This is a genomic window from Halobacterium sp. NMX12-1 (genome assembly GCF_040435975.1).
In the GTDB taxonomy this organism is placed as follows: domain Archaea; phylum Halobacteriota; class Halobacteria; order Halobacteriales; family Halobacteriaceae; genus Halobacterium; species Halobacterium hubeiense.
Map to the genome: position 1 here is coordinate 166,748 of NZ_CP159203.1, position 57,671 is coordinate 224,418.

The 57,671-nt window shown below is 61.7% G+C and carries 53 protein-coding genes and 1 pseudogene (2 of these 54 running past the window's edge); 34 read left to right on the plus strand and 20 right to left on the minus strand.

Going from position 1 to position 57,671, the window contains the following annotated elements:
* Positions 1–264, plus strand: the 3' portion of a protein-coding gene (locus ABSL23_RS00900; protein ID WP_353633312.1) for a helix-turn-helix domain-containing protein. The gene continues 63 nt to the left of window position 1, outside the view; 264 of the gene's 327 nt are visible here — the last part of the coding sequence; its start codon lies off the left edge, out of view; it ends in the stop codon at positions 262–264.
* 290 nt (positions 265–554) lie between these two features.
* Here the strand turns inward: ABSL23_RS00900 and ABSL23_RS00905 are convergent, their stop codons facing one another.
* The 5 genes from ABSL23_RS00905 to ABSL23_RS00925 all read right to left on the minus strand — a co-directional run bounded on the left by ABSL23_RS00905 (position 555) and on the right by ABSL23_RS00925 (position 5,175).
* Positions 555–686, minus strand: a complete 132-nt coding sequence (locus tag ABSL23_RS00905; RefSeq protein WP_353633313.1) for a hypothetical protein — start codon at positions 684–686, stop codon at positions 555–557.
* 478 nt (positions 687–1,164) lie between these two features.
* Entirely contained in the window at positions 1,165–1,734 is a 570-nt protein-coding gene (locus tag ABSL23_RS00910; RefSeq protein ID WP_353633314.1) for a hypothetical protein, read from the minus strand.
* The gene (locus ABSL23_RS00915; protein ID WP_353633377.1) at positions 1,727–3,001 is read right to left on the minus strand and encodes a divalent metal cation transporter; all 1,275 of its coding nucleotides are present in this window, start codon (positions 2,999–3,001) and stop codon (positions 1,727–1,729) included. Before ABSL23_RS00915 ends, ABSL23_RS00910 begins: the two co-directional genes overlap by 8 nt.
* 112 nt (positions 3,002–3,113) lie before the next feature.
* Positions 3,114–3,779: a thiaminase II gene (tenA, locus tag ABSL23_RS00920; RefSeq protein ID WP_353633315.1), complete on the minus strand. Its 666-nt coding sequence runs from the start codon at positions 3,777–3,779 to the stop codon at positions 3,114–3,116.
* A 523-nt stretch (positions 3,780–4,302) separates the two neighbouring features.
* Entirely contained in the window at positions 4,303–5,175 is an 873-nt protein-coding gene (locus ABSL23_RS00925) for a M48 family metalloprotease (RefSeq protein WP_353633378.1), read from the minus strand.
* Positions 5,176–5,375: 200 nt separating this feature from the next.
* Here ABSL23_RS00925 and ABSL23_RS00930 point away from each other — a divergent pair, with 200 nt between their 5' ends.
* Positions 5,376–5,798, plus strand: coding sequence for a zinc ribbon domain-containing protein (locus tag ABSL23_RS00930; RefSeq protein WP_353633316.1), 423 nt, complete (start codon positions 5,376–5,378; stop codon positions 5,796–5,798).
* A 59-nt stretch (positions 5,799–5,857) separates the two neighbouring features.
* Here ABSL23_RS00930 and ABSL23_RS00935 read toward each other — a convergent pair whose 3' ends face one another.
* Positions 5,858–6,472: a TetR family transcriptional regulator C-terminal domain-containing protein gene (locus ABSL23_RS00935; protein ID WP_353633317.1), complete on the minus strand. Its 615-nt coding sequence runs from the start codon at positions 6,470–6,472 to the stop codon at positions 5,858–5,860.
* Positions 6,473–6,749: 277 nt separating this feature from the next.
* On the opposite strand from ABSL23_RS00935, the gene ABSL23_RS00940 reads away from it, so the two are divergent.
* Positions 6,750–7,550, plus strand: a complete 801-nt coding sequence (locus ABSL23_RS00940; RefSeq protein ID WP_353633318.1) for a polyprenyl synthetase — start codon at positions 6,750–6,752, stop codon at positions 7,548–7,550.
* A gap of 73 nt (positions 7,551–7,623) precedes the next feature.
* Here the strand turns inward: ABSL23_RS00940 and ABSL23_RS00945 are convergent, their stop codons facing one another.
* Positions 7,624–8,394 carry a glucose 1-dehydrogenase gene (locus tag ABSL23_RS00945; protein WP_353633319.1) on the minus strand — a complete coding sequence of 257 codons (771 nt, stop codon included), beginning with the start codon at positions 8,392–8,394 and terminating at the stop codon, positions 7,624–7,626.
* A gap of 222 nt (positions 8,395–8,616) precedes the next feature.
* Here ABSL23_RS00945 and ABSL23_RS00950 point away from each other — a divergent pair, with 222 nt between their 5' ends.
* Positions 8,617–8,940: a hypothetical protein gene (locus ABSL23_RS00950; protein ID WP_353633320.1), complete on the plus strand. Its 324-nt coding sequence runs from the start codon at positions 8,617–8,619 to the stop codon at positions 8,938–8,940.
* Between the two features lie 334 nt (positions 8,941–9,274).
* Positions 9,275–11,434 (plus strand): ABC transporter ATP-binding protein, encoded by a 2,160-nt coding sequence (locus tag ABSL23_RS00955; protein ID WP_353633321.1) that lies wholly within the window; start codon positions 9,275–9,277, stop codon positions 11,432–11,434.
* Between the two features lie 30 nt (positions 11,435–11,464).
* On the opposite strand, the gene ABSL23_RS00960 is transcribed toward ABSL23_RS00955, so the two are convergent.
* Complete coding sequence (locus ABSL23_RS00960) at positions 11,465–12,226, minus strand: class I SAM-dependent methyltransferase (RefSeq protein WP_353633322.1); 762 nt, start codon at positions 12,224–12,226, stop codon at positions 11,465–11,467.
* Between the two features lie 80 nt (positions 12,227–12,306).
* On the opposite strand from ABSL23_RS00960, the gene ABSL23_RS00965 reads away from it, so the two are divergent.
* From ABSL23_RS00965 to ABSL23_RS01015, 11 genes are all read left to right on the plus strand, one after another.
* A complete protein-coding gene (locus tag ABSL23_RS00965; RefSeq protein WP_353633323.1) occupies positions 12,307–13,161 on the plus strand; it encodes a CoA ester lyase in 855 nt (284 codons plus the stop codon).
* 190 nt (positions 13,162–13,351) lie between these two features.
* A complete protein-coding gene (locus ABSL23_RS00970) occupies positions 13,352–15,517 on the plus strand; it encodes an acetate--CoA ligase family protein (protein WP_353633324.1) in 2,166 nt (721 codons plus the stop codon).
* A 102-nt stretch (positions 15,518–15,619) separates the two neighbouring features.
* On the plus strand, positions 15,620–16,852 hold the full coding sequence (locus ABSL23_RS00975) for an MFS transporter (RefSeq protein WP_353633325.1): 1,233 nt from the start codon (positions 15,620–15,622) through the stop codon (positions 16,850–16,852).
* A gap of 279 nt (positions 16,853–17,131) precedes the next feature.
* Positions 17,132–18,208 (plus strand): isocitrate/isopropylmalate family dehydrogenase, encoded by a 1,077-nt coding sequence (locus ABSL23_RS00980; RefSeq protein ID WP_353633326.1) that lies wholly within the window; start codon positions 17,132–17,134, stop codon positions 18,206–18,208.
* A gap of 224 nt (positions 18,209–18,432) precedes the next feature.
* Positions 18,433–19,095 carry a helix-turn-helix domain-containing protein gene (locus ABSL23_RS00985; RefSeq protein ID WP_353633379.1) on the plus strand — a complete coding sequence of 221 codons (663 nt, stop codon included), beginning with the start codon at positions 18,433–18,435 and terminating at the stop codon, positions 19,093–19,095.
* Between the two features lie 359 nt (positions 19,096–19,454).
* The gene (locus ABSL23_RS00990; RefSeq protein ID WP_353633327.1) at positions 19,455–21,383 is read left to right on the plus strand and encodes an ABC transporter substrate-binding protein; all 1,929 of its coding nucleotides are present in this window, start codon (positions 19,455–19,457) and stop codon (positions 21,381–21,383) included.
* Positions 21,384–21,398: 15 nt separating this feature from the next.
* A complete protein-coding gene (locus ABSL23_RS00995) occupies positions 21,399–22,382 on the plus strand; it encodes an ABC transporter permease (protein WP_353633328.1) in 984 nt (327 codons plus the stop codon).
* The gene (locus tag ABSL23_RS01000; protein ID WP_353633329.1) at positions 22,382–23,302 is read left to right on the plus strand and encodes an ABC transporter permease; all 921 of its coding nucleotides are present in this window, start codon (positions 22,382–22,384) and stop codon (positions 23,300–23,302) included. Before ABSL23_RS00995 ends, ABSL23_RS01000 begins: the two co-directional genes overlap by 1 nt.
* The gene (locus tag ABSL23_RS01005) at positions 23,299–25,422 is read left to right on the plus strand and encodes an ABC transporter ATP-binding protein (protein WP_353633330.1); all 2,124 of its coding nucleotides are present in this window, start codon (positions 23,299–23,301) and stop codon (positions 25,420–25,422) included. The genes ABSL23_RS01000 and ABSL23_RS01005 overlap by 4 nt, the downstream gene beginning before the upstream one ends.
* Positions 25,423–25,425: 3 nt before the next feature.
* Complete coding sequence (locus ABSL23_RS01010; protein WP_353633331.1) at positions 25,426–26,802, plus strand: hemolysin family protein; 1,377 nt, start codon at positions 25,426–25,428, stop codon at positions 26,800–26,802.
* 43 nt (positions 26,803–26,845) lie between these two features.
* A complete protein-coding gene (locus ABSL23_RS01015; RefSeq protein WP_353633332.1) occupies positions 26,846–27,289 on the plus strand; it encodes a universal stress protein in 444 nt (147 codons plus the stop codon).
* A gap of 11 nt (positions 27,290–27,300) precedes the next feature.
* Here ABSL23_RS01015 and ddh read toward each other — a convergent pair whose 3' ends face one another.
* From ddh to ABSL23_RS01045, 6 genes are all read right to left on the minus strand, one after another.
* Positions 27,301–28,239, minus strand: a complete 939-nt coding sequence (ddh, locus tag ABSL23_RS01020; RefSeq protein ID WP_353633333.1) for a D-2-hydroxyacid dehydrogenase — start codon at positions 28,237–28,239, stop codon at positions 27,301–27,303.
* Positions 28,240–29,010: 771 nt separating this feature from the next.
* Positions 29,011–30,306: a glutamate dehydrogenase GdhB gene (gene gdhB, locus ABSL23_RS01025; protein ID WP_353633334.1), complete on the minus strand. Its 1,296-nt coding sequence runs from the start codon at positions 30,304–30,306 to the stop codon at positions 29,011–29,013.
* A 1-nt stretch (position 30,307) separates the two neighbouring features.
* Positions 30,308–30,451, minus strand: a complete 144-nt coding sequence (locus ABSL23_RS01030) for a rubrerythrin-like domain-containing protein (protein WP_353633335.1) — start codon at positions 30,449–30,451, stop codon at positions 30,308–30,310.
* A gap of 188 nt (positions 30,452–30,639) precedes the next feature.
* A complete protein-coding gene (locus ABSL23_RS01035) occupies positions 30,640–33,513 on the minus strand; it encodes a bacterio-opsin activator domain-containing protein (RefSeq protein WP_353633336.1) in 2,874 nt (957 codons plus the stop codon).
* A 601-nt stretch (positions 33,514–34,114) separates the two neighbouring features.
* Positions 34,115–35,560 (minus strand): orc1/cdc6 family replication initiation protein, encoded by a 1,446-nt coding sequence (locus ABSL23_RS01040; RefSeq protein ID WP_353633337.1) that lies wholly within the window; start codon positions 35,558–35,560, stop codon positions 34,115–34,117.
* Between the two features lie 1,402 nt (positions 35,561–36,962).
* Positions 36,963–37,535, minus strand: coding sequence for a hypothetical protein (locus ABSL23_RS01045; RefSeq protein ID WP_353633338.1), 573 nt, complete (start codon positions 37,533–37,535; stop codon positions 36,963–36,965).
* 118 nt (positions 37,536–37,653) lie between these two features.
* Between ABSL23_RS01045 and ABSL23_RS01050 the strand changes: the two genes are divergently transcribed.
* Positions 37,654–38,064, plus strand: a complete 411-nt coding sequence (locus ABSL23_RS01050; protein WP_353633339.1) for a transcriptional regulator — start codon at positions 37,654–37,656, stop codon at positions 38,062–38,064.
* Positions 38,065–38,834: 770 nt separating this feature from the next.
* The gene (locus tag ABSL23_RS01055; RefSeq protein ID WP_353633340.1) at positions 38,835–39,284 is read left to right on the plus strand and encodes a hypothetical protein; all 450 of its coding nucleotides are present in this window, start codon (positions 38,835–38,837) and stop codon (positions 39,282–39,284) included.
* A 66-nt stretch (positions 39,285–39,350) separates the two neighbouring features.
* Here ABSL23_RS01055 and ABSL23_RS01060 read toward each other — a convergent pair whose 3' ends face one another.
* Entirely contained in the window at positions 39,351–40,013 is a 663-nt protein-coding gene (locus ABSL23_RS01060; protein ID WP_353633341.1) for a helix-turn-helix domain-containing protein, read from the minus strand.
* 319 nt (positions 40,014–40,332) lie between these two features.
* Between ABSL23_RS01060 and ABSL23_RS01065 the strand changes: the two genes are divergently transcribed.
* The 12 genes and pseudogenes from ABSL23_RS01065 (at position 40,333) to ABSL23_RS01120 (ending at position 50,030) form a co-directional block, all read left to right on the plus strand.
* Complete coding sequence (locus ABSL23_RS01065; RefSeq protein WP_353633342.1) at positions 40,333–41,364, plus strand: FAD-binding oxidoreductase; 1,032 nt, start codon at positions 40,333–40,335, stop codon at positions 41,362–41,364.
* Between the two features lie 349 nt (positions 41,365–41,713).
* Complete coding sequence (locus ABSL23_RS01070) at positions 41,714–42,568, plus strand: hypothetical protein (protein WP_353633343.1); 855 nt, start codon at positions 41,714–41,716, stop codon at positions 42,566–42,568.
* 4 nt (positions 42,569–42,572) lie between these two features.
* Positions 42,573–44,306 (plus strand): ATP-binding cassette domain-containing protein, encoded by a 1,734-nt coding sequence (locus ABSL23_RS01075; protein WP_353633344.1) that lies wholly within the window; start codon positions 42,573–42,575, stop codon positions 44,304–44,306.
* A complete protein-coding gene (locus ABSL23_RS01080) occupies positions 44,306–45,112 on the plus strand; it encodes an energy-coupling factor transporter transmembrane component T (protein ID WP_353633345.1) in 807 nt (268 codons plus the stop codon). Before ABSL23_RS01075 ends, ABSL23_RS01080 begins: the two co-directional genes overlap by 1 nt.
* Positions 45,113–45,290: 178 nt before the next feature.
* On the plus strand, positions 45,291–46,037 hold the full coding sequence (locus ABSL23_RS01085) for a 2-phosphosulfolactate phosphatase (RefSeq protein ID WP_353633346.1): 747 nt from the start codon (positions 45,291–45,293) through the stop codon (positions 46,035–46,037).
* Positions 46,037–46,837 carry a PHP domain-containing protein gene (locus ABSL23_RS01090; protein WP_353633347.1) on the plus strand — a complete coding sequence of 267 codons (801 nt, stop codon included), beginning with the start codon at positions 46,037–46,039 and terminating at the stop codon, positions 46,835–46,837. The genes ABSL23_RS01085 and ABSL23_RS01090 overlap by 1 nt, the downstream gene beginning before the upstream one ends.
* A gap of 258 nt (positions 46,838–47,095) precedes the next feature.
* Positions 47,096–47,431: pseudogene (locus ABSL23_RS01095) on the plus strand (hypothetical protein).
* Between the two features lie 93 nt (positions 47,432–47,524).
* Positions 47,525–47,884 carry a helix-turn-helix domain-containing protein gene (locus ABSL23_RS01100; protein ID WP_353633348.1) on the plus strand — a complete coding sequence of 120 codons (360 nt, stop codon included), beginning with the start codon at positions 47,525–47,527 and terminating at the stop codon, positions 47,882–47,884.
* Positions 47,881–48,222 (plus strand): type II toxin-antitoxin system PemK/MazF family toxin, encoded by a 342-nt coding sequence (locus ABSL23_RS01105; RefSeq protein WP_353633349.1) that lies wholly within the window; start codon positions 47,881–47,883, stop codon positions 48,220–48,222. Before ABSL23_RS01100 ends, ABSL23_RS01105 begins: the two co-directional genes overlap by 4 nt.
* A gap of 136 nt (positions 48,223–48,358) precedes the next feature.
* Positions 48,359–48,955: a helix-turn-helix domain-containing protein gene (locus ABSL23_RS01110; protein ID WP_353633350.1), complete on the plus strand. Its 597-nt coding sequence runs from the start codon at positions 48,359–48,361 to the stop codon at positions 48,953–48,955.
* Between the two features lie 143 nt (positions 48,956–49,098).
* Complete coding sequence (locus ABSL23_RS01115; RefSeq protein WP_353633351.1) at positions 49,099–49,464, plus strand: hypothetical protein; 366 nt, start codon at positions 49,099–49,101, stop codon at positions 49,462–49,464.
* Positions 49,461–50,030, plus strand: coding sequence for a hypothetical protein (locus ABSL23_RS01120; RefSeq protein ID WP_353633352.1), 570 nt, complete (start codon positions 49,461–49,463; stop codon positions 50,028–50,030). Before ABSL23_RS01115 ends, ABSL23_RS01120 begins: the two co-directional genes overlap by 4 nt.
* Positions 50,031–50,184: 154 nt before the next feature.
* On the opposite strand, the gene ABSL23_RS01125 is transcribed toward ABSL23_RS01120, so the two are convergent.
* A complete protein-coding gene (locus tag ABSL23_RS01125; RefSeq protein WP_353633353.1) occupies positions 50,185–51,999 on the minus strand; it encodes a hypothetical protein in 1,815 nt (604 codons plus the stop codon).
* Positions 52,000–52,561: 562 nt separating this feature from the next.
* Between ABSL23_RS01125 and ABSL23_RS01130 the strand changes: the two genes are divergently transcribed.
* A complete protein-coding gene (locus ABSL23_RS01130) occupies positions 52,562–53,461 on the plus strand; it encodes a DNA-binding protein (RefSeq protein ID WP_353633354.1) in 900 nt (299 codons plus the stop codon).
* Positions 53,462–53,675: 214 nt separating this feature from the next.
* Complete coding sequence (locus ABSL23_RS01135; protein ID WP_353633355.1) at positions 53,676–53,825, plus strand: C2H2-type zinc finger protein; 150 nt, start codon at positions 53,676–53,678, stop codon at positions 53,823–53,825.
* Here ABSL23_RS01135 and ABSL23_RS01140 read toward each other — a convergent pair.
* The 3 genes from ABSL23_RS01140 to ABSL23_RS01150 form a co-directional block, all read right to left on the minus strand.
* Positions 53,815–54,645, minus strand: coding sequence for an IS5 family transposase (locus tag ABSL23_RS01140; RefSeq protein ID WP_353633356.1), 831 nt, complete (start codon positions 54,643–54,645; stop codon positions 53,815–53,817). The genes ABSL23_RS01135 and ABSL23_RS01140 overlap by 11 nt on opposite strands.
* A 39-nt stretch (positions 54,646–54,684) precedes the next feature.
* Positions 54,685–55,011 (minus strand): ATP-binding protein, encoded by a 327-nt coding sequence (locus ABSL23_RS01145; RefSeq protein WP_353633357.1) that lies wholly within the window; start codon positions 55,009–55,011, stop codon positions 54,685–54,687.
* A 194-nt stretch (positions 55,012–55,205) separates the two neighbouring features.
* Positions 55,206–55,757 (minus strand): type IV pilin, encoded by a 552-nt coding sequence (locus tag ABSL23_RS01150; protein ID WP_353633358.1) that lies wholly within the window; start codon positions 55,755–55,757, stop codon positions 55,206–55,208.
* A gap of 317 nt (positions 55,758–56,074) precedes the next feature.
* Here ABSL23_RS01150 and ABSL23_RS01155 point away from each other — a divergent pair, with 317 nt between their 5' ends.
* Positions 56,075–56,356: a PadR family transcriptional regulator gene (locus ABSL23_RS01155; protein WP_353633359.1), complete on the plus strand. Its 282-nt coding sequence runs from the start codon at positions 56,075–56,077 to the stop codon at positions 56,354–56,356.
* An 84-nt stretch (positions 56,357–56,440) separates the two neighbouring features.
* Here the strand turns inward: ABSL23_RS01155 and ABSL23_RS01160 are convergent, their stop codons facing one another.
* Entirely contained in the window at positions 56,441–57,001 is a 561-nt protein-coding gene (locus tag ABSL23_RS01160) for a TATA-box-binding protein (protein WP_353633360.1), read from the minus strand.
* Between the two features lie 300 nt (positions 57,002–57,301).
* Here ABSL23_RS01160 and tnpA point away from each other — a divergent pair, with 300 nt between their 5' ends.
* Positions 57,302–57,671, plus strand: partial view of an IS200/IS605 family transposase gene (gene tnpA / locus ABSL23_RS01165; protein ID WP_353633361.1) — the 5' portion only. It continues 20 nt past the right edge of the window; the window shows 370 of its 390 coding nt (coding positions 1–370); its start codon is at positions 57,302–57,304; its stop codon lies beyond the right edge, outside the window.

The following is a 57,671-nucleotide window of genomic DNA, read 5'->3' on the forward strand; positions in this document are numbered from 1 at the left end:
CTGGAGCCACTGGAACCGTACACCACAACGGAAGTTGCCTCGAAGACAGGTGTACCAGTTTCTCGAATCAGGCGTCTTCTCCGGTCGCTCAACAAGGCTGGTCAAGTCGAACGGAAGACTGCTGAGAAGCCGATAATTTGGGTTCGGAAGACGCCGGTCCACACCTGCCCGTCATGTGAACGCGAGTTCTTCGTCCGGTTCACCCATCCTGTACTGGGAGCAGTCCAGTTCTGCCCTCGTTGTGGTACGCAGCTCAAATCCTAACACCGAAATCGAAGTCCTAGAGCTTCGTCGATCGGCAGACCATCCTGTCGGTGATTTTCGAACCATATGGGGCGAATACGTTCTCGGCGTTGGGATGTGCGCGTCGGTGGAGTTTGTGTCCTCTTAGTGGTGCACGACGAGTGATTGTTTTCACCGGTCTCGATCCTATCCTGTGTTCTGACTCCCGGGTCTGCCCGCTTCGTAGATTACCATCCTTAGTGACACGCCATCAGGTCTAACGTTAACACGGAGCGCAGTTCTACGGAGCCAAAGCAATCGATTCAGTTAGGCTACGCTGAGGTAGTCCACTCGTGGCCGCATTCTGGGCACTCGAAGACGTAGATCAGGTCTTCATCGACGAAATCTGTCGTCGTCGAAAAGACCATGTCCTCCCCACATTCGGGGCAAATCTGTACTGCCATACGAGAAACGTTGGGACGTTGTGGAATAAGGCTATGGGCGTCTTTGAGCGCTCCAGCGGTGTTTCAATCTAGGCCGGGTGAACTACGGTACGAATTGACTATTCGAACGATTGGTGCATGGCAAATTTTACGTGCGTTTTTGTGGTACGTTTTCATTAGGCATGGGGATCATCAACTCGAGTACGAGCTGGTTCGGCAGCCAGGATCGAACCTTTGAGTACGTCTGCCAGAACTGTGACGCGGAGTTTACATCCCAGAAAGCGAAGATGACCGACGTCGATTGCCCAGAGTGTCACGCTACACAGGCGGTCAACGAAAATGAATCAGCAATAAAGTGGCCTAAAGAACTTCGCACCCCTACTTACCGATTCAGTCAGTCCAGTCGCAGGTATCTCCGTGAATAAGAAACCGCACTAGTGACTACTGCTAGCCGAGACGCGACCGTTTCGCGGTCCGGGATGCGGAGGACGCGACGCCTTCAGCAATCGGCGACCGGCGATAGTGAGCGGGTTCGGTCGGCCCACGTTCGGAGTGTCGTGAGCGCCTCGCGCTCGCGCCGTGAGACCGGGTCGTCGGTGCCGAGCGACTCCCCCTCATAAGCGTTCAGAACGGCACAAGAGGCCTGCTCGCAGTAGGTCGCGAGCCGACGCGGGGCGATGACATCGGCTTGGAGGGGGATTGTCGCGTCGTTGACGAAGACTGCGACGGGGTCGTCGGGCGCGGCGTCGAGCAGGCGGGCCGCGTGGTCGGCGTTATCCGCGGCGAGCGCGGCGGCCTCCGCGTCGCTCTCACTCGCGGTTCGCGGTGCGTGCGCGTCCAGAATGCCGTGCCAGGCGTCGTCGGGGACCGTCGTGAAGCGGTCGAGGCGGCCGCCGAGCAGCGTCCCGTCGCGTTCGACTTCGGGCGCGAACTCGAGGACGACGACGCCGGCGGCGCCGTGCCGCTCGACCCACGCGTCGAGGGCGCGGGCGGTGCGTCGGGTTTTCCCGGCCTGCGAGGGACCGACGAGGAGTGTCGACCCAGCGAGGGGGACGCGACGGTCACTCATTGGACGCGGCGGGGCCGACCATCGACAGGCGAGCGTACTTCGCGACGAGTGCGACCGTCGCCGCGGTGAGGACGACGGCGAACGCGAGGATAGCCCCGGAGAGGGCGTCGACGCCGCCCGCGACCTGTTCGGCGACGAAGTTCGCAGCGAGCGCGCCGGTGACCGCCAGCAGCGCGAGGCCGCCGAGGTTCGCGAGCGTCGAGGGGGGCTCGGGGACCGCCGCGGAGTTCAACAGATAGAGCACGACCACGATGGCGAACGGCGTGCCGACGGTGCCGATGGCGAGCACGAGCGCCAGCTGGCTGAGGACCGGCCCGCCGATGAACGCGCCCGGGGCGGACAGGAGTGCGGCGGCGACCAGCAGCCCCCGGTAGCGGTCGTCGTCGACGGTGGTTCCCCACCCCAGCTTGTCAGCGACGAGGAACGGCGGCGCGATCGTGTTCCCGCCGAGCGTCGAGACCGCGGCGCCGAGCAGGCCGAGGAGGAACAGCCACTCCGCGTACCGGCCGGCGAGCGGGCCGAGCGCTTGAGCGGCCTCGACGGCCGAGAGGTCCCCCGTGGTAAGGACGCTCGCCGTCACGAGGAACACGGCGACGCTGTAGACGCCGAACGCGACGAGCATCGACGCGCCGACGTCGAACGTCGCGAGGCCGTACTCCTCGACGGTCCACGCTCTGGCGCGCATCGTGTACGAGTGCATCGTAATCAGGGTGATGTGGACGGCGCCACCGAGGACGCCCGCGGCGACCAGCGCGCTCCCGGACGGGAGCGCGGGGACGAGGCCGCGCGCGGCGGCACCGGCATCGACTGGCACGACGAGCAGCGACGCGAGAAACGCGAGGACGACGCCGGCGACCAGCGCTTTCGCCACCGTTTCGAGGAACCGATAGCCCCGGGTGGCGAGGCCGACGGCCAGGACGACGGCCCAGACGACGCCCCAGATGCGAGCGTCGACGCCGGTGATGGTCTCGGAGACGGTCGCCACCGTCTTCATGATGAGCAGTTGGGCGGAGCCAGCGGCGAGCACGACGTCCAGGACGAGCAGCCACGCCCAGGTGTCGCCGAGGTGGGCTTCGACGACTGCGACGATGCCGCGTTCGGTGAGGAGGCCCAGCCGCATCGCGAGGTACTGGGCGAACGCGCCCGCGACGGCCGACAGCACCACGACCCAGAACAGCGCGTAGCCGTACGCGCCGCCGGCCGTGATGAGTGACGCCAGCGACGCCGGGCCCGCGGCGACGGCGCCCGCGACCCACGACGGCCCCATCCGTCCCAGCGACTCCCGCAGCGTCTGCACGGCGGCCACGCCACCTGTCCGGTCGCTCACCGGCGACCACCCCTGTAGTCGCGCGCGGGACCGGACACCTCGTAGACGAGGGTCACAGCGACCACTCCTCTTGGCGCCAGGCGGCGTCCCAGAAGCGGTACTCGTAGCGCGCCGACGTCTCGAAGCGCTCGCGGTAGCGCTCGCGGGCCGCGTCCGTCGCGTCCGCGGCGACGTCGTCCATCAGGGTCTTGCACCACTCGGTCAGCTCGGTGAACTCCTCGCCCGCGTACATATCCACCCACTCGGCGTACCGAACGTCGTCAGGGGTGCCGCGCTCGGCGAGCCGTTTGCCGGTCTCGTTGAACCCCCACATACAGGGGAGCAGGGCGGCGACCAGGTCGCCGAACGTGCCGGTCGCCGCGACCCGCACGAGGAAGTCGGTGTACGCCCGGGTCGTCGGGGACGGCTCGGTCGCCGCCAACTCCGCTTCCGAGACGCCGAACGCCGCGGCGTACTCGCGGTGGAGGTCCATCTCGGTGTTCAGCGTCGAGTCCAAGAGCTCCGCGAACGTGCCCATTCGGTCGAGCGTGGGCGCTTTCGCCGCGCCGTGGGCGAACACGCGCGAGTATTCAATCAAGTAGACGTAGTCCTGCCGGACCCAGTACCGGAACGGCGCTTCGTCGAGCGTGCCGTCCCCGAGCGCTTCGACCATCGGGTGTGACGCGATAGCGTCCCAGATTGGGTCTGCGACCGCTTCCAGTTCGTCCGTGAATCCCATGTAGAGGCCTAATGAGATACCCAGTGAAATACGTAGGTGGTACCACTAGAGAATACACGGGATGGGGGGACGACGACTGCCACAATCCGGGGTTGCAGAAGCCGCCGACAGCCCGCGAGCGGCGATTCGGCGCCATCGAGATACGCTATGCCAAGTTGAAAATACATTTTTTATCCAGTGTGAGATGTGAAAAAGACGGTCAGCACAACTTCGAAATGAGATCAAGGAGGTCACCAGATATAACTAAACGTCGCTAGTCTATCAGGTATGTCTAGTGTAACAAAATTCGAGATGTTCTACTTGGGAGGAACGGTGTTCTTGGTCATAGTTGGGTATTTTGACTGGACATCATTTATGTCATTCCAAGAGGGTATAATACTCTTCTTGCTCTGCATAGTACTGCTACTAGCAAGGCGGGTTACTGATGAATGAGAGAGCCTACCCGCCGATTTAGTCGCTCCAGTTTCAGCATACGGCCTGAACAAAGAAGCCGCGCTAGCAACTACTGTTAAGACTCACGTATCTACGAGCGGAGGCGCTGGATGCGCTTCTCCATCGGCGGGTGCGTGGAGACGAGCTTCGCGAGCGCGCTGGTGTCGGGGCTGGAGATGCAGAGCGCGCTTACCTGTTGGTCGACGCCGCCGTCGCGCTGCCGGGAGCGGCGGCCGCCGCGGCCGCGACCGCCGCGGGCGACCTGCTGTCGCTGTTGGGCGGCCTGCTTGTTGCCCTCGGAGATCTTTTCGAGGGCACGCGCCAGCGGGTCGCCCCCGCCGATGATCCGCTTGGCGTCCGCGTCGGCGACGTACTCCCGATACCGGGAGATGGCGAGCACGAACAGCATCACGAAAAACTGCACGAGGTTCCCCACCACAATCGCGAGGAAGAAGTCCGCGAGGTCGTTGTCACCCGTGAACAACACGATATACTGCGCGACAATCCCGACAATCGATGCAATGCCCTGCCCGAGTTGCATCGTAATCACGTCGCGGTTGTCGATGTGCGCGAGTTCGTGCGCGATGACGCCTTCGAGTTCGTCGCGGTCCAGCAACTGAATGAGTTCCCGGGAGACGACGACCGTGCCGTTGCCGCGGCGCCCGACCGCGAACGCGTTCGGCACGCCCATGCTCGCAATCTTGAGGTTCGGCTTCTTCAGATTGCGCTCGCGGCAGACTTTCTCAACGAACTGGTGAATCTGCTGGTACTCCCGCTCGTCCATGTCTTCCGCACCGACGCTGCGGAGCGCCGCCCACTTCCCAATCTTGTACTGGACGCCGACCAGCAGGATGCTGCCGACGATTGCGAGCGCGAGGATGCTCTGGCTCTGCCCGAAGAAAAACCACGCCGCGGCCACTGCCACCGAGTAGAACGCGAAGAGGATGGCGCCTACAATCGCCATCCGTATCTTGAGGCCGATGTGTCGCATAGTGGTCCTACGAATCCAGAGGTACAAAAATAGTTCCCCATAGTCTGATTACTCCATCAGGACAGGTTATCAGTGAAGTGTGCCGACAGTGGTTTTAAGGCGCCTTTTCGGGATGGGTATGAATCACTGGGTAATCGAGAAGGTTTATGACTAACCAGACAGTAAGTTGCAGTATGAGCCAGTCGACCTCTCGAAAGCGGCCGTGGCTCGCCGCGGTGCTCGGAGCACTCGGAACGGGGTTCGGCCACCTCTACCTCCGGCGATGGCGGCGCGGGCTCGCCTGGATCGGCGTGCTGCTCGGCGTCACCGTTCTGTTCGTCGACCCCGCAGCCGCCGAGGCGTTCGCCGCCGGGAACGCCGTCGACCTCCTCGCGATTGCGCCGATTCTCGTCGTGGGGAGCCTCAGCGTCTTCGACGCGTCCCTCCTGGCGCACGCGCAGAACGCGGTCGCTCGGCTATCAGAAACCGCGGACGGACAGCTCACGACCTGTCCGAACTGCGGCAAGGAACTCGATGCAGAGCTGGAGTTCTGCCACTGGTGTACGACCGAAATCGACGGCTCCGAGGCCGTCTCCCCGAACGAACGAGAGAACTAAAACGGTCGATTACTGCCGGCAGAGTCGACGACAGCCTCGTTCCGCCGGCCGTCCCAGACTTACGACTCGTGTTCGTCGGTGTCGGCTTTGAGGACGGCGTTCACGTACTCGTCGGCGGTTCGTCTGGCCGTCGCGAGCGCGTCCGTCTCGTCCAGAACGACCGTCCGGTCGCGAGCACCGTCGACGATCGTCATTAGCGCTCGCGCCGCGTGTTCCGCGTCGACGTCGTTGAACACGCCCCGCTGGACGCCGTGGTCGATCACCGTCTTGAGCATGTACCTGACGTACTCGTCGTTCTGTTGAAACCGCTTCCCGAACGCTTCCTTGTACGGTGCCTGGCTCCGCATCTCCAGGAGAGCGACCATCAGGTCGTGGTGGTCCTGGGGAGCGACGAGTAGTTTGTCGAGCAGGAGAGTGAGTCGCTGCTCGGGGTCGGTCGTCTCCACCTCGTGTATCAGGTCGACGAACTGTTCGAGAATGTAGTCCAGGAACGCAACCAGGAGGTCGTCTTTCGTGTCGTAGTGGTAGTGGACGGCAGCGGTCGACTTCCCGTACTCGTCTGCGATCCGTTTGATGGTGAGGTCTGCGTAGCCGTACTCCTGGAGTGCGCGATACGTCGCCCGCATAATCTCCTCGTCGGGGTCCGAAGAAGTCTGTTCCGGAAGCTCGCCCATTGGTGTATTGTTAGCCGTGTCTCGGATAACTGTTTTGACCGTCCTATCAGCCGCCGTAGTTCAATATACCGCCTGTACCGTCGGTCTAGGCGTGGAATTCCGATTTCTCTGACTATCTCCAACACACCCAAACACCTTTGACTAATCAGTCAGTAGGTTCGATATTGACCGAATGGCAGGCGACCAAATCACCGGGAGTCTGGACGCATCGCGCCCTCTGTCAGCACCGCCTCGACGAGACTCGTGCCGAGACAGCTGCAGGAACTGATTCGTACCGATGACTGACGCACACCCGGTCGACCCCTCACAGATCGAGCGCCACTTCGAACAGGTACTCAGTAGCGCGGACGAGGCCAACCTCACGCTCGTCCGGGACGTGCTGGAAGAAACCCCCGACAGGTGGTACGGTCAGCTCGTCGTGAGCGTGTACGGTTCGCTGTCGGGCCAACAGGACCGTGAAGCCGCTCTGCCCGCCGCCGCAGCGATCGAGCTACTCCGCGGCTACGTTCGGCTCCGAAGTCGGTTGTTCGTCACGCTCACCGACGACCACGCGCACTCGCTCACGCTGGACCCGACAGCGGCGCTGCTGGCGGGCGACTACCTCTACACGGCGGGCTTCTCGTCGCTGCGTTCGGCGCCGGACTCAACGCCGGGAGACTGTTTTGGGGTTCTGACATCGTGTCTCGAAACCATCACGGAGGCGTTCGCGTGCACCTACACGCCGCCCGAGCCGACGGAGTACGCGACGGTGCTCGGCGAAACGGCGGGGAGTCTCGGTGCGGGTGCTGCCGGCCTCGGGGCGGCGCTCGCTGGCGGCGACGGACCGACTCGCCAGCACTGCGAGCGACTCGGCCGCGGGCTAAGCACCGCGAAACAGGTCAACCACGTGCTCGATACGGACCCGGGCGACGCGATCGTCGTCCCGGCGACGTTCGACGAAGCGCAGTTCCGAAGGCACGCGAAACAGGGGCGAGACGAGGCCGCCCGCGCCCTCGATACCATGCCAGAGGCCGTCGACGTGACGCGGCTGCGAGCGTTCGCCGAGGCCACCGCGACGAAACAGGACCAGCGGAGGTAGCGACCGATGACGGCACACTTCCGGGGTCTGGCTCCGGTGGCAGAAGACGACCGACGGCTACCCGACGCGGGGGTCAGTCGGCCGCCTGACCGCCGTCGACGGGTAGCGTGTGGCCGGTGATGTAGGAGGCGGCCTCGGAGCAGAGGAAGGCGACCGCTCCCGCCATCTCCTCGGGGTCCGCGTGCCGGTCCATCGGGACGTCGGCCATGGCGGACGTGTCGAACGGGAGCGTGGACGGGTCGCTCCCACCGGCCATCCCGCTCTGGATGTTCGTCTTCGTCGGCCCGGGAGCAATCGCGTTCACGCGGACGCCACGCGTGGCGTACTCGAGGGCGACGGTCTTCGTCAGACCGACGACGCCGTGCTTGCTGGCGGAGTAGTTCGCGAGGCCGCCCATCCCGACGAGTCCGGCCTCCGACGCCGTGTTGACGATGGCGCCGCTCCCCTGTTCCTCCATGACGGGTAGCTCGGCCTTCAGGCACGCCCAGACGCCCTTCAGGTTGATGTCGAGCAGCCGGTCCCACTGGTCCTCCTCGATGTCGGTCACCTCGTCAAAGCCGGTGAGGATGCCCGCGTTGTTGTGCGCGAAGTCCAGGCTCCCGTACGTGTCGACGGCAACGTCGACCATCCGTTCGACCGACTCCAGGTTCGAGACGTCGACCTCGACGAACGTCGCGTCGCCGCCGGCGTCCGCGATGAGGTCGACTGTCTCCTCGCCGCCGTCGGCGTCGACGTCGGCGACGACGACGTTCGCCCCTTCCGCCGCGAGGCGTTGCGCCGACGCTCGGCCAATTCCCGATGCCGCTCCAGTCACGACCGCGGTCTTCCCGTCGAATCCGTTCATATCAACCACGCTTACTTACTAACCGTTCAGTAAGTATAACGTTTCCGCGTGTTCAGGACGACGCGACCTCGGAGTTCCGACGTCCCCGCAGACGGCACGCCGATAGCGGTGGTCTCGTATGGTCGAGAAGTGTCATGGTCAGCAGAGACTGGACTCAGCAACATCGTGTTAACCAACAAAACTTTCGATAATGAGTTATGTTGGTTAACACGAGAGTAGCCGATGTCCGACGAACCCCCCACCCCACCGGCGAACCTCCCGACGGAGCTCGTCACCACGCTCAACGAGTCGAACCCGGAGCAGCTCCGAGACGTTGCGACGTACGCTGAAGCGCTCGCCGAGCACAAGCAACGAGAGGCCCGGCTCGAGGAGTCGGCAGACCAAGACGCGGTCGAAGAGCGGCCAGACGATCTCCCGGACGACGTCCCTGCAAAAGCGACGATCACGATCAAGGAAATCAACGACAATCGCTACTACTACTGGCAGTGGCGGGAGGGAGAGAAAATTCGTTCCGAGTACAAAGGCCCGGTCAACCCCGACGAGTAGTGGGCTCTGCTATCATAGTTGAGGTTAATGCAATCAGATCGGGTAGATATCCTTCGGTGATTCTGAGGCTATTCCTCGAAGTAGTCGAATGCGGCCATACGCTTGGAACACCAAGCGGTACCTCACCACCTTCACCGATCCGAAATTGTAGCACCCCGACTACCATATAACAAAGTTGGATGCGGCGGACCGTGGATATATACCTACGAAGTTAATTGGTCACACACAGCATGTACTCTTGCGATGGTGTCTCCATGGAGGTGTTGGAAAACAGTCTCTGGCGACCAAATCTGACAGTCATTCCGACGCTACAAGCCGGTACCGGGGGGAAAAGATGACGCTCCTCGACGTGACCGACTTGGTAGTTCGATACGACACCGAAGACGGACCGCGCCACAGTGTGAACGGCGTCTCGTTCACTATCGAGGACGGCGTCAACTACGCACTGTCGGGCGAATCAGCCTCCGGAAAATCAACAACGGCGAAGGCAATCCTGGGACTGTTACCTGACTGCGCAGTGATCGAATCCGGGGAGATCGAATTCGAGGGCCGAGACCTGCGGTCGATGACCGGGGCGGAGCGCCGCGACTTCCTCTGGGAGGAGATCGCGTTCATCCCCCAGACGGCCATCGACGCACTTGACCCCGTGATGACGGTCGGCGCCCAGATCCGGCAAGCCATCCAGACCCACCGCGACGTCTCCGAACAGCACGCGCACCGCCGCTCCCGTGAGCTATTCGAAACCGTCGGACTGGATCCCGAACGAATCGACGAGTACCCACACCGCTTCTCCGGCGGGATGCGCCAGCGCGTCGTTATCGCGATGGCGCTCGCACTCGACCCGAAATTAATCATCGCCGACGAGCCGACGACCGGCCTCGACGTCGTTGTTCAGGATCAGATCATCGACAACATCCTCCAGATTCAGGAGGAAACGGACAGCTCGCTTCTCCTGATTACCCATGACCTGAGCGTCATCGCTGAGGCCTGCGACGAGATGTCCGTGCTCTACGGTGGGCAAGTCATGGAACAAGGCCACGTAGATAACGTCTTGCTCAACCCGTCGAATCCGTACACGATGGGGCTCAAGCAGGCCTATCCCGCACAGGACGCCGATAGCAACGAGCTCATCTCGATGTCCGGCGAACCGCCGATGCTGGACGAAGCCCCCACTGGGTGTGCGTTCAACTCACGATGTCCCTTCGCAGACGAAGAGTGTGAAACTACGCAGCCACAACTGGAGAAACTTCCCTACCGGAACCAGCGAGTAGCCTGCCACCACGCTGAGCGCGCGACCCGGATGAGAAAACAGGCGGACGACCCATCGACGTGGGGCAGTCCCGAGCACGAAACAGGGGCTAGCAACCGCGAGGTCCTCCTCGAAGTCGAGGGATTGAGCAAATGGTACGAGAGCAACAGTTCCCTCCTCGGCAGACTCCCCCTGGAAGGGGGATCGCCCTCAATCACGAGGGTTGCGAGTACACTTCGTGACGCGTACGAACGTCAGGGGAACGTCCTGCGTGACGTCTTCGACAGCACGGAGACACGCGTTCGTGCCGTCGATGACGTGTCATTTTCGGTCGCGCGCGGCGAAATCCTCGGTATCGTCGGTGAATCCGGCTGCGGGAAGTCGACGCTCGCAGAGACTCTGGCACTTCTTGAAGAACCCAGCGCGGGCACATTCACGTTCGACGGACACTCTCACGACCACTATCAGGACGGGAACCTCCAGTCGTTCCGCGAGCGAGTGCAGGTCATCTTCCAGAATCCGTACGACTCCCTGAACCCCCGCATGACGGTCAAACAGCTCGTCAAGGAACCACTGACAATCCACGGGTACCGCCTCGACGAGCGGGAACAGGCCGTCAAGGAAACGCTTGAACGCGTCGGCCTAGCGCCAGCCGACCACTATCTTGACGCATACCCGGACGAACTCTCCGGCGGACAGCGCCAGCGAGTGGCGCTTGCACGAGCGCTGGTTATTGACCCCGACCTGTTGATCTGTGACGAACCCGCCTCGATGCTGGACGTCTCGCTGAAAGCAGATGTGCTGAACCTCCTCCGTGAGCTGGTCAACACGGAAGAGATCGGCGTCCTGTACATCTCCCACGACCTGCCCAGCCTCTCCTATATCGCCGATCGCTTGGCAATCATGTACCTCGGTCAGTTCGTGGAGCGAGGGGACACGGAACGAATCTTCACAAGCCCAAAACACCCGTACACGGAGGCGTTGCTGGAAGCAATTCCAGAGATGGACCCGCGCGGGACCCGCGATCGCGTCACGCTCGAGGGGAAGCCAGCGAGCCCCGCGACGAGAACGACTGGCTGTCGGTTTGCCTCACGCTGTCCGAAGTCCACTGACCGATGTTACAGCGAGGAGCCTACACTCGACACGTGGGTCGGAGAGAACCACGAAGCGGCGTGTTTCCACCCGAATGAGGAACCACTCGACGAAAACCACGCACAGATCGACAATCCAATCGAAAACGACTGACGGGAGAGTTCACCGTTACAGCGTCGGTCGTTAGCGGGTGGCGCGAACCAGCAGTTTGAGGTTCGCGAACGACTCGATCCCATCGTCTGTGTCCGTGATTTCAAACGCCTCAGTAGCTTCGGGGGGGCGATCAGCGAAGGCTGCCTCGAGGCGTTCGCGGCGCTCGGCAGACAGGTCGACATTCGCGACCCATTCGTCGTAATCGAGCGTTTTCGTGACAACGCGTGAGGCCTCGACAGTCAGGCCCGCAGCCTCGAACCAACGGAGCCAGTCGCCAACGCGATGCGAACGGACGTGCGTCGGATCACGGATTCGCTCGACGCGGTTGAGAAAGTCGTCGAGTTCCTCGTCGTCGGGTGCGACGTTGTCCTCGAAGGCAAGCGTTCCACCAGGTTTGAGGACTCGAGCGACCTCTGCCACGAAGTCCGTCGGTTCGGGGAAATGGTGGGCAGCAATACGGCACGTCACCGCGTCGAACGAATTTGTGGTGAACGGCAACCGTTCGGCATCACAAATAACGCCGGTGACGCTGGGGAACGCTTGCGTCGCCGTGGCGACCATCGTCGGTGCAGCATCAGCCGCAACAACCTGACTAATCCCGCCTGCAGCAAGTGCGCCGGCGGTGTGGCCCGCGCCTGTGGCGATGTCTAGTGCGCGATCAGCGGCGCCGACCCACTCAACCAGCTGGTCGAGGTCGTCTCCGGCTCGGTGGACACGACTATCCAGATAGGCCGTGGCCTGTTCGTCGAACAGCGCGGCTGTCGACCGCTTCTGTTCGGTTCCGTCGTCCATACGTTCGCATTCAACCAAGCTGTCAAAGCCATTCGGGTAGCGATGGGGGTTTTTTCTTGCTACCTATGTGACTTCCACCCATGGTCCAGCGTTCGCTGCTATACTGTCCGGGCGACGAACCGGAGATGATGCGGAAGGCAGTTAATTCAGGGGCTGACGCGGTGATATTCGATCTCGAAGACGCTGTGGCGCCGGCAGCACGCGAGGAGGCTCGTCAGGCCGTCCGCGAGACGATCAACACACTGGATGATACAACGTCCTCGATTAGCGTCCGGATCAATTCCGTGAACCGCGATGGATTACGGGATGTCAATGCCGTACTTCGGGATGGCGAGTCACTCCCTGATAGCGTCGTTCTGCCGAAAGTCGATAGCGCTGAGACGGTCGCAACGCTAACGAGCCACCTCGCAGACTTGGGCGCAGCATCGGTCGATGTCATCCCACTGATCGAGACGGCCGCGGGACTGGTGGCTGCAGAAGAAATCGCGGCTGCACCAAGCGTCGTCGCCATTGCCTACGGCGACCAGGACTACACGGCCGATATTGGGGCGACCGTCACTGATGCGAAAACGGAGTCACTGTACGCTCGCCAGCGTGTTGTCGCTGCTGCAGGTGCGGCCAATGTCGACGCCCTGGATACCGTCTATACAGATATTGACGACACTGATGGGCTCCGCGAGCAGACCGAGACGGTCATCGAGTTCGGGTTCGATGGGAAGCTGGCGATTCACCCCGATCAAGTCGACGTCATCAACGACGCGTTCACGCCCGCCCCCGACGAGGTCGAGTGGGCTGAGAAAGTGATTGCAGGCAAAGAGCGGGCCGACGAAGCCGACAGCGGTGTGTTCACCGTCGAGGGACAGATGATCGACCCGCCACTGGTTGACCGCGCACGGACCATCCTCGATCGGGCCGACGCTGCAGGGGTTCGCTGACTCGCATTCCACTCGTCGTCGCTCCTCTCGCAGGGTGCTGAATCTGACGGCCCTCCGCTATCCCAGGTTTTCGCCGAATTGCTTGGCTCGACCGTGCGCAACGACAGGACATCACCCCGGATATAAAGCATGAATGTGATTGTCCCGGTTCGGGAGTATGATATTGCCCTCAAGAGGGGAACCCGATGGTATGTTGAGCGACGAAACGGATGATGCGGGGAGTCCGTCTACTGGGTCGGTGTCGGTTCCTGAGCTGGATCCGCTGTTTGACCCTGAGTCGGTTGCGGTCGTCGGCGCAAGCCCTGACTCATTCTACTCCGGGAATCTCGTGGAGAACCTGCTTGAGTACGGGTTCAACGGGACGCTCTATCCGGTCAACCCCGGACGAGACGAAGTCTGGGACCGGCAATGTTACGACCACATCTCGGGCGTCCCCGAGACAGTCGATCTGGCCGTTGTCAGCGTCCCACGAGAACACGTCGTAGATGTCGTTGAATCCGCGGGGGAGCGGGGGGTTCCCGTCGCATTGGTTCTTACCGCGGGGTTCGCTGAAGCTGACGACACGGGCGCCGATCTCGAAGCAGAGCTGGCTGCCACGGCGACCGAAACCGGGATTCAGGTCGTCGGGCCGAACTGTATCGGCGTCATGGCCAGTGAGGGCGCAACGCTAACATCGACCTGTTCGCGGGAACCACAACCTGGCGGGATTGGTCTCGTGAGCCAATCCGGCGCCCTAGCATTTACGACGTTCTTCGAGCGCGCAGCCGACAATGACGTCCACTTCAGCCATATCGTCTCCACCGGCAACGAGGTTGACCTCACGGCAGCCGACTACGTCGCCTATCTCGCTGAGCAAGACGATGTCGACGTCGTCTGCACGTACATCGAAGGAATCGAGGATCCCGAACGATTCTTGCGGGTCGCCGAACACGCCGTTCGGAACGGGACGCCGGTCCTTACGGTGAAAATCGGCGCCTCCGAACTAGCGGAGGCAGCGACGCTAAGTCACACCGGGTCGCTCACCGGCGATGACGACGCCTGGACAGCTGCACTCAATCAGACGGGTGTCGAACGTGTCCCCGATATCCCCGACCTGCTGGCGCGCGCGAGCGCCCACACGGCGTACGACGACCCCGACGGGGACCGGGTCTGTATCGCCTCAACCAGTGGTGGGCTCGCAAGCCTGTTGGCCGATATGGCCGCCGAGCGAGACCTCGCCCTTCCGGATATCGATGGCGAAACTGAACAGCAGCTCCTGAACATCGAGGAACTGCTGACCTACGGCGGGTTCAACAACCCCGCTGATATTCGCGGCTACGGCGCTCACGTTCTCCCTGAGATTGCCGATGCCGTGCTTGACGACGACGCGTTCGACGCCTACGTCTTCGCCATCGGACTGCCCGGCGTCGACGAGCGTGCGGAGACCATCGCCGAAGACCTAGCAACGATCGCCTCTGAGGCTGACGACCCCGTCTACGTGCTCTGGACCGGACGCAAGGAACCCGATAAGCCGACGGAAACACCGCCGTACGCACGGCTCCGCGAATCGATACCCGTTTATGAAGACCCCAGCCGCTGTCTGGACGCGCTCGCGTCGACGGCTGACTTTGTCACCGCACGGACCCACTTGACAGACCAGCCGTCACGAACCGAGCTAGTCGTCGACGCGCGCGAGACTGCCGCGAGCGTCGACGTGCCGCGCGGCCGAGTGCTCACATGGCAGGAGTCCAAACGCTTGCTGGACGCCTACGACATTCCGGTCGTCGAAACCCATCTCGCGACCGATGTCGATGAGGCGGTCGCAGCAGCTGAGGACGTCGGATTCCCGGTCGTCCTCAAAATTGACTCACCGGCACTCCCCCACCGCACTGACGCCGGCGCCGTCCGACTCGACGTGGACTCAGCTGAAGCCGTCCGTGCTGCCTACGAAGACGTGATGGATGCTGCACTGGCCGCCGTCGACGAGGACGACATCGAGGGTGTGCTTGTCCAGCCGATGGTCGAAGACGGCGTTGAGGCGATTGCGGGTATCGCGCCCGACGAGGTCTTTGGGTCGCTCGTCTCGGTCGGTCCCGGTGGCGTTCTCGTGGAAGCGCTCGATGAGAGTGCCACACTCGTGCCCCCGTTCTCGCGGGCTGCTGCCAGAGCAGCTGTCGAGGAGACCGCGCTGGCGTCGCTCCTTCGGGACCGCCGTGAGGGAGACGCGCTCTCCGTCGATGCTATCGTCGACTTCCTCACTCAGGTCGGCGAGTTGGCGGCTGGGGTCGACGCTGTCGCGGAGCTGGACCTCAACCCGGTCGTCGTCACCGAGCATGGGCCCGTGGCTGTGGACGCGCTCGTCCGGACTCGTGAGTAGACCATCAATGCAAGTCGCACCCGACTATCGGCGCAGGTCGGACGCGAACGGCGGACAGTGCTGCGTCTTGACTCCCGGTCGGCGGGACCATACACTCGTGCTATGACAGCCGATGATATCACGGCGGGACGGCTCGGTTCGCTGTCCCGCTTCCGTCGCTACGACGCACTGGCGCTAACCGCGCTCGTGTGGTTCCTCGGCAAGTTCCTGCGGTACGCATTCCCGCCGCTGTTCGGGCAGTTCGAGATGATATACGACGTCACACGGACTGATCTTGGACTGGCGTTCACGGGACTCATGCTCGTGTACGCCGCGATGCAGTTCCCATCGGGGTATATCGCTGACCGGTCGGGGTCAGTCGGCGTCATTACTGTTGGTGGCGTCGTCACTGGAATCGGGGCGCTCGCACTGGTGGTGGATGCGCCGTTCGCGGCGCTGGCGGGCGCGATGTTGCTTGTCGGGGCCGGCACAGGGACGTACAAGACCGTCGCAATCGAGTTGCTGTCGCGGATTTACCCCACGGAAACCGGGCGGTCGCTGGGTGTCTTCGATACGGTCGGTAGTCTTGCCGGCGTCGCGGCACCTGCCGCGGTCGTGGCCGCGACCTCCTTGCCGGGGGTGTTCGGAGCGCCGTGGCGGACGCTGTTTCTGGTGGGGGGTCTCGCAGCGCTGGCGGTCGCGCTCGCGTTCCTCGTCCGCGTGCCCCGTCACCTAGATCGAGAGCCCGCCGCCACTGAGAGCGACGGGTCGCCCCAGCTTCGAGAGTACGTCGACTTGTTCCGCCGGCCGAAGTTTTCGGCGTTCGTCGTCGTCACAATCCTGTTCTCGTTCGTGTACAACGGGCTCGTGGCGTTTCTGCCGCTGTATCTCATGGGCGCGGGGGATCTGCCGTCGGTCACCGCGAATCTGTTGTTCAGCGGTCTGTTCGCGGTCAGTCTCGTCCAGTTGGTCACTGGGGAGGCGAGCGACCGCGTTGGCGTGTTACCCCTCGTGGTAGGGACACTCACCGCGGCGACCGCAGGGCTCATCGCTCTCGTCGTGCTGTCGGGGACCGCCGGGGCAATCGGGCTTGGGGCGTCGGTGGTTGTGCTCGGTGTCGGCGCGCACGGATATCGACCCGTCCGCGGCGCGTACCTGGTTACTGTGCTTCCGGAGAGTATCGCGAAGGGGTCGCTTGGAGTGGTCCGGACGCTGTTAGTTGCCGCAGGCGCTGTCGGCCCCGCAGCGGTAGGATACCTCTCCGATGTGCGTGGATTTCGGATGGCGTTCGGTGTCTTGGCGGTGATACTCTGCATCGCGACTGTGATTACGGTGATTCTGTGGGTGGTCGACTGATGGCGGAGAATTCGACTCGCCCCCTGGGTACGCCGTGCTCGGAGCCCTACGAGAACTGTACCCGTAACCGGTGGCTGGACCGTTTCGCTGCGTTGCGTCTCGGTCGAAGGGCGACGCGGTCGAAGCCCGGTGATATCGGACTCGCACAATCGGGACATGGTCTAATGTCGTTGATAGAGGACTGTGTCCACTGTCAGCAGGTGATGTCAGTATTCAGCGGGTGCTACACCTCGGGAGAATCGCGCCGTACGACCGATCAACAGCGACCATCTGACCATAATGACTGAAGACAAAACGACAACGACGTACGACATCGAACTGATTCCCGGCGACGGCATCGGCCCGGAAGTCGTCGATGTGGCTCTCCCGCTGTTCCGGGACGTGGCCGACGACTACGGGTTCGAATTCGAGCTCACCCGCCGTGACTGGGGAACCGAGTACTACCTCGAGCACGGGGCGATGATGCCGGAGGACGGACTCGCCGAACTAGCCGACGCCGATTCAATTTTCCTGGGAGCTGTTGGCCACCCTGAGGTTCCAGACCACGTGACACTCCACGGGCTCTTGCTCCCAATTCGGAAAGGGTTCGATCAGTACGTCTGCAAGCGACCGAACATCCTTTTCGAGGGTATCGAGAGTCCACTCAAGGGATACGGCGCCGGCGACATCGACTTCGTGGTCTATCGCGAGAACACGGAAGGTGAATACGCCGATATCGGCGGCCGTGAACACCGTGGGCTCGAACACGAGACGGCCATTCAGTCGGCGCTGTTCACCCGGCAGGGAACAGAACGCATCGTTCGCGCAGCGTTCCAGGCCGCGGCCGAACGCGAAGGACATCTCACGAGCATCACCAAATCCAACGCACAGGCCCACAGTATGGTGTTCTGGGACGACATCGTCGAGGAGGTGAGCGAAGAGTACCCCGACGTAACCGTCGAGCGATTGCTGGTCGATGCGGCCTCGATGGACTTAATTCGGCGTCCTCACGAATTCGACGTCCTCGTCGCTTCGAACCTCTTCGGAGACATCCTGACCGACATCGGCGCCCAGATTACCGGGAGTATGGGCCTCGCACCGTCCGGAAATATCCATCCCGGTGACGAGTATCCGTCAATGTTCGAGCCCGTCCACGGGAGCGCGCCCGACATCGTCGGTGAGGGCGTCGCGAATCCGTTAGCGTCCGTCCTTTCGTGGTCGATGCTGCTCAAGGATGTCGGAGAAATAGCCGCCGCCGATGCGCTGTGGAGTGCTGTCACCGAGCAGCTCGCCGATCGGTCTGCTCCACGGACCCCGGACCTCGGCGGGGATGCAGGAACTGAAGCAGTCATCGAAGACCTTCGATCGCGGCTTTAATCTGGCCGCGGAAGCCCGTTGAGGGGGAAGTGCAGGCGTCAACTGCTGCACGTTATCGGGATTCGGTGGGTGGGATCCGCACGACGAGAGGGGTTCTGTTGTATTTGTAATAATAATAGAATAGATTTATTGTACGTCGTGAGAACGACAGCGATAGCGGCGAGCCGAGGTGATTCAGTATTCTTCGCATCGAATTTGAGACGAAACGGTCCGGGATTGCTGACCTGCTCGCGACACAGCTCCCGGAGATTCGGCGCATCGAGTTTGAAAACGCCTTCTACGCCGCCGAAGGTGACTGGATCGAATCGCTACTAGTTATTTCAGATGGCACGTTCGATCCGGAGACCGCGCTGGCATCCCTCTCACGGGTCGAGTTATTCTACTCCGAGCGAGTGTCCGACGACCAGAGCGACCAGCAGGCGTACCGGCTTACGGTGGTCGCTCACGAACCGTACCCATTCCTCCTGGGTCTAATCCTGCGAGAGAAGGCGATTCCGAACCGCTTGGTCCTCACGCCAGACGGCTTCAATGGGGTCGCCACGGTTGCTGAGTGGGACGATTTCCAGCGACTCGCGGACAAACTGCAAGAACAGTTCGGGGAGTTCGAGCTCCTGAGCGTGAATCAGGTTGAGACGACGGGGGCACCGCTGGGAAGTGGGCAGCTCGGCCGCGTGGTCAGAAACGAACTCTCCCGAGACCAGCTGAACGTCCTCCAGACCGCCCACGAGTTAGGATACTTCGAAACGCCACGTCGGGCCTCGGCAGACGATATCGCGACTGAGCTTGACATCGCTCAGTCGACGCTCAGCGAACGTCTGCGACTCGCAGAAAACCAGTTGTTCGACCTGATATTCTCTGGCGACCAAGACACGAACGAGACTGGTTGATTTCGCGGGTGTGGGGGAGGTCGTCTTCCAGGACGGTCCACGGAGAGTCCATGTACGCGCCGCGTTGTTACGGTACTGCTGCTGGTAGCTGCCATCGCCGAGGCGTGTGGCCGCCGATTCAGTTGGTCTGGCGGTGGCTTCGATGGTATCGAGTGGGGCCTTCGCGTCGATTAACCCGCTGTTAGCGGTGGCTGTGTGGGCTCTTGAGCCTCGACTCGTGCGCGTGGGCAGCTGACCTCTGTTCGGGGTGGTATCCGGGTGTGGTTGTGCCATGACACACTTTCCCATATAAAGAATGATGATGATTGTCGGGTTTCGGGGGCAGGTTCAGGCAGGTATGGGGGAAAGAAGGGAGTGGAATGTCGCGAGAAAAACCGGTCGAAGTCACGAAAGGTGAGGTGTCGCGTCGACGGTTCCTCAGCATCGCGAGCGCAGCAGGAATCTCGGCGTTAGCCGGCTGTGGTGGCAACGGCAACCAGAGCAACAACGGTGGAAACCAGTCCAGTGGCGACGGTCGCTCCATCGAATCCCGGTTCTGGGAGGAGTGGCCCGTCGAGACGAAAGGCGAGTCAGTCAACGACGAGGCCGTCCAGTTCGAATACACGGCAGTCGAGGGGCAGTCGGTCCCGTCGGTCACAACCCATTTCGCGCAGTCGGAGACGCCGTGGATGCGTGAGTTCGCCTTGACGGTCCAAGACTCGTTCAACTCCGTCGGGGTGCCGGTCGACCTAGTCAACGTCCAGCCCAGCACCCGGTACGGTGAGTACTGGCGGGCTGACATCGGTCATCCGGTGCCGGTCGTGATGAACCTTCACGGGCCCGACCCGCAGCGTGGGCTCGACCCGAACCCGTTCCTGATGCGTGCTCACCCGGAGACCGGGGGGAACTACTACAACTACAAGAACGACGAGATCACCGAGCTGCTCGACGAGCAGGCGCAGACAATCGGCGACCAAGAGGCACGGGCGGAGATCTGCCAAGAGATCCAGCGCAAGCTCAGCGAGGATGCCTATCTCATCGCCGCAAACTTCCCGGACGTCATCAATGTCGCTAACACGGCAGACTGGGAAGGATACGTTCCCACGCCCGGGAACGGGACGACCCGGGACTCATTCATCTGGACGCAAGTGAACCTCCAGCCGCAGGGCGACTCGACGACGTGGGTCAAAGGCGTGACTGCCGGCATGCAGGGGACGAATCTCCCCTGGTCGACGGGTGGACTGGAAGAAAAGCGCCTCCTGAACGTCTACGACGGACTGTACGACGCCTCGCCGCAGCTGGATATCGTCCCTGGGCTGGCGACCGGCCACGAGGTCGTCGACGACACCACCGTCGAAATGGACCTCCGGGAGGGAGTTACGTGGCACGACGGGGAGCCGTTCACCCCGGAAGACGTCAAGTTCAGCGTCGAACAGTACAAACAGCACACTGCGCCCCAGCAGGGCCCGTTCTACCGGACTGTCGAGAGCGTCGAAGTGGTCTCGACCAGCGGCGGCGGCCGCGTGCGGTTCAATCTCACGGAATCCGACGCCTCGTTCGTCACCCAGCGCGCTGTCCGCAGTGCCATCATTCCCAAGCACCGCTGGGAGGACGTCGACAACCCCGCCGAGTACAACCCCGACACTCCCATCGGTACCGGGCCGTTCCAGTTCGAGAACTGGTCGCAGGGTCAGGAGCTGCGCCTCTCGAAATACGAGGACCACTGGCTGTGGAACGACGATACCCGCCGGGAACTCATCGGCGAGGAGTACTTCGTTCCCGGCGACGGCATCGACGAGATGGTCGTGGTCAACGTCGGGAACGTCTCGACGCTTATCGGGTCGATGCAGTCCGGCGACATCGACGCCATCGGGATGACAGTCTCCAACCAACAGGCCGACCGTGCCTCACAGGCCGACGGCGTCGAGAAACAGACCTCGCGCAACTACGTGCCCACGGACGTCCACCTCAATCACATCGTCCCGCTGTTCCGGGACAAGACGTTCCGGGTTGCGTTGAGCCACGCCTTCGACAAGCAGAGCTTCGTCGACAACGTGCTCTCCGGGCAGGGACAGGCGATCGAAGGGCAGAACCTGCTGACGCCGCTGATGACGCCCTTCTACGGTGAGACCGAGCCGTACGAATACAACCCCGAGCAGGCCCGGACGATGCTCGAGCAGGCGGGCTACACGTTCGACAGCAACGACATGCTCGTTTGGCCGGAAGGTGACGCCTGGGAGGCCTTCGACGAGCGTGTCGAGAACGGCCACGCAACGCGCTCCGAGCTCGACCAGCCGGACTTCTCGTAAGAACTACCCCACAACATGAGTTTTCGACGATTCCTGATCAAACGGACGGCGATCGCCGCGATATTGACTCTGGTGGCCGTTAGTATCATCTTCGCAACGCTGCGGTTCCTGCCCAGCGACCCGTTCAGCGGCCTCGTCGCCTCCGGCTCACTGACGCCGGAGCAAGTCGCTGAGTTGCGCGCGATGTACGGCCTCGACGAGCCGATCTGGGTTCAGTACCTGAAGTACATCCAGAACCTGTTCACGTTCCAGTTCGGGCTCTCGCTTACCGAACAGCGGCCGGTCTGGTCGATTATCGGGCCAGCGTTGCGGAACACGCTGGTGTTGCTCCTCCCCGCGCTGGTAACGACCGCAGTCGTGAGCTCCCTCGCCGGCATGTACGCCGGCTGGAACCGCGGGTCGTGGTTCGAGCAGACGGGGATTATCACCACGACGTTCTTCCGCGCCACCCCGATTTTCGTCACCGGGATCCTCCTGCTCATCATCTTCTCGTACGGGTTAGGGTGGTTCCCGGCGTTCGGGATGCGGAGCCCGGTCGCCAACCCACAGGGGGTGACGGAGACGTACCTCTCGGTGGACTTCCTGAAACACTACATCCTCCCGTTCACGGCAACGGTGCTGTTCTACAGCGGGGACTTCCTGATGCTTGCGCGAAACTCCGTCGTCGAACGCAAGGGCTCGGAGTTCCTCAAACTCCACCGCGCGAAGGGGCTGTCGGAGATGGAACAGCTGGCCCGTGCCGGCCGCAACTCGCTGCTCCCGCTGGTGACGTACTTCGCGCTCCGGACGGGCATGCTCTTCCAGGGAGTCATCACGCTGGAAGTGGTGTTCGCGTGGCCGGGAATCGGTCGTGCACTCGTTGATGCGATTCTCAATCAGGACTATCCGACGGTCCAAGCCGCGGTGTTCATCATGGCGCTTGCTGTCATCGTGATGAATCTGGCCGCGGACATCGCCTACGCGAAACTGGACCCGACCGTCGAAGCGGGTGATGTCTAATGTCCGGGTACGCACTCGACGTCGAAACAGCGAAAGATCGCCTGCAAGAAGAACTGTCGCGGGCACGGCGTGCGCTGAGCGTCGTCCTCGAGGACACCTCGGCGAAGATCGGGTTCGCCATTATCATGGCGTTCGTCTTCGTGGGCCTGTTCGGCCCGTACCTGGCGCCGCATCATCCCATCGAGCATACGATGCGCTCCGGTGGCTCGATGATGCGTCTCGAAAGCCCGACTGCGAAGGCACCGCTGGGGACGACGTCCTTCGGGAAGGATGTCCTCAGTCAGTTCCTCGCGGGTGCACGCCCGACGCTAATTGTGGGCCTGTTCGGCGGCATCGGCACCGGCGTTCTGGGCTTCCTCGTGGGGCTCACGAGCGGGTACTTCGGCGGCCGCGTCGACGAGGCGTTGATGCGGCTGACCGACCTGACGTTCGCGCTCCCGTTCCTGCCGATGGCGCTGGTCATCCTCTCGTTCGTCTCTCCGAACATCTGGTTGATCACCGCCGTGCTCGTCGTGTTCCTCTGGAAGATGCCCGCACGGGTCATCCGGTCGGAGGTCATGACCGTCAAAGAGCGGACCTTCGTCAAATCGGCGCGAGCACGCGGCGCGGGCCATATGCGAACGATGTTCCTGCACGTCGCCCCGAACGTGCTCGGTATCGGGTTCCTCTACACCGCCTACGCGTTCGGGTGGTCGATCGTTGCTGGCGCCTCACTGGCGTTCCTCGGCTTCGGTGACCCGACGATGACTTCCTGGGGACGGATGCTCGAGCAGGTCTTCCGCGCAGGTGCCATGCGCGTCGCGTGGTGGTGGGTCCTCCCGCCAGCCATCGGTATCGCTGCCGTCACGACGGCGGTCTTCCTGGTCGGCCGGGCGTTCGAGGAGCTAGTGAACCCAGATCTGCAAACGGAGCAAGAATGACCCTACTCGAAGTCAACAACCTCAAGATCACGTACGAAACCTCGGAGAAGGACATTCACGCCGTCAACGACGTCTCCTTCTCCATCGGGGAACAGGACAACTACGGCCTCGTCGGCGAGTCCGGATGCGGAAAATCAACCATCGCAAAGACCATCCTCGGGCTACTGGACGACAACGGTGAAGTCCAATCAGGTAGCGTCCAGTTTAAAGACCGAGAGCTGGTCGACCTCTCGGAGAACGAGTGGCAGGACGTCCGCTGGGAGGAGATCTCCTACATCCCGCAGAGTGCGATGGACTCGCTGGATCCTGTGATGACCGTCGGCGCGCAGATTCGACAGGCAATCCGTAAACACAAGGACGTCTCCAAAGCGGACGCCGACGAACGCGTCGCCGAAGTCTTCGAGATTGTCGGTCTCGACCCGGCGCGGACGAGCGACTACCCCCACGAGTTCTCTGGGGGGATGCGCCAGCGCGTCACTATCGCGATGGCGCTCGCGCTCGACCCGGACCTCATCATCGCCGACGAACCCACGACCGGCCTCGACGTCATCGTGCAGGACAAGATCATCGACAAACTGCTCGAGATTCAGGACGAAGTGGATAGTTCGATGCTGCTCATCACCCACGACGTCGGGGTTGTCGCCGAGACCTGCGACGAAGTGTCGGTGCTCTACGGCGGAAAAGTGATGGAACAGGGGGGAACACATGACGTGTTCACAAACCCGACTAACCCCTACACGATGGGGTTACAGAACGCCTTCCCGGAGGTCGACGAGTTTGACGAGCAAGCGATCTCCATCCCGGGGTCGCTACCAGACTTGACCGCGGAGCCGTCCGGGTGTGTCTTCCGCAATCGGTGTCCGTTTTCGACCGCCGAATGCGAAGACGGCCATCCACCGTTGACCGCGAACGGCGGCCAGCTGTCGGCCTGCTACTACCCCGAAGACGTCGACACCATGCGTGAGGCAGCGACCGACCCCGATACGTGGGGTATCGACACCGGGAGCGGCGATGAAACAGCCCGTGACACGGGCGATGTCATCCTCGAGACCGAGAATCTGGAAAAGTGGTTCAAACAGACCCAGTCCATCGTCGACGACTTGCGCGGCGCCGAACCGGACTACGTCAAGGCGGTCAACGGCGTCGACCTCACAGTCCGTGAAGGCGAGATCCTCGGCGTAGCTGGCGAGTCCGGGTGTGGGAAATCGACACTCGGTGAAGTCATCGCCGCGCTACAACCACGGACTGGTGGGGAAATCTACGTCAACGGCACGTCCGTCGATGACCTGCTCGAGGAGAGCACCAAGAAGTTCCGCTCACAAGTCCAGTTCATCTTCCAGGACCCGTTCGACTCGCTGAATCCGCGCCAGCGCGTCAAGGATGCCGTTGCCGAACCGCTCAAAATCCAGGGCCACGACAAGGAAACAATCGACCGTCGGGTCCGGCAAACGGTCTCCGACGTCGGCCTCAACCCACCCGAAAAATACCTCGATCAGGTCCCGGCGCAGCTATCCGGTGGGGAACGCCAGCGCGTCGCCATCGCGCAGGCACTCGTATTAGAACCGAATCTGCTCATCTGCGACGAGCCCGCATCGATGCTGGACGTGTCGCTGAAGGCGAACATCCTCAACATCCTGCGGGACATGGCCGACGAGCGCGACATCGGCATCGTCTACATCTCGCATGACCTCGCCAGCCTCACCCAGATTGCCAACCGGCTGGCGGTGATGTACCTCGGTCGCGTCATCGAGATCGGCGACACCCGCGAGGTCGTCGAGAACCCAAGACATCCCTACGCTGCGTCGCTGCTGGCTGCGTCACCGAAAACGGACCCCAGCACCGATCGCCAGCGGGTGTTGTTGCCCGGCGAGCCACCGAACCCGGTCAACCTTCCCGGGGGCTGTAATTTCGCGCCGCGGTGTCCGAAAGCTACCGCGGAGTGTCGCTCGTCGAACCCGGAACGGGCCGCCTTCAAAGACGGCGACCACGAGGCAGCCTGCCACTTCCCGGTCGAGGATGTCGACGGCGAGCTACTGGCGCAGTATGCTCGCGGAGGCGCTGGGACAGAGACCCAGACTGTCGAAGGGGAACCGGTCACAGAGTCGATCGAGGAGGCGTAATCGATGCGCGACCCCACGATGGACGCATCGTTGGTTGAGGTGGCGCCGCTGGCGGTCCGCGTCAGTGGCGTCACCGTCCCCGATAGTGCCATCGCTGTAGGTGGGGTCGTCCTTATCGGCTCCCTGATCGCCCTCTCCGCGTTCTTCTCGTCGTCGGAGATCGCGATGTTCTCGCTGGCGGACCACCGAGTTGAGGTCCTCACCAACGACGGGGTACCCGGGTCTCAGACGCTGAAGGCGTTGAAGTCCAACCCGCACCGGTTGCTCGTGACGATCCTCGTGGGCAACAACCTCGTCAATATCGCGATGTCCTCACTCGCGACCGGCCTGCTGGTGATGCTCGGGTTCGGACAGGGGCAGTCGGTCGCCTTCGCGACCTTCGGTATCACTGCTCTGGTCTTGCTGTTCGGCGAGAGCGCCCCGAAATCCTACGCAGTTGAGAATACGGAATCGTGGGCACTGCGCATCGCCAGACCGCTCAAGTTCGCCGAGTACCTCCTGCTCCCGCTGATCGTCGTCTTCGACTACCTCACGCGCGTGATAAACCGGGTCACGGGCGGGCGATCGACGATCGAGACCTCCTACGTCACCCGCGAGGAGATTCAGCAGATGATCGAGACCGGCGAACGGGAGGGAGTGCTCGACAAGGAAGAACGCGAGATGTTCCAGCGCATCTTCCGCTTCGACGACACCATCGCCAAGGAGGTGATGACGCCGCGACTCGACGTCACCGCAGTCGATCGAGACGACGAGATTGACGAAGCGATCGCGACGTGCATCAGGAGTGGTCACCAGCGCCTGCCGGTCTACGAAGGCAGCCTAGACAACGTCATCGGCGTAGTGACACTCTCGGACCTGGTGCGGGAATGGCAGTACGGGGAAAGCGACCTCGAATCCCTCGACCACTTCGTCGAGGAGGCGCTCCAGGTGCCGGAAAGCAAGAACGTGGCTGACCTGTTCGAGGAGATGCGCCGCGAGCCGGTCGAGATGGCGATCGTTATCGACGAGTTCGGCACGACCGAGGGAATCATCACGACCGAGGACCTCGTCGAGGAAATCGTCGGCGAGCTCCTTGGTGCCGAAGAGGAAGAGAAGATCACGGTCATCGACGAGACTAGCGTGAGTGCGCGCGGAGACGTCAACGTCGAAGCAGTCAACGACGCGCTCAACATCGACCTCCCCGAGGGCGAGGAGTTCGAGACGATTGCCGGATTCATCTTCAACCGGGCCGGCCGGTTAGTCGAGGAAGGCGAGTCGTTCGAGCACGGTGCCGTCGAGTTCAGCGTTGAACGCGTTGATGACAGCCGCATCAAGCGAGTTCGAATTACTGAACAGCGCGACCAGTCAGCAGCGGGTCAATCGGCGGAGTCGGTGAGTTGATGCCGGCGATTGTCCCACAGGACCCCAGTCACGGAGAACACACATGACGATACTCACAGCAGTCGGCCAAGAAGTGGAATCGAACGAAATCCTCGAGCTCGGGTACGAGCTCGCGACAGCGTACGACGAACAATTGCGTGTCCTCCACGTCATCCCGAAAGAGGATTTCAACGAACACAAAGCAGCACTCGAAGGCACGCCGGCATCCGAGAGCTTCACCATCAGCCGCGAAGAGCAAAGCGCGGCCGAGATCGCCCGGCAGGCCGTCCACGAATCGCTCGACGAGTACGACTCCGACCGGGTCGAAACGCAGGGACGCATCGGCGACCCGACGGACAAGATCCTCGCTGAAGTCGACCGTACCGAGCCCCGGTATCTCGTTATCGGCGGGAAAGGAAAATCACCCGTCGGGAAGGTCATCTTCGGGAGCACGGCACAGAGCGTACTGCTGAACGCGTCCTGCCCCGTCGTTTTAGCAAGCAGGTAACCAGAACACCCCTACGCGACCCGATTTCGGAGGGGGTCTCCTGATTGATACTGGTCGAAGATTTCTTCGACCAGCTCAGCAAGGTCGTGGTGGTAGCGGTTCGTCGTCGACCCCTCGTGTGGGGAGATGATGACTTCCTCGAAGTCCCACAGTGGGGACGTCTCCGGGAGCGGTTCCGTTTCGAAGACGTCGAGCCCGGCGCCCGCAATAACGTCGTCCTTTAAGGCGTCAACGAGGGCGTTCTGGTCGACAACCGCCCCTCGCGCGACGTTGATTAGATAGGCGTCGTTTCGCATTTGTTCGAGCTCCGCTGTCGAGAACATTCCCTCCGTCTCCGGTGTTTTTGGAACCGCGGCAACGACGAATCGAGCCTCGTTGATGGCCGCGTGCAGGTCCGCCGGCGAATAGATTGTCGAGACATGGCGTACGTCCTCATCTGAGCGGCGAACACCGATCACGTCCATCCCTATGCCGTCGGCATACTCTGCGACGCCCCGGCCGATAGTGCCAAGCCCGACGATGCATACCGTTTCCCCGGCGACAGTGAACGGCTGCTCGTACGGTGGATCGTACCACTGTCGCTGGTTCTGCTGGTCGCGGTACACGTGCATTCGACGGGCGAACATGAGCATATAGCTGGCCACGAGTTCGCCGACTGTCGTCCCATGAATCCCCGTACTATTCGTTAATGGCGTTCCTGTACGCTCGTACGCGTCTGTATCGAATTCATCGTAACCTGCCCGGAGACAGTGAACCCAACCTGCATCGAGAAACCCATCGCGTGGACGGTAGGAAGCGACAGCGTCCGTTTCATCGAGTGCTGCGTCCTCACCAATCACCTCGACAGGCACCGGGAGGTCATCCAGCGCATCGAGAAACGAGTCAATGGGAACCTTCTCGTCGATGCTCTCATGGACACAGAGTCGTTCCAGCGGCTCGGTGTCGGACATAGTGGTCGCACACCACGTCGGGTATTCAATCTTGCCACACCGGAGTGGCCGTGCTTCATAGCGATCTACGGACGCTCGCCGAGCTACGAGATGCAGCTTTCCGACCTCTGGTTGGAGTGGCAAACAGAAGCCAGCACGAGGAGCAAAACGCCCGTGTCACGGAAACAGCTCACCGGCGATTCGAACACATTCCAAAGGAGTACCCCCTCGGTGAGTCAAGCAAGCGGAGAGCCAACCCGAAGGGGGGCCCTGCAAAGGCGAATCTTCGGCCCGTGAAATCAGGACAACATTTACTACACTTCCAAATAATCCCTTAGGTGTCGCCGGCTGTAATCACCTGGCCGAGCAAACACCAAGCGGCCTGTCAGTGCCTGTCACTACTGATTACCATCTTTCGCCGGCGACATTTTCAGGGCGACAACGAATACACCCGCTACCGTATCCACTCGAATACCCTCGTAAAGGGGTCAAACATGCGGTATGAGCCTCGCCTCGGTGTTCACCAGATATGTTCACTCATCGTGTTCAGCGTTGTTTCGCGATTCGATATGGTTGGGCTTGTCTCCTAGATCATCAAGCGGCCAGCGAGCGATACAACTCCGTCATCACCGAACCCGACGAGGGGGACACCCACGTTTCTGTCGTCTGGGACCCGGCGAGTGGAGAGCGGTCTACGTATCGTCTTCCGGCGGGAGTACCGGGACACCACGTACCGGTAATGCCCAACCGTCCAGCGGTTAGCACTACGCTGCGAGTGATAGCGAGGGAGAGCTACGGCCAGAGGCCGCGCGTTTCGTGGGCTTCGGCGATTCGTGAGAGCGCGACGATGTACGCCGCGTCGCGCCATGTCACGTCGCGTGTCTCGAATTCGTCTTGAACGTCCTGCCAGGCGGCCAGCATCTCCGTTTCCAGCTCGTTATTGACGCGTTCCAGCGACCACGCGCGCCGATTGATGTCCTGAAGCCACTCGAAGTAACTCACGGTGACGCCGCCGGCGTTGGCCAAAATGTCCGGAACGACGGGGACGTCTCGCTCGGCGAAGATGGCGCTCGCTGCGCTCGTCGTCGGCCCGTTGGCGCCCTCGATGATGATGTCGGCCATCACGTCGTCGGCGTTCGCTTCCGTCAGGACGTTACCGATCGCCGCCGGAATCACCACGTCGACGTCCAACTCGAGTAACTCGTCGTTGGTCACCGTCTCCGGGGCCTCGTGAGTCATCACGGCCTCCGGTTCCTCGTGGTGGGAGGGGATCGCGTGCGTATCGAGGCCGTTCGCGTCGTAGATGCCGCCGTTGACATCGGAGACGGCGACGACGTTTGCGCCCCAGCTGTCGAGCAGTTTCGCCGCGTTCGACCCGACGCTCCCGAAGCCCTGAACTGCTATCGAGGTCTGCTTGATGTCCTTGTCGTAGTAGTCGATCGCTTCGCGGGCGATGATCGCGACGCTCCGGCCGGGCGCTGCATCGCGGCCTTTGCTCCCGCCGACGATCGGTGGCTTGCCGGTGACGACGCCGGGAATCGTTTCGCCTTCCTGCATCGAGTAGGCGTCCATCAACCACGCCATCGTCTGCGGGTCCGTCCCCATGTCCGGGGCGGGGATGTCCGTCGTCGGGCCGATAACCGAGCGGATCTCGTCGGTGAAGCGGCGCGTCAGCTGTTCCTTCTCGTCTTCGGTGAGGTCTTTGGGGTTGACGGCGATGCCGCCTTTCGCGCCGCCGAAGGGGATGTCCATCACGGCGCACTTCCACGTCATCCACATCCCGAGCCCGACGCATTCCTCGCGCGTCACCTCGGGGTGGTAGCGGAGGCCGCCCTTGAACGGGCCACGGACACTGTCGTGTTGCGCGCGATACCCGGTGTAGACCTCCACGTCGCCGTTCTCGCGCTCGATGGGGACCGTGACTTCGTGGACTTTCTTGGGGTGTTTGAGTCGCTCGACGACGTTCGGGTCGATGTCGAGGTGGTCGGCGGCGTGCTGGAGTTGTCGGCGCGCCGTCTGGAGCGCCGACTCCGGTTCACTGGCTTCCTCGGCCGTGTCCTCGTCGTGGTGAGTTGATGTTGAGGCCATCTTACTCGATTGGGGTGCGTCGGTTTCGCATGTTGCCAGCGCAGTCGGGGCACTGTCCCGGGTTGTCCTCCGCTAGCACGACGTTTCCGCACTCGAAGCACTCGTACGGCGATTCCTCGGCTGAGTTCTGGTTGACGTCCCTCATGGATAGGTGAGCGTCCCAGCGGCGGGCTACGGGATGCTCTACATACAGATAATAAGTGTATAAGGGAATACGGAGTAGTTGAGTACCGAACCACCGGCCGTCGAGCGCCGTTTACTATTCAACGGTCCGTGGAACGGAACCGGGAAACGCTACTGGCGAGCAATCACTCAGGGGCAGAGTGAACGCGATTAGTCCGCGCGTCGAGAGACCACCGGCGCGTGCTCGTCGATCAGCGCCGCGAAGAGTTTCTGCTGGACGGTCCGGATGTGCTGGTAGAACGCCTGCGGCGAGATGTCCAGCGACTCCGCGACAGCTTCCCCAGTCACTGTCCGCGGCGACTCGAAGAAACCACTGTAGTACGCCGTCTCTAGGACTTCCAGTTGTCTGTCAGTCAGGCTGTCCAGCACTGACGCGTAAAAGCCGTGTTCGGACGCCTGCTCGCGCGTCTGCTTCGCCGTCAGCTCGACGTCGTCGAAGCGCTGGGTGACGAACTGCGTGACGTTTCTGGCCTCAGCGTTCCCGGGGACGTCGATGACGAATTCCGTTCCGGTCTGTGACGCGGTCGCACTCTGCAGGACCGCGCCGTGGTCGGCCAGTTCCGTCGCGAGGAACGGCTCGGTCAACTGAAGTCGCAACACGCCCCCGGTGTCGCCACCGCGAATCCGCTGGACGTCTTCGACGACGCGGAGACCGGCCGCCACGTCGACGACCGCGTCAAGCGGAGCGTCCTCGACGGTGACGAACACGTAATTACCGCTGGCAGTCTGCTGGACGCCCCCCTCGTAGGTGACTGTGCAGTCGGCCGCGTGAGCGAGTTGCGCAAGCACGAACGACAAATCGGCGACCGCGTACTCGACGCGAGTCATCGACGTGGTGAGCAGCGCTCGCTTGCGTTCGCTCGCGCTAATCGCGGATGCAATCGTCTCACCGAGCTCCGCGAGCACCGTCTGAATCGTCTCGTCGAAGGCGTCCGGCGTCTCCGCGTACACCGTCAAGACGCCGTACGAGAGGTCGTTGTAGACGAGCGGGATGCTCAACACGGATAGTAGGTCGCGTGAAATCGCGTCCTTGCGCCACGGGGCCGCCCGGAGATCGGCCGCGACGTTCGAGACGAGCGTCACCTCGCCAGTCGCCGCAGTCCGACCCGCCGGTTCGACGGCGTCAGCGGCGACCGGGAACGACTGCGTATCGAGATAGCCGTGGTCGGTCCCCGCCCACGCCTGGGGCGTCACGGCCTCGGTCGTGCTATCGAGGGTGCCGATCCAGGCGAACTGGAAGCGCCCGTCGGCGGTGAGCCGTTCACAGACCGTGTGGTCGATCTCCTCGCGGGTCTCCGATTGCACGAGCGCCTGGTCGATCTCGCGGATCGTCTCGTTGATCTGGTTGAGTGTGGTGAGCTGGTCGTTCTGCTGCTGGAGTTCGCGGTCCTGCTCGCGGAGCTGGGACTCCCTGTCGACGCGGTCCAGCGCTGCTTCCGCCGTCGCCGCCAGCAAGTCCGCGAGTTCGCGCGTCACGTCGTCGAAGGCGCCGACGTCGGTCGACCCGGCGACGAACACGCCGTGGTTCCCGAGTGGGATGTACGCGACGCTCCGGAGGTCGGTCGCAGGATTGGCAAGGCGGTCGGCGTCGTGGACGTCCGCGAAAAACCGGGGTTCGTTCTCGACGAAGCTGTGACTGGTGAGGTCGTTGCCGTCCGCGTGAACGTCTGGCAGGGGGCCGTGGGCGTCCCGCATCGCCTGCGAGTGCGCGGTCGGCTGGAGGTGGTTGTCGTCGGCGTCGAAGAGGTAGACGGCACTCGCATCGAGGTCGAGAACGTCGGGCGCGTCGTCGACGACGTGCTGGGCGATCTCCTGGTGTGTTTCGGCGTACAGGAAGTCCCGCGCGGTCTCTTGGAGGGTCGCGAGTGCGCGTTCGCGCTGCTTGCGCTTCGTGATGTCGCGACAGCTGTACAGCAGCGTGCCGTCGTGAATCGAGACTTCACGAACGTTCACCAGCAGCGTGTGCTCGCGGCCGGCTTTGTCCGTGGCCGTCGTCTCGATGTTCTTGAGGACGCCGTCGTCGGCGAGGTCCTCGCGGTCGAACAAGTCGTCGCCCAGCAGGGCTTCGATCGTTCCCAGCTCTCGAATCTCCTCGGCCGTGTATCCGAAGATGAAGTGGACGTTCGGGCAGACGTACGTGTATTCGCCGTTCTCGTCGGTCATGAGAACGGTGTCGGTCATGTTGTTGAGTGTGACGCGGTGGAGTTGCTCGGACCGGCGGAGCTCCCGTTCGAGGTCGACGCGGTCGGTGATGTCGACGCTGTCGACGATAATCGAGACGAGGTCGCCGCGTTCGTCGGTGACCGGCTGGACGGACAGCTCGAGCACGCGTTCGCCAGTGACGCCGTTCCGGGTGACGACGGCGTGCCCGAACTCGCCGCGTTGCGCCGTCTCGATGAGGCGACGGATGTCAGTGCGCGTCTGGCTCTCGTCGGGCCACCAGGGGAGCGTCCAGAAGCGGTCACCGACGACGACGTCGGCGTCCACGTCGATCATGGCGCGGGCCGTCTGGTTGACGCGCTCGAGTGCGCCATCGCGCCCGAGGACCCACGTCGCCGACCTGGCGTCGTGGAACGTCGCGTCGAACTGTCGCGCACGGTCGCGCTGTGTCATCGACCGTTGGGCGTCCCGTAGCGCCTGCTCGGTTCGCTGGAGAGCGTCGGTGACGGTGTCGTCGACCGGGTCGGTAACGGCGATGTAGTCGGTGACGTCGGCCTCGATTGCCGTGCTGGCTATCGTCTCACTCCCGTCGGCGGTCCCCAGAATGACTGGAAGCGTCGCGGTCGTCTCCCGAATGCTGCGAACGAGGTCGACTCCCGTCGTTTCGGGGAGACTGTAGTCAGTAACGACGCAGTCGATGGCCGTCTGTCGGAGCGTCGTTCGGGCTGCCGGTGCCGTGGAGACGCGGTGAACGGTCGTATCAAACTGCTGTTGCAGCGCATCGACGTACGTTGTCAGCCACGCGGTGTCGCCGACAACGGCGATCGTAGACGTATCGAGGATGCTCCGGGAGTTTGGGTTCATCTGTAGAACACTCAGCCCCAATCACAGAACGCGAGAGCGGACGCGTGAGGCGGTGATGGTTGCACTATCCACCGCGGACGCAAAACCCCCGCCATTTACTATTCAACCCACGTCGGTTCTTCACGTTTCAAAACCAATGGCGAGTAGGATCTCGGCGATGCTGTGACGCCGTTGCCACGGGTGATTGCCGAGGCGTCGAGAGGCCGTGAGAGACCGCGACACGAACACATCGATAGAGGTGTGTCCCCGGGAACGGTCGTATTGACAGACTACTCACAACGATTCGGCGGGAACCGTTCGATTACGCCGGTCGAGAGAACAGACGAGCGGCGAGGCACAGCCTCGTTCTTTACAGAGAGAAGCTTTCTACCTACCAATCACACTTCGATAGAGGTGTGTGGGGTCGCGAGAGAACGGGAGTTTGGCTCGTCCGGATTCGCTCCCGCATCGACCTGCTGTGGTCGTGTGACGTTCGAACACGCCAATACACATCGATAAAGGGGTGTGCGCGGAAGTCGGGTGCCACCACTCTATCCGAGGCCACGAGCAGTCGACCGCGGAGCGAGCAGAAGTAAGACGAATCCGATGCGGGCCGGGTCCGCTAGGCTTCGTGGCGGACCTGCGCTCTCACGACCGACTCGACTTCGTCCGTCGAGACCATCTCGATGCGGGAGTCCTCGCGCAGCGTCTCCAAGATGGTCTCCGGGCGCTCCCCGAACTGGAACTCCAAGAACATCCCCGAACTCGGGCCGTGGCTGCGGCGCTCGAAGTCCACCAGCGAGTACGTGGTCAGCTCCTTCATCTTGTTCACGTACGTCTCCTGGTGGTACTGGTCGGCGTCGATGGACTCCGTGAGGTACTGGTAGACCTGATAGCCAGTCGTGCTGCGAGCGGTGCCGCCGTCCGTTTGTGCGGCGACGGACGCCGTCGCGTACAGGCAGAGCTTCTTCTGGGTGCTGATGCCGCGGACGACCTCGAGGACGCGGTTCTTCTCGACTTTGTCCTGGGCCATCCGGACGTGTTTCTCGCGGACCTCCGCGTCGCCCTCGCGTTCGGCGAGCTCGCCGGCCACCCGCATCAGGTCGATGGCCTTCCGGGCGTCCCCGTGGGTCTGGGCGGCGAACGCCGCCGCCAGCGGGATGACTTCCTCTTTGACGACGCCGTCGTGGAAGGCGTCCTGGCGCCGGCGGAGAATCGACTGGAGCTGGTTGGCGTCGTAGTCGTCGAAGTGGACGTCCTCGGGGGTGAACGAGCTCAGTGCGCGACTTCCCACGGACTCCATCATCTTCGTGTCGTTCGAAATCGCGACGACGGAGATGTAGGCGGTGAGGTCGTCGCTAGCGCCGGCCCGCGAGAGCTGGTAGAGCAGCCGAGAGAACGCGGGGTCCTGTTTGTCGCGGCGGCCGACGAGCATGTCCAGTTCGTCGAGAACGAAGACGACGGAGTCGAAGTTCTCGTTGACGATGCGGTAGAGCTCGTCCCACTTCTCCTTGGTCGCGACGCCGTGTTTCGGCACTTCGACCTCGACGCCGGCCTCGTCGGCGGCCTGCTGGGCGAGTTCGTAGACGGCCACCCCGAGCGTGTCCAGGTCCTGGCAGTTGACCTCGACGGTGCCGAACTGGATGTCCCGGGAGTCGCAGATGCGGCTGATGTTCTTGCAGACGGCTTTCGTGATGAGGGATTTACCCGTGCCGGAGGGGCCATACAGGAAGAGGTTCGGCGGGCGGTTGTCGCCGAGCGCGACGCGAAGCATCTTCGTGACTTCCTGGAGTTGTTCGTCGCGGCCGACGATGCGGTCCTCGGAGACGACGTAGTTCGGGTCGAGGAGCGAGCGGTCGCGGATGAGGCCTTCCTGTTCGTCGAACTCCAGCAGCATGTCCTCGATCGACTGCGAGGGGGTCCCAGCGTCCTCGTCGGTGGTGGCGGTGTCGGAAGCGCCGTCAGAAGCGCCGTCGGAAGCAGGAGACCGCGCGGAGAGGTCCGTCTGTGTAGAGTCGTCTGCGGACTCCGGGTCAGGAGGGGAGCCGTCGGAGTCGTCGATACCCATGTATGGGCCCATACAGAGCAGGAGTAAAAATGTTCCCCACCCCTATCGAAGTGTGATTCGGGTAGTAAGCTGTTTACTCACGGCGATAGCGCCAGTATAGTTCGTTGCGGCGAGTGTTTCCGAACGCGCCTAACGAAGTGTTTCGGGACGGACCGTCGACGGCCCCATCGAGACGGTGGCGGAGAGACACACCCCTCTATCGATGTGTTCGAGCACTCCGGCGTGGGGACGGTTCGAAGCGGTTCAGCCGAATTGGAACCGGGATCGAGACAGCTCCTCGACGCCAGTTTCCCGGAATTTCGTAGAGAGAAGAACTGAGACAGAAATGCTGGAACTGCAGTAAGCGGTCGATCTTCTCTTCTTTTCTTCTAGCTTTCTAGAACAAACACACACACACACACCTCTATCGAAGTGTTCGAAGTGTTCAGCAAGCGGCGTTATCTGTCCTCCTCTACTGCACATAATTCTCGGCGGTCTCGTGTCGGTAATTCCGTTCTCATCCACCTTCTACCGTCCGCTCCATTCGCTAAACCGGCTCGAAACCCGCTCTCACTGTCCACTCTTTCCGTTCTGCTCGACTACTCGCTCGCACCACCCTGAACTGAACACATCGATAGAGGGGTGTCTGTCTACTCTCGGTCTCCTCCCTCGAACCAGACCACTCCCGCACTCTCTCACCATCCCGTTCCTTCTTACTGGCACTCACGAGGAACACATCGATAGAGGTGTCTCCATCTATCTCTCGACGAATCGTACTGCTCACCAAGTCTTAACCAACATCGACAATAATACCGTGTCTCTGTTGGTTAACAATAGCAGTAGTCGCTAGCGCTATTTCTTTATTCAGAATGGGTACGAAATGGGGTAGTTGAATCGGTAAGTAGGAATGCGTATATCCCGCCGTTGCGGAGAGACCGAGCAACACCGCCTATCGCCCAATTTATTGCTGATGCGTGAGTGATAGAGAGTATGCCTGATTGGGTGGGTGTGATTTTCGGACTACTCGTTATGCTCTTTGGGGTTTTATCAGTAATTAACCATCCAATTGTAGATAGTCTCAACCGCTGGCTGAAATCAACTGGAACGAACCAACGCCCGAGTCAGATTGAGATGAGTAATATGTCTGTTGCAGTGGGGAGAGCGATGGGACTGGTTCTACTTCTCGTCGGACTACTAATCATAGCGTCCGCTACAGGCTAACGTGTGTTTATCGTGACTGATGCCCTCTCGTTAACTCGTTCGACTGTACTGACCGGGCGTTTCACCTCATCCATTGGATAAAGAAACCGTATTGGCAACTACTGCTAGAATCAACATTAGAAAATCCCTCACAGAGAAGGAAGATAGTCGATCGGCTACCCTCAAACCTGGCCAACAAGGGAAATTGCAGTCCCAATAGTTGCTATGGGAGGTGGGAAGTCACGTCGATGAGGTCGGCTTCGGTTGTCCAAACATAGAGGCGGTCGGCGTCCTCGAGCATGTCGAAGATCGCAATCTGCATCCCGCTATATGGGTCGTTAATATCGGCATTCGTGTCGATGTCGTCGGTTGTGAGGTCGGTGTACTCGCGTTTGAGGACGTAGGTTTTCTCGAAATACGTCTCGATGGCGGTGAAGTAACCTTGTTCGACGAGGAAGCCGCCCTGGTCGTGTTCGCTAACGCCGATGAGGTAGTCGGTGTAGTCAGCGAGAATTCGGAATTTGAGATACGTGTTCACCCATTCTTGGCGGATGTCGACCATCAGGAAGGCGTACGTGTCGGGGCGGCGGTTCAAGCGGTCTTTGACGAGTTGGAGGCGGTGAATTTCGGGGCGTCCGTAGCTGCCGAGGACGAAGTACGCGCTGTCGGCTGTGAAGATGGGCGAGAGTTCTGCGACACTCTGTTTGAGGGCTTCGTACTCTTCTGGAGTGAGGGAGGCGTCGTGGAGGTGTTCGTCAGCTTTCGCTGCAAGCTCGGCTGCCCGGTTCTCGGCCATATCGGGGTATTGGGCGGCTTTGCGTTTTAATGCGGCGTCTGAATTAGTGACCGATTCGGTCGTAACCGATTCGTATTTGGACGTAATGCTTAACTGGATTCTCCCCGAATACGGGAGTATGAGCGCGCCAGACCAGCCCACGAACGACATCGACGGCGTCCGGGAGCGGCTGAACGTCGTCACCCAGGAGACGCGGTTCGCCCTGATTCAGGACGTCCTCGGGCATCCCGAGCAGCTGCCGACGCTGAAGGAACTGGACTACGTGAACCCGAGTAAGAGCCAGACGACGATCCGCCAGCACCTCCAAGAACTCGTCAACGTCGGCATTCTCGAGGAGGTCTCACTCCCGAAAGACCAGCGGCAGAACGACCTCCCGTACAAGTTCTACGGGCTCAGCGACGAGGGTCGGAAATTCCTTGACGAACACGGCCTCCTCCGAGCCGAGGACACGCTCGCAGACGTCTACGATAGCGTCGAGAAGACAGACACCATCAAGCGGTACGAAACCGCGCCTCGGCCCAAGCACTGATCAGTCGTCTCATTTTTTCTGGTAGAATGTACTAGGATACCAGTCCCGTCTACGCCGGCCAAATCCGGGTTCTTGTTCGCCTCTAGGAATTCGGTCACACTCCAAACTAGCTGCGGCTACTCCGTATTCTCAGCGAGAATCGGCCAGCTAGCGAAGGCAGTTATGAGCAGGAACGCTACGAGTAGGACGATATTCAGAACGCCGTGCTCTCCCTGCGCAATCTGGAATCCTTGAATCATAGCGCCAAGGAGCCCCATTACCGCAGTAACGATCATCGTCCACCGACTGACTGTCACAGGTTCGGCCATGGAGAAGAACTCTCGACTTTGACATCTATCGCGCTGGTCTTCCGACTGGCAAATTGGAGGATGTACCGAACGGTTGGTCACCTGTACTGACCGGCCGTTTTACCCCTTACTCTGAATAAAGAAACCGTATTGGCAACTACTGCTAGTAGTCACCGAACATGCCCAGTCGCTGCTCGCGGAACTGGCCCCGGAAGAGATCGCGTCCGGTATTGCTGATATGAAGGCACGGATACAGGAATGGCGTGAGGAATATGGTGTCGATTCACCCGAATAATTCGCCCGTGAACGAGACGTCGACGACGTCGATAGCGACTACGGTGCCCGCCTCACGGAATGGCAAACGACGCGACGCAACCTCGCACTCGCACAAGCAACACTCGCAATCGCTGAAGCAAGCAATACTGGCCACCTGACTGGCACAGATACCGACGATGAGGGCGATAGCGATGCATCCATCGTCGTATGACCAACGACGAGACACCTTCTCAACAGTCTCAGCCGGTCGAGCAATCCGAGGTATTTGGGCCGATTGACGCCGGGGCGTTGCGTGAGATTCGAGACCTGGTCATGGAGCAGGAGCCGCTGGCCGAGACAGCGTCACTAGACGACCCGTTGAATCCACAGACGCTCTCGGTCGAACTGTCCGACGGAGTCGGTGCAGCGTCAACTGCTCGGATCGACATCCGGTGGAGTCTCACCGAGAACTATGCGATCCACTATACGGACGACCGGAATCAGAACTTCCGGTTCGATTGCCACCCGAAACCGGACGCGCCGAGTCGTCTGGTCGGGGAATCCTGTATTGCTGTGTCTGAGGCCGGCCTCGTGACGCGAACGATTCTTCAGCGGTGGCGATACGCCTATGCTCACGAGACGTTCGAGGGAATTAACGACGCTGAGGACCCCCCGTGACATCCTCCTCGCGGTAAACGGCGAGGCTTCCATACTGCAGGTGGGTTGCTAGGCTACTTCGGCTTGTCAGTCCGAGAGGGCGGGCGTCTCTGTTTCGGCGACCTCGCCGTCGGTGTGGTAGTCTTTGATGACGTGGCCCTCGGCTCGATGGAGGAGTTCGCTGCACGTCGACTTCGCCATCCCGAGGTCGTCGGCGAGTTCGGCGAGCGTCGTCTCGCGCGGCGTGTCGTAGTAGCCTCGCTCGACGGCCCTGTCGAGCACCCACTCTTGGCGGTCAGTCAACAGCGACCCCGAGTCGGCGTCTTGGCTGACGCGTTCGACGGTGTACGGGATGCCGTAGTCGCCGAGCGTCTCAGTCAAGTCCGTCATCGTCCCCGATGGAACGGTGAGTTCCAAGAGCAGCTCGCCGTCCTGAACCTCGAAGGGCAGTTGCAGTGGGACGCCCGAATCCTGTATCGACTGCAACATGAGCGGGGACGTGGTTTCGAGTTGAATCCGGGTCGCGTTCGGGCCGTCGTCCAGTATCGTGAGGTCAGTGACGGCGTCGTAGTCGCGGAACGACTCGACGATGGTGGTTGCGTCCTCGCTGTGGAGTTCGATGTGTGCGACGCCGACGTCGTCGTTCACGGTGGCGGCGGTGACGCGGAACACCGTCTCGGGGAACGTCTGTGAGAGGTCACTCATCCAGACCAAGTCCGGGATGGTAATACTGAGTTTCACGTAGGGCATGCGTTTGATGGGGGGAGTTCTCGTCTCGCCGAGAGTCGTCGTACCATCCCCTAGCGGGACGACCCAAAAGGAGGTTCGTGTGAACATATTCGACTCTCAATCTAAGTGCGACCGCGGGGACGACTGCTATTCCCCGCGGAGATTCGACCACCGAGCCTACTCGAAGCACGCCGTGACCAATACGCTCACTGGGAACCCACGGACGGTTATCAGCCCTCCTCTCAATTGGCCACGAGGTTCTCTCCTCTCTCGCAGACACAGTTTGATGCGTACTTGAGTTCCCCCAACGTTCACGTATCCATCTCTCTTTTACTATCCGATGACAGTTCGGGAGCACAACTCTCAACACGAACACGCGCAGTCGCTCCCGCTCCTCTCGGAGTCGGCCACAGTCACGGCCGTGAATGCGATGGACCGAGACCGCCGGAGCGAAATCCGACGCAAGCTCCTCGCAGTCGGCGCGCGGCACGGATTCGAGGACGCGATACCAGACGCCGGACCGATCGATTGGACTGCGGTCTTCGAAGCCGCAACGAGCGCCAATCGGCGACTCGCACCCCAAATCGGCGCGTTCCGCGACCGATACGAACGCGCGCATCCCGCACTCGTCAGCGTCACCCTCGACGTGGACAGCCCCGTCGACTTCGCCGCCGGCCAGTACATCTCGCTTCGGTACGACGGTCGAACGCGACCGTACTCCGTCGCCAGCTCGCCAAACCGAGACGAACTCGAACTCTGCATCCGGCGCGTTCCCGACGGCCGGCTCTCACCGAAACTGTGCGACGACCTCTCGGTCGGCGACAAAGTCACAGTTCGCGGGCCGAACGGCCACCTGCTCCTGGAGAACCAATCGAAACGCGACCTGGCATTCCTGGCGACTGGCACCGGCGTCGCACCGATGAAGAGTATGCTCGATTACCTCTTCGAAGACGGACGCGACACACACCGAGGCGAGCCACGCGACGTCTGGCTGTTCCTCGGTGCCGCTTGGGAAGACGACCTCCCCTATCACGGCGCCTTCCAAGACCGCGCAGCCACCCACGACAACTTCCACTACGTCCCCTGTCTCTCCCGGGAGTCGTGGCTCGCCGACTGGACTGGCGAGACCGAGTACATCCAGGACGCGCTCTTGAAATACGTCGAGGAACGCGCGCTGGACGACGCCGTGTTCGGCCAACACATCGCGGAGCTGCTCCGTACCCGACCAGACGTCGACATCGAGGCGCGAATCGACCCCCATGAACTGGAGGTGTACGCCTGCGGTATCAACGCGATGGTCTACAGTCTCGAAACTGCAGTCACGCGACTCGGCGTCCCCACCAATCACGTCCACTGCGAAGGATACGGGTAACCCCGTTCTCCACACAGTTGCACGGCGGCACCTAGCGTACGTTCGTCTACGCGCGCAGCGCGTCGCCGGCGCGGCGCGCAGCCCGGACGCCGGTCCACAGCTTCGGGTGTGCGGAGGTAGACACGGGAGACACCTTCCGGAACGCGTATAAACTGTGTTACTATGAATGCTCAACAGTCCTCCATACCACGGGTGTCGTTCGACGCGATTCCGGTGGGTTCGCGGACTCGGTCTCCGACGGTGGAACCAACCGGTAAATAGTGGTATGCGTCGCGGGAACGCGTCCATAGTGGTCAGTACGGATATTATAATTATTCAAATATGAAATTGGGTTGCGTTCCAGTGTAGCATGAGCACACTCTCGGCCGGTACGGAAAGTCGATTCTCGTTCGGCAAACAGGACATGATGGTGTTCATCCTCGTCATGTCCCTCACCGGATTACAGAACGCGTTCACGGAGATCATGCCCGAGTTCACGGTCGGGCCGCTCGAACTGGGGGTCGGCGGGTTCATCTTCATCCCGATTGTGCTGGTGTTGCTCTTCCGGACCTACTGGGCAGCACTCGCAGTTCCCGTCGGCGAAATCGTATTCGGGGAAATCCTGCTCGGCGAGTTCGACGGACTCGGCGCCATGGAAGGACTGCTACTCATCCCAGTCTGTTACTACTTCGCCGCGAAACTCCTTCAAGACCCGGAAAACACCACGCAACTCGCTATCGTCGTCTTCCTGGCTGAAGCCCTCGAGGAGTTCTTCGCTACGTTCATCGACATCGGGAAAGTCTACGTCGGCGTCGAAGAACTGGAAGCCGTCCCCGGCCTCCCGGAGAGCATTATCGTGCTCGAAGGCGTCGACTTCCTCACCCAGATGCTCATCACGGGCGTCATCTTCGGGGTGATTCCCGCGCTGTACCTCTACCCCAAGCTCCACGGTAAAGTCGAGCCGCTGCTCGGCATGGAGCCGTTCGAGGGCGAGCGCGGCGCGTCGATGCTTCGCGGCTTCTCGGTGAAGGCCCTCGCGGCGGTACTGGTCGCGTTCCCGATCGCGTTCGCCGCCGAGGCAGCCAGTGAAGTCGGCGGCGCCGTCAACGTCGTCTGGGAGCCGGAGTTCCTCGCCGTGTACGGTCAGAGTTACATCGCGGTCCCGATTGTGGCGTCCGCAGTCGTCGCCGCCGTAATCTGGTACCGAGCGACCCGGACGGCGTGAGCCGATGGCAGCCACTCACACCTCCCGCATCGACGTCGACGGGCTACGATTCCAGTACCCCGGCACCGACGACGCCGTGCTGGCCGGCGCGGACCTGACCATCGAACCCGGTGAGTTCGTCGCCGTCATCGGCGGGAACGGCTCCGGCAAGACGACGCTATGCAAGTCGTTCAATGGCATCGTCCCGCACTTCTACGAGGGTGACATGCAGGGAAGCGTGACTGTCGCCGGGAACGACGTCGCCGCGAGTTCCGTCGCGGAGCTCTCCCAGCACGTCGGCTACGTGTTCCAGGAGTTCGACAACCAGCTCGTCAGCCCGACCGTCTTCGAGGAGGTCGCGTTCGCGCCGATGAACTACGGCCACGAGGACTACCGCGAGCGCGTCCACCGCACGCTCGACCTGCTCGACCTGGACGGATTGGAGGACCGGTTCGTCTGGGAGCTGTCCGGCGGACAGAAACACCTTGTCGCGCTGGCGGCGGCACTGTCGCTTGACCCCGACATCCTCGTCGTCGACGAGCCGGCGGCCCAACTGGACCCGGTCAACGCTCGCGAGACCTACGACCGGCTCGCCACACTCAACGACGACCACGGGAAGACCGTCGTGACGATAGAGCACCAGACGGAGTTCGTCGCCGACTACTGCGACAGCGTGGTGCTCGTCGAGGACGGCGTCGTCAGCTGGAAGTTACCCGTCGAGTCGGCGCTCAACCGGCTCGACGCGTTACGCGCCCAAGATGTTCATCCACCTCAGGTCACTCGTATCGCCGAGTGCGTCCTCGACGACGAACGCCAGCTTCCGGTGACCCTCGCCGACGGCGTCGACCGACTCGCCGACCGCGACTTCGACACCGGGGTTCGAACTGACGGCGCAGCGGAGGGGAACTCGGCGGGGGAACCGATTGTCTCCTTCGACAACGTCTCGCATTCGTACGACACGCTCCGAAGCGGGACCAAAGACGTCCTCGACGGCCTCTCCTTGGACGTGTACCCCGACGAGCGGGTGGTGCTGGTCGGTAGCAACGGCGCCGGCAAGTCCACGCTGATGCAACTGGTGACCGGCCTCGAAACCCCCGACGACGGCACAGTGGCCGTAGACGGCACGGATACTGCGGGCGTACTCCCCGAGCGGCTGGCCGAGGAGGTCGTCTACGTCAAGCAGAACCCCGAGGAGATGTTCATCGACGACAGCGTCCGGGCCGACGTCGCCCACTACCTCGACGACAGGGAGTACGAAAACGTCGAGCAGCGCGTCGACGACGTCATCGAATTCCTCGACCTGGAACCGCTCCAGCACCGGGACGGCAGGCTGCTCAGCGTCGGCCAGCAGCGACGCGCGTCGCTGGCAATCGGGCTGGCGACCGACCCCTCGATTGTCCTGCTTGACGAGCCGACGGGGAGCCTCGACCTCGCCAGCCGCGAGGAGGTCGGCCGCACGATCGACCGCGCCGGGGAACGCGTTGAAACGGTCGTGATTGCGACCCACGACCTCGAACTCGCGGCGTCGTGGGCGACTCGCGTTGTCGTGCTTGACGACGGCGGCGTCATCGCCGACGGCCCGCCAGCGTCGGTGTTTGCCGACCTCGACGTCCTCGAACGGGCGAACCTGCGCCCGCCGCAGGTCGTCCGGCTCGGAAGAGAACTCGGTCTCCACCCGGCGCCACTGACCGTCGAGGCGTTCGCGGACCGACTTGACGCAGCCGCGTCGTCGGCGGAGTCGACCGTGGGGGAGCAGTGATGGCGGCCCTCGACGCCCTCCGCGATGCGACGTCCGTCGAGGCGATCAAGGCCGACCTGCTGCGCACGGCCTACGAGAATGAGGGGTCGTTCCTCCACCGCCTCGACCCCAGAGTGTTGTTGCTGTGGTACGTCGTCTTCCTGTTCGTGCCGTGGCTGTTCTACGACACCACGGTTCTTCTCGGCCTCTTGGCGTTCGTGTCGGTGCTGGCGGTGCTGTCGCGGGTCAGTCTCTTCCTCGTCGGCCTGATGGCGTTCACTGTCGCGTCGACGCTGGCGTCCTACGCCGCCGTCACCGTCTTCACCGGTGACCCGGTCGCGGCAGTCCGCGCGCTGGTTCCGTTCACGCTGAAGTTGACGATCATCTCCGTGTCGAGTCTGGCCGTGTTCTCGAGTATGGGGCCGAAGACGCTCGCGCAGGGACTGCGGAGCCTCGGGATTCCGCGCCAGTTCACGTTCCTCATCACGTACGGCTACCGGATGCTGCCGGTGCTGTTCGAGGAGTACCACGACCTCGTGAACTCGTTCCGGCTACGGAGTTCGGCCCCAGACTCGCCCGGTTGGCTCCGCTGGCGGCACTACGCCTACCTCCTGAAGCTGTCGATGCGCGCGTTCTACCCGATGATTTTCAACGTCGCCAAGCGCAGTCGCGTCACCGTCGAGGCGATGGAAGCCCGCGGGTTCTCGCACTCGCTGCACGACGAGGCGAGCACCGAGCTTCGACTCGCGGACATGCAGATTCGCCCCGTCGACGTGTGGTTTTTCGCCGGCTCGCTCGCCGTCGTCGCCGCACTCGCACTAGGGTGACCGCGCTTTCGAGGACGTGAACGGACGCGGTCCCGGCGTGGTCGCTCTCGTGTCGCGTCGACCATTCCGGTCGCGGTCTGTGTAACTACCGGGTGGACTATTGTGGCCTACATATCGGGGAAGTCAGCTGTATAGGCCTCTTAGCGGTCTTTTTGCAGTATCAGGGTGAGAGCGTCGTATGAGTCTGGTCACAGGCGAGACGCTGGAGTCGACGCTGTTGGAGACGATGATCCCGGGGCGCGCGAGGATTCCCGACGACCCCGAGCCGGGGAACTACGTCGTCGTCGACGTTGCACAGTTTTCGACGACGGTGCCGGAGCTGTTCGCGAACGGGACCGAGTACATCTACGTCACCGAGCAGCGCGGGAACGAACCGGCGTTCAAGGCCGAGCACCCGGACGCGAAAATCGGCGGCAGCTCCGGCCCGAACTACGAGGGCGAGGAAGGCTACGACTTCTTCAACTCGCCGAGTTTCGTACAGGACGTCGACGTCGACGGGCGACCGACGGCGATGACGTCGACGAACGGCGGAAACGCGGTTATGGACCTTCGCCTCGCCGGCGGTGACGATGTCGACGTCTACGTCGGCGGACTGACCAACGGCAAAGCAGTCGCCGACCATCTTGCTGGTGACGACCGCGAGACGTACTTCGTCGCTGCGGGGTCGAAGGGGAAACCGTCACCCGAGGACCTCGTCGGGGCGCTGTATATCGCCCGCCACTTGCACGGCGAGCCCCTGACGCCGGAGCAACGCGACGTCTACCGGGAGGTCGTCAAGTTCGGCAAGGGACCGAAGTACGAGGACAAGCCGCAGGTCAAGCGCACGGACCTCTACGAGTACGCGCTGGACTTCGATAGCCGTGGCGTGGTGCCGAAACTGAAGGGGCAGCGGCTCTACGACGTCAGTGACGAGGCGGAGAGCTGATGCAGACCGACGTCCACACGCACACCACCTACTCGGACGGGTCGTCCCTCGAGGCGATGATTTCGGCGGCCGAAGACGCAGGGCTGAGCGCCTTGGGCCTGACCGATCACTGCATCGTCACTGACGACGAGTTCGGCCGCCGTGCGAAGTATGACCTAGTCGAAACGTACCAGCAGCGCCGCGAGGACATCGACGCCGCGAGGGATGCGACCGATCTCCGACTGTACGACGCGGCCGAGGTGAGTTACGTCGAAGGAACCGAATCGGAGATTGCGGCGTTCCTGGAGACGGCAGACTTCGCGTACACGATCGGGAGCGTCCACTTCGCCGGCCAGTACAACTACACCAGCGCGACGCAGTACGCGACAGCGGATGCACACCAGCGCCGGGCCGCGGTCGAACGCTACTACGATGCAGTCGTCGCGCTCGTCGAATCTGAACTGTTCGACGTAGTGGGGCATCTCGACCTTCCCGAACGAATCCCCGCGTTACGGCGATACACCACTCGCGCGGATTACGAGCGGGTCGTTCGAGCGCTCACTGATTCCGAGACGATTCCCGAAGTGAATGCTGGACGCGTCCACCGCTCACTCGGCCGCGTCCATCCAGACCCGGGGATGCTCGAGCTGTTCACCGAATACGATATCCAGTTTGTGTTCGGGTCGGACAGTCACGCGCCAGCCGAACTCGGCCAGCGAGTCCCGGTCCTCCGAACACTAGCCGACACGCACGACCTCGCCTCCACCCAAGCGCACAACTCCGACCACGCAGCACGGATTCTCCAGAAAACCGACGACTGAGAAGACGAGATCCAGTGGGGACGCGTGCCCCGAGAACAGACGACAACGCCTACGACTTTAGACGACTTGGCCCGCCGCACCGACCAAGCTTGACAGCGCCCGTCTTAGCAGTTAGCATCCGGATGTCCTCACTCCGGTTCCTGACGATTTCGTTCTGGTTCACGAGCCGAGCGGCACCGCGTTCGACTCGACGACACAGCTAGGCGTCTTCTACCGTGGCTGGACGGTCGGCCGCGACGCCGACGCGGAGGCCGAGTGATGCAGCAGACGCTCACTGGCTGTGCGTTTTTGCGACGCGCCGCCCGGTACCGAGACTGGCGAGGAGCACACCTGGGGACAGGACGAGCGGGTCACCTACCCGATCTGTGTCGACTGCGCGATTCAGACGGAGCCGGATCCCGCCGGGCGCGATCACGTCGCCTGTGACGGCTGTGGACTGGTTGTCGACACGCTCGCGGCGCTCACGCGATTCCGGGTCGAACTCGGGCATCTGAAAGGCCCGTTGCAGTTGTGCGCCCGCTGTAGTCCGGGCGGCTCGCGACATGCTGGACGCGCGATTTCGAGGATCCCCTCGTTGTCACGCCGGCAGAGTAACTCCATCTCGCATCGGTAGGTAGGCACAGAACCACTCTAACCAAAGAGCCAACAAACCAAATAGCTATGTTCCAACAGGCCCAACAATAAGGTATGTCGAGCGGCGCCATCGATATCGAGGAGTTCGAGAACGCCAACGCCGACGACTTCGAGGAGCGGACCGACACCGAGCGGATCGTCCTGTTCCTCGACGAGCACGACGACCGGGCGTGGAAGGCGGCGTCAATCGCGGAACGACTCGGTCTGGAGACCGACGCTGTTAGCGCGATCCTCTCGCGGCTGAAGGAACGCGGGTTGGTGCGACACAAGCGCCCGTACTGGGCGATCACGGACGACGAGGAGCGGCTCCAATCGGCGTATCGGCTCCACCGCCTCCACGAGACGGCCGACGAACAGTACGGCGAGGAGCGGCTTGAAGACATTCAGACTGACGAGATGGAAGACGTACAGTGACGGCGTTCGAAGACCTGGAACGTGGTGACATCGTCTGGGCGAGCGACCCGCTCTCGGAGAAAGGCCGCCCCATGCTGGTGCTGGGGACGCCTCAATTCCCGACCCACGGTGTGCAGCTCATCACGGTCCTCATCTCCACGAAGACCTATCACGAGGAATCGCTCACGCTCCAAGACGACGACTACGCGGGCGACCCACTTGGGGAACGAAGCCACGTCCTCCCGTGGTCGCTTGCGACGCTTACCAGTCCTGCAGACGTCGACCACTATCTGACCTCGCTCGTCGACGACCGCGTCGAGGATGTGGCGAGCCAGTTAATCGACTACATTGCCGTCTGAGTACCGCCCTTTGTCGTGATCGCCATCACCAGTCAGTATGTCCTGTGACAGCTGATTCCCGGCTGGTCGCAGCACATGACGCCAGCGAGGGCACCAAACACGTTTTACTGATTCGCTGTAAACTGTAACATAGACCGTGGAACACGCCGCAAACCGCGCCGACGGCGACATCGTCCAGGACCTCCTCGCGGTCGCGGAGCTCCTCGAGGAGCCACAGCTGGCCCAGCTGTACGCGTACCTCGCTCGGGAGAGGGAGGCGACCGTCCAGGACGTGATGGACGACCTCGACCTCGCACAGGGAACCGCCTACAGCTACGTCAACCGCCTCGTCGACGCCGGCGTCCTCACAGTCACCGACGACGAGCAGCCACGCCAGTACGCCGCTCGGGAGATCGACCTGACCGTGACGACCGCCGCCGGTGACCGCGAGTACACGATCACGCCGGCGCTCATCGACGCCGTCGGCCGCCGCGAGACGGACGCCGACATCGACACCTACATCGACCGCCACGGCGTCGCCGGCCTCGCGACGGCGCTCACCTACGCGATTGCTCGGGAGCGTGGGGAAGTGACCCATCGGCTGATGGCGGAGGACCTCGACATCTCACCGCTGGCTGCGGAGATGATTCTGCAGGCGCTCCGGCCCGTCGTCCACGAACACTACGACATCGAGGAAACTGAGGCAGGGCTCGACGAGTTGGACATCGACGGCGACGGCGCTGACGACGCGTGAGCTGACGCCGGATCCGCGCCCGTCGTGTCCTTTCTATCACCCACTACACCCGTCCGACACGAGCGATTCGCAACGATTCTATGTGCAAGCTATGTGCAGACGCCGAAACCATTATGCATCCATGCGCAGAACGTGCACATAGAATGAGCGCAAGCGACGACCCCCGACGCGTCCATTTCCAGTCCCCGGAGTATCTCGTCGACCGGCTGGACGCGATCGCGGAACTCTTCGACAAGGATCGGACGGATCTCCTCGTCGAGGCGATTCGCGAGTACATCGAAGAGACCGCTGACAGCGAGTCGTTTCAGGAACTCGTCGCGACAAAGTACTACGACGATCAGCTTGCGTTCGAGACGGTCAAACAACTGGTCGGCGCCGAAACCGCTCAGCGCCTTCGACTCCTCAAAGCTGACCTCGAGGACGAGCCACTCGATCTCGCTGCCCCCGACGATGTCGACGTCTACGATGGCGACGCGACGACGGTCGACACCGCGGCCGATGACGAATGAGCGGCCAACGACTGCGAACGGTCGTCGCCGACACCAGCGCACTCGTCAGTCTCGCGGTGCCCCGAGCCGATGCGGCTGTCGACACTGACACCCCGGACCCGCTTCAGTATCTGCTCACGTCCTGTGACGTGTTCGTGCCGTCAGAAGTCGTTCCAGAGCTCCGTGACATCACGCAGTACCAAGATATCCACGGGGCAGCCGCGAGTAACGTACTTGCGGCCCGCAGCCACTACACGGTCGAGGACCCCTACGAACGCGACGAGACGCCGGACTCCCGACCGACGTTTGGGCTCGACGACGGCGAAACCGACGGGGTCGTCCTCGCGAACGCGCTTGATGTCGATGGGTTTCTCACCGACGAGTTCGGCGGGACGAACTTCCCACTCATCCACGCCGTACTCCAGGGGCCACGGATCGTCCCGACGCCGCGGCTCATCGTCGACTACGCTCGGAACGGACATCTGAGCCCCGAAGAGGCTCGAACGCTGATCACGACGATTAGCCCGCATCGAAGCTGGGAGAACAGTCCGTACGTCACGCAATTGCTCCACCATCTCGAAGGGTAACAGGCCTCCGAGTGGCGACGCCGAACAGCCAGCGCCGGCCTCGACACCCGAAAGCCCTCGGCCGCTCGGCATCCCGCGACCGCGCGAGACTCCGTCTCGCTGGCCCTCGTTCGCTTCGCTCACGAGAACGCCGTGGCAGGGATGCCATTACGACTCAGAACGGTGGGTCTTGTTCGTTATCCGGTGCAACCACGTCACCCTCCGCATCCGGCTCAAATGCGCTATTCAGCGGGATATGCGAATTGATCTGCATTCCCCGAGCGAACGTGATGACGGAGAAACTGTGGTCGCTCGTTGCGTTCTCATAGCCGACTGTCGCTTCACTGCTTGTTGACTCAGCGACGGAGGCGGGGAGCTCATCGAGCCCGTAGTCGTCGAGCGTCCAGTCGCCGGTCTCCTGCCGTGTGATATCCCCGTCAGAAAGTATGATGTCCGAATCAAGAGTCATAGCCTCGACAAGACGCGTATACTTGCGCTCGCGGCGGTGCCCCCTAAATGGGACGTGGTCTGGCAGCTCCTCCGGGTGCTCCAGCCCGAAAATGAGCGGTACTGCGTGCCCGAACCACCCCTCGATATCGACGCTCGAATACCCGACTGATTCCTCGAGAAGGTGGACGGCAATACCGGCATACGTGAGCGACGTATCGACGCAGTTTCCACCCACGTCTTCATCCAGGTTCTCGTCCCGGTACCATCTGTCGAGCAGTTCCTCCGGCATGAAGTGGTATTTTCCGTCCCCGGATTCGAAGTCGTAGCCGGAACTCCCGAGCCAAGCCTTCAGTGCTGTCGCTTTCCAGTAGGACTCCGGATGGCGCGGGTTCATCGGATGGGGTGCGAGCGCGTCCTCTATCTTCGTAGCGAGGCGTTTCGCGATCGGCCGCCCGCCAGCTCCCTGCAGCGCGTTCACATCTCGGTACACCCGATACTGCTCACGGTTTTCGTCCGGCCACCGATGTGCGATCGGTGTGAACCCGTTCAATCCGCTCTGATATGCTTGGTATGGTGTCCGAGCCAGATTGGCGTTAAAATCCCCATAGAGACGGTGGCCATAGGCCTTGGCACCCGAAATCATGCTCTCGCCCCACGACATGGGGGTCGTCTCCGTTGCCGGTTGCGAGCCGCGTTCGTAGGCGATAATACTGGGGGAGTTCCACCGCCGTGCCTCGATCATCTCCCAGTCGCTCAGCTCGAGATTGAAGCCGAACCACGTTTTTCGCATCGTCCGCCCGTCCTCATCGTCCATATAGACGACCATCCGGACGATGAACGTCGCCCGGACGTTGTTGTACTGGTAGACGTCCGGAGGGAATTCGTCTGCGTCGACGTCAGGGACGTTGTATTCGGACGTTTCCGGCGACGTCCACCAACTGGTCGCCCCGCTGACCTGCTCGTTCGAGTCGTCCCACGCACTCCAGTCTTCCTCTGTGAACTCGCTGGGCCCGACGTTTCGAATCGCCTCTCTGTCCTCAACTGCATTGTAGTACGGAAAATAGCAGTCTTCAGTGACCGTCGTGACGTCCCGCGGATCACCGTCGACGTTGTATTCGAACGTCGCGTGAAATCGCTGTGCATACCACTGGTCTAGCTCCACCTCGAACGTCCGTGTGGTCGTCTCTTCGGGGAGCTGGACGACCTCGTCAACGACTGTTTGCCTGACGCCGGATGACGAGGGATGGTTTGGGAGGATATCGGGGCTCGTATCGACGAGTAACACGCCCGCACCTGCGGAGGTGGGGTTGTCGATCGTCACGTCGATTTCACCTGGCCGGATATCCTCGATGTGGATCTGGAGGCCTGCTGTCGAGTCGTCGGAATCTGAGTTCCCGGCGCCGGACGATGAGCTGTCGTCCAGTTCCTCACGGGTCATCTCATCGAGGGCCGAACAGCCAGCGAGCGGCACCATCCCTCCACCAACTGCAGCTAACATGGCCCGTCGAGTCGTTTCGCTGTCTGGTCCCTCGGGATGCATTTGCGAACTCAGTCGCACCCGGGGTAGTTAAACCCGACGCGGGCCGGTCTTGATTCCCTCTGATGTCTGCAGCGTTTCGGCAACACGGGACGTCACGTGACGGCCCGCCCCGCGCGCCGCATGCCGCCCTCCGCGTCGCTCGCGACCGACCATTCCGGGCGTGCGGCGAGCAAGCTCGCCGTTCCGGGCTAAAGTGCATGTGCCCTCGACGCCAGCGCTTCACCCGTTCGGGTCCTGCGGACCTCGGCGAAGCCGACCGCGACGGACGTGGTTGCGTCGCGGCGAACGGGGAATGCGCTGGCCGCTCGCTCCGGGCGGGTCGCTGGAAGACTCACTCCGTTCGTCTTCCAAGCCCTGCCTCGCTACGCTCGGCAGGACGGCGCGCGGTGCTGGTTGGGGCCACCTCATGCAGGCGCGCTCTCGCTCGCGCCCGGGAGGGCGCTCGCGAAGGCGCGAGCGAGAGCGCGCAGATGGTTCTGTCGGTCGTTGTCGTCGGAAAACCGCGATGTAGGAGCATCGCGGAGTCGGCGCGTGAGCGCCTTCGGAACTTGGTGAAGTTCCAATGTCAAGTAACAGCTCTAGTAGCAAGGTCGTTACGGTGGATGAACAGGCATTCGAGAAAGCGGGCGGTCAGGCGGTCGATGAAGACGGCTTCCCGGTCGTCGACGAGACGCCGGAGTTCGAGGCAGCGGTCGAGCAGGAGACGCAGGCGAAGGTGGATGCGAACCACCCGGACGGGATCGCGGACACGAGCGAGGACCGGATTCACGGCGTCACCCTCGAACAGGAGGAACGCATTCAGGCGCGGGAAGCCGAACTGGAGCGCATCAGTGCCCAGGCCGAGCTGGGAACGCAGGACGGTCGTGAGCAGCGCACGCGGGAGGTCGCCTCGCAAGGAAGTACGAAGCGGCGCCGGGAGTTCAAGAAGCGTGCCGCGAGCGTGGACCCGATGGCCGACCCCGAACGGGATGATCCCCGAGCGGAACTCTCCCAGGATGAACTGGCGACGGTGAACACGGAGGCAGACCGACTCGCGACGCGGGTGGATGGCTGGTCGCGCGCGGCGATCAGTCGACGCCTGGCCGAAGCGGTCGTCGACGGCACGGACATGACGAGTGCGGTCGTGCGGGTGTTCGAGGAGTTGCAGACGGCCCCGGGACAGGTGGTTCCAATCGGGAAACTCGAGGACATCGATCGCAAAGAAGTGAGTGTCGAAGGTCAAGTCGAGGTGCTTTGGGATAGTGACTCTCCAGCCATCGCTCAAGTTGGCCTGATCGCAGACGAAAGCGGGCAAACGAAGGTGACGATCTGGGAGAAATCAAATGCCCCCTGGGTCGAAGAAGGTGAACGGGTGCGTATCCACGGAGCGGCGAGAAATTGGTACGACGGACGCGTATCACTGGCCGTCACTGGCTGGTCAACCCTTCATTTCCCGGAGCGCGGCCGCTGGTGGGACGAATAGCCGGTTGGAGCAGCCTCTTTTTTGCTATGTGCCGGACCGACCCAGACCCCGCCGCCCCACCCTCCGCTCCGTGCTCGCTTCGCTGCGCGCGCAGCCACAACCTCGAGACCCGGTCTGAGATTTATCCCTGAAATCGGGGGAAACGGTGCGCGACGGGGGCGTGTTTGTCCCACCCCACGAGGGGTGCGGGCGTGCCCAACGCTCGGAGCTACGCATGAAAGTCGAAGGAGACTACACGTGCGACATCTGCGGCGAATCGTTCGAAACGAACGTCGAGATTGCTGCCCACATAGCAGGCCACAAGCGGTCAATCACACCGGACTGCTTTGTTGAATCCGATGACGGCGTGGGGATCACTGTTTGAGAGCCTGTTCGAGGTTATAGACTGCGGCGGTCAACACGAGTTTGCGGAACTCGCGGTACCACGCGCGAGGGTGGACAGCGGGGCCGAACCGACGCTTGATGGCCGAAAAGGCAGTCTCAGCCATCCAGCGCTGGCCGTATAACTCGCTGTCCAATCGTGCGTTGTGGGCGTGATCGTACGCAGCAAACAGCCGATGGCGCAGCAAGGGCCGGACGCCCGCTGAACGGAGGGCGTCCCGCAGCGATTGGTCGTCATAGCCTTTGTCGCCGGCGACACTCTCGATTTTCTCGGTGTTACGAAGGGCGACTCGACGGCCAGTTTGGGTGTCGTGAGGCCAGTGTGCCGAGCAGTGAATATCGAGGATGGCACACGACTCTGTATCGACCAGCGCCGTCGTTTTCAGCGTGCGTATGTGGCGATCCGAGCGGTGTTGGTAGTGTCTCGATGCCGTTTCGCGGTCGAAGAACGTGGCATCGATGGCACCGTGCGAGTCCGGATCGCAGATGGTCGCGGACTCCTGAAGGAAGCCTCGCCACACCGACATGGGCGCCCTCTCAAACGACCGGTACAGCGTTGAGGGTGCGGGAAATGCCGTTCGAGCGAGCTGTAACAGCCCACGAACACGATCCATCTCACTCGCCCAATCGACGATCTCGCGGTACGTCGCATCCATGTGAACCCGCAAAAAGTGGAGCGTGACATGCTTCCAGCCGGGAAAACCGTGGCCAGTCGGATCACTCACCGCGGTTGGACTGGCGGCACAGCGCTTTTGAGCCAGCGACGCGGCTTGCTTAACGAAGCGGAAGAGGAGTTTAGGCACATTCGACTCTTCCGCTTCGCTACTGCCTTCAGAGCGACGCTATCCTCTCGCCTTCTGCGGATTCAACAGAGCAATCGCGTCTTGTTCAGCGAGATAGCTGAGAATGTCGTCCCAGTCTTCTCGAATCCGACCCACGCCCGGGTACGAGTCGGCAGCCGTCTCGATGAACTGTTGCAGTTGGAGGTCGCTTGTCTTCTGTTTTGCCTGGTAGACGACGGCGTCGTCGTACTCGGTGAGCGACTCTTTGACGAGTTCGGTTTTCCCGAGCCGGCGGCGACCGTAAATGACTGCGAGTTCGGCGGCATTCGAGTCGTAGAGTTCACGGAGGCGTGTGAGTTCCTCGGTGCGGTTGACGAACTCGACCATACTCCCCCTACCGTTGGATAGATAATAATAATATTGGTAATCGTACTCTAAAGTATGATACTCTAGAGTATTCTAATTGAGGTGAGGCAATCCCAAAGCTCAGCGCACGCGCTCGACACTACTCGTTCACTCCCCAGCAAGACGAGTCTACAGGCAGAACAGGCCAAGTGCCTCGGGGCTTGACCCCGAACGGTTCAGGTCGCGGTCAGCGTCTCCTCAATGGTGACTGAGCGCGTCTGTGTGTGGACGACACGGACAGTAATCTCGTCCTCCTGAGTAATTGGGCAAGCGCCACCAGTAATACGGAATGCGATTTCATCGCCGGGTGCGTACTCCGAGTTGTGAATCGCGTTCGGGCCAGGGACGCCGTCCCAGCCATATGCTCGCTGGTCGAAAATATCATCCCCCTCAATACTTGACTGATCGATATCATTACCGCCGGGGGGAACCGGCAGGTCAACTAATCGACCTTGTTTCCCACAGGCATCCGATGCATCCACAACGACTTCCATATTGGACACTTGTATCGTGTCACCCGCAACGTGGGTTATCCGAACAATCCCATCATCATTCCCCTGTTGCGGGACAAGCTCGCCGCTTGATTGGCCAACAATTGGCGCGGGCTGATTAACTTGGTCAGCAAATCCGAGTACGAACACCGAAATTGCCGCGGCCAGTATCACTACGATAGCGACCAGCAAAATATTCCCTATAACCGGTGAAACCGCTCGTGACGACGAACCCATTACGTCTTCTCTGTACCATCTCTGTACAAATTAGTTTATAGTCATCTCTGAACGTTACATGTCGGGTTCTTCCTCCACACCGGCATTCCTTTGCATAAAAACCATATTGACGGTTACTGTTAACCAACAGAATAGCACCGTCCAGTGGGATGTTGGTTAACTTCAGGCGGTTTTCTGACTGGCACGCCAATCACTCGATTCCGCTGACCCCATCGTTCCAATCTTGGAGTCGATCCAGGATTTCAGCCCTGAGACTCCAACACCTATGAGGATACCAGTGGGTACTTATTCACCCCAGTCGAAGGACACAGAGACGGATGCACGATTTAACTGGCTTCCAGCGGGACATCTTGTATGTAATTGCTGGGCTTGAGCAACCACACGGGCTCGCAGTCAAAGACGAACTCGAGGACTACTACGAACAAGAGATCAATCACGGCCGGATTTATCCGAATCTCGACGACCTCGTCGATAAAGGCCTCGTCGAGAAGAGCGAACTCGATGAGCGCACAAACTCCTATACGCTCACCGGACATGGAGAACGAGAAATCACTGCTCGTCGCAACTGGGAAACCCAGTACGTCGACCTCACCGAGTAACATCCCGTTTCCAGCGTTCAAGGATATTACCAACTCCAGGAACACTGTCCCTTCGCGTGGTAGTCGCTCGATGGCTCCGTGGACTCACTCAAGCAGGCCGAGTTCAGTAAGGCGGTCTTCGACGTGTCCCAAGGCGTGCTGGGCGTCCTCAGAGTCCGTTGCACCAGTAATCACGAGTTTGCCACTGCCGAAGAGGAGGACGACGACGTCGAGGTCATCGAGTCGGTAGACGAGCCCAGGGAACTGCTCGGGTTCGTATTCGACTTGCTCTAAGCCCAGGCCGATCGCAATCGCATTCAAGTTCAACGATTGTTCCAGACTCGCGCTGGAGACGACATTCTGCACCTCAACGGGAGGATCGCTCGCGACATCAATCCCTAACCCTTGGAGATCATCGAAGACGATGTCGAGGGCTTTGTGAACATCATCGATGCTTTGCGCGCCGGTGCAGACGACTTTCCCCGAGTCAAATATCAGCGTGGCTGACTTCGGCTCCTGCAGGCGGTAGACAACCCCAGGAAAGTCATCCGGCCTGTATTCAGAGCCATCGAGGTCTATCGCGAGCTGGTCGAGGGCGAGTTCTTGGCCGAGATCGCTGGACGCAACAACGTTCTGGATTTCGATTGTGTCCGCTAGCGTGCTCATACGCGGTATTCCTCGGACAAACTCTTAAACAGTGGGTAGGACTGTATGGCGCTAGTGAGGCCCTCACCGACTAATTATCGAGTGCTTTCGTTAACAGCTGTTGCAAATACGATTTCTATACTTTGGTGTGGACGGCGCTACATGCCGTTCCACCCCTAATTACAGCGGTAGCGAGGCGAAAGCCCACCCCTTCAGGGGTGGGATGAAGCCGACAACTGGGAATCTCTCCACGCTCGTAGGCACGGCTGGGGTTGGATGTCTGCGTAACATCTTTAGGTGAGGCACTTTTAAATACTGACGATGCCTCGTGGGTTCGACAGGGAGCGTACCAGCGTCCACAAACTCCAGTACCACTTCATCTGGTGCCCGAAGTACCGCAAATCGGTGCTTGAGGGCGAGGTACGTGACCGTCTCGAAGAACTCATCGAGGAGAAAGCCGACGAACTCGACCTCGAAATCTTGGAGTTGGCGATTCGCCCCGACCACGTCCACCTGTTCATCACGGGTGACCCGACACTCGCCCCGAACAAGATCATGCAACAGGTCAAGGGCTACTCCTCGCGCCACCTCCGCGACGAGTTCGACTTCGGCCTCCCGTCGCTGTGGACGCGCTCGTACTTCGTCTCAAGTGCGGGCGACGTATCCAGCGAAGTCATCGAGGAGTACATCG

Bases quoted from the DNA above. Each gene is read 5' to 3' on its own strand.
- ABSL23_RS00905 (WP_353633313.1), bottom strand. From the start codon at position 686: ATGGCAGTACAGATTTGCCCCGAATGTGGGGAGGACATGGTCTTTTCG.
- ABSL23_RS00910 (WP_353633314.1), bottom strand. From the start codon at position 1,734: ATGAGTGACCGTCGCGTCCCCCTCGCTGGGTCGACACTCCTCGTCGGT.
- ABSL23_RS00915 (WP_353633377.1), bottom strand. From the start codon at position 3,001: ATGGGGCCGTCGTGGGTCGCGGGCGCCGTCGCCGCGGGCCCGGCGTCG.
- tenA (WP_353633315.1), bottom strand. From the start codon at position 3,779: ATGGGATTCACGGACGAACTGGAAGCGGTCGCAGACCCAATCTGGGAC.
- ABSL23_RS00925 (WP_353633378.1), bottom strand. From the start codon at position 5,175: ATGGCGATTGTAGGCGCCATCCTCTTCGCGTTCTACTCGGTGGCAGTG.
- ABSL23_RS00930 (WP_353633316.1), top strand. From the start codon at position 5,376: ATGAGCCAGTCGACCTCTCGAAAGCGGCCGTGGCTCGCCGCGGTGCTC.
- ABSL23_RS00935 (WP_353633317.1), bottom strand. From the start codon at position 6,472: ATGGGCGAGCTTCCGGAACAGACTTCTTCGGACCCCGACGAGGAGATT.
- ABSL23_RS00940 (WP_353633318.1), top strand. From the start codon at position 6,750: ATGACTGACGCACACCCGGTCGACCCCTCACAGATCGAGCGCCACTTC.
- ABSL23_RS00945 (WP_353633319.1), bottom strand. From the start codon at position 8,394: ATGAACGGATTCGACGGGAAGACCGCGGTCGTGACTGGAGCGGCATCG.
- ABSL23_RS00950 (WP_353633320.1), top strand. From the start codon at position 8,617: ATGTCCGACGAACCCCCCACCCCACCGGCGAACCTCCCGACGGAGCTC.
- ABSL23_RS00955 (WP_353633321.1), top strand. From the start codon at position 9,275: ATGACGCTCCTCGACGTGACCGACTTGGTAGTTCGATACGACACCGAA.
- ABSL23_RS00960 (WP_353633322.1), bottom strand. From the start codon at position 12,226: ATGGACGACGGAACCGAACAGAAGCGGTCGACAGCCGCGCTGTTCGAC.
- ABSL23_RS00965 (WP_353633323.1), top strand. From the start codon at position 12,307: ATGGTCCAGCGTTCGCTGCTATACTGTCCGGGCGACGAACCGGAGATG.
- ABSL23_RS00970 (WP_353633324.1), top strand. From the start codon at position 13,352: ATGTTGAGCGACGAAACGGATGATGCGGGGAGTCCGTCTACTGGGTCG.
- ABSL23_RS00975 (WP_353633325.1), top strand. From the start codon at position 15,620: ATGACAGCCGATGATATCACGGCGGGACGGCTCGGTTCGCTGTCCCGC.
- ABSL23_RS00980 (WP_353633326.1), top strand. From the start codon at position 17,132: ATGACTGAAGACAAAACGACAACGACGTACGACATCGAACTGATTCCC.
- ABSL23_RS00990 (WP_353633327.1), top strand. From the start codon at position 19,455: ATGTCGCGAGAAAAACCGGTCGAAGTCACGAAAGGTGAGGTGTCGCGT.
- ABSL23_RS00995 (WP_353633328.1), top strand. From the start codon at position 21,399: ATGAGTTTTCGACGATTCCTGATCAAACGGACGGCGATCGCCGCGATA.
- ABSL23_RS01000 (WP_353633329.1), top strand. From the start codon at position 22,382: ATGTCCGGGTACGCACTCGACGTCGAAACAGCGAAAGATCGCCTGCAA.
- ABSL23_RS01005 (WP_353633330.1), top strand. From the start codon at position 23,299: ATGACCCTACTCGAAGTCAACAACCTCAAGATCACGTACGAAACCTCG.
- ABSL23_RS01010 (WP_353633331.1), top strand. From the start codon at position 25,426: ATGCGCGACCCCACGATGGACGCATCGTTGGTTGAGGTGGCGCCGCTG.
- ABSL23_RS01015 (WP_353633332.1), top strand. From the start codon at position 26,846: ATGACGATACTCACAGCAGTCGGCCAAGAAGTGGAATCGAACGAAATC.
- ddh (WP_353633333.1), bottom strand. From the start codon at position 28,239: ATGTCCGACACCGAGCCGCTGGAACGACTCTGTGTCCATGAGAGCATC.
- gdhB (WP_353633334.1), bottom strand. From the start codon at position 30,306: ATGGCCTCAACATCAACTCACCACGACGAGGACACGGCCGAGGAAGCC.
- ABSL23_RS01030 (WP_353633335.1), bottom strand. From the start codon at position 30,451: ATGAGGGACGTCAACCAGAACTCAGCCGAGGAATCGCCGTACGAGTGC.
- ABSL23_RS01035 (WP_353633336.1), bottom strand. From the start codon at position 33,513: ATGAACCCAAACTCCCGGAGCATCCTCGATACGTCTACGATCGCCGTT.
- ABSL23_RS01040 (WP_353633337.1), bottom strand. From the start codon at position 35,560: ATGGGTATCGACGACTCCGACGGCTCCCCTCCTGACCCGGAGTCCGCA.
- ABSL23_RS01045 (WP_353633338.1), bottom strand. From the start codon at position 37,535: ATGGCCGAGAACCGGGCAGCCGAGCTTGCAGCGAAAGCTGACGAACAC.
- ABSL23_RS01050 (WP_353633339.1), top strand. From the start codon at position 37,654: ATGAGCGCGCCAGACCAGCCCACGAACGACATCGACGGCGTCCGGGAG.
- ABSL23_RS01055 (WP_353633340.1), top strand. From the start codon at position 38,835: ATGACCAACGACGAGACACCTTCTCAACAGTCTCAGCCGGTCGAGCAA.
- ABSL23_RS01060 (WP_353633341.1), bottom strand. From the start codon at position 40,013: ATGCCCTACGTGAAACTCAGTATTACCATCCCGGACTTGGTCTGGATG.
- ABSL23_RS01065 (WP_353633342.1), top strand. From the start codon at position 40,333: ATGACAGTTCGGGAGCACAACTCTCAACACGAACACGCGCAGTCGCTC.
- ABSL23_RS01070 (WP_353633343.1), top strand. From the start codon at position 41,714: ATGAGCACACTCTCGGCCGGTACGGAAAGTCGATTCTCGTTCGGCAAA.
- ABSL23_RS01075 (WP_353633344.1), top strand. From the start codon at position 42,573: ATGGCAGCCACTCACACCTCCCGCATCGACGTCGACGGGCTACGATTC.
- ABSL23_RS01080 (WP_353633345.1), top strand. From the start codon at position 44,306: ATGGCGGCCCTCGACGCCCTCCGCGATGCGACGTCCGTCGAGGCGATC.
- ABSL23_RS01085 (WP_353633346.1), top strand. From the start codon at position 45,291: ATGAGTCTGGTCACAGGCGAGACGCTGGAGTCGACGCTGTTGGAGACG.
- ABSL23_RS01090 (WP_353633347.1), top strand. From the start codon at position 46,037: ATGCAGACCGACGTCCACACGCACACCACCTACTCGGACGGGTCGTCC.
- ABSL23_RS01100 (WP_353633348.1), top strand. From the start codon at position 47,525: ATGTCGAGCGGCGCCATCGATATCGAGGAGTTCGAGAACGCCAACGCC.
- ABSL23_RS01115 (WP_353633351.1), top strand. From the start codon at position 49,099: ATGAGCGCAAGCGACGACCCCCGACGCGTCCATTTCCAGTCCCCGGAG.
- ABSL23_RS01120 (WP_353633352.1), top strand. From the start codon at position 49,461: ATGAGCGGCCAACGACTGCGAACGGTCGTCGCCGACACCAGCGCACTC.
- ABSL23_RS01125 (WP_353633353.1), bottom strand. From the start codon at position 51,999: ATGCATCCCGAGGGACCAGACAGCGAAACGACTCGACGGGCCATGTTA.
- ABSL23_RS01130 (WP_353633354.1), top strand. From the start codon at position 52,562: ATGTCAAGTAACAGCTCTAGTAGCAAGGTCGTTACGGTGGATGAACAG.
- ABSL23_RS01135 (WP_353633355.1), top strand. From the start codon at position 53,676: ATGAAAGTCGAAGGAGACTACACGTGCGACATCTGCGGCGAATCGTTC.
- ABSL23_RS01145 (WP_353633357.1), bottom strand. From the start codon at position 55,011: ATGGTCGAGTTCGTCAACCGCACCGAGGAACTCACACGCCTCCGTGAA.
- ABSL23_RS01150 (WP_353633358.1), bottom strand. From the start codon at position 55,757: ATGGGTTCGTCGTCACGAGCGGTTTCACCGGTTATAGGGAATATTTTG.
- ABSL23_RS01155 (WP_353633359.1), top strand. From the start codon at position 56,075: ATGCACGATTTAACTGGCTTCCAGCGGGACATCTTGTATGTAATTGCT.
- ABSL23_RS01160 (WP_353633360.1), bottom strand. From the start codon at position 57,001: ATGAGCACGCTAGCGGACACAATCGAAATCCAGAACGTTGTTGCGTCC.